Annotated in this window: 56 protein-coding genes; 42 read left to right on the top strand and 14 right to left on the bottom strand. The window is 36.9% G+C overall.

Going from position 1 to position 57,671, the window contains the following annotated elements; translation table 11 throughout:
* Positions 1–318 precede the first annotated feature (318 nt).
* On the top strand, positions 319–927 hold the full coding sequence (locus tag F4V57_RS10695) for an LOG family protein (protein ID WP_070069313.1): 609 nt from the start codon (positions 319–321) through the stop codon (positions 925–927).
* 42 nt (positions 928–969) lie between these two features.
* Here the strand turns inward: F4V57_RS10695 and F4V57_RS10690 are convergent, their stop codons facing one another.
* Positions 970–1,527, bottom strand: a complete 558-nt coding sequence (locus F4V57_RS10690; protein ID WP_081409171.1) for a lytic transglycosylase domain-containing protein — start codon at positions 1,525–1,527, stop codon at positions 970–972.
* Between the two features lie 177 nt (positions 1,528–1,704).
* Between F4V57_RS10690 and mdtD the strand changes: the two genes are divergently transcribed.
* The 14 genes from mdtD (at position 1,705) to F4V57_RS10620 (ending at position 17,597) form a co-directional block, all read left to right on the top strand.
* Complete coding sequence (gene mdtD / locus F4V57_RS10685) at positions 1,705–3,117, top strand: multidrug transporter subunit MdtD (protein WP_070069312.1); 1,413 nt, start codon at positions 1,705–1,707, stop codon at positions 3,115–3,117.
* A complete protein-coding gene (locus tag F4V57_RS10680) occupies positions 3,118–3,882 on the top strand; it encodes a glycoside hydrolase family 25 protein (RefSeq protein WP_070069311.1) in 765 nt (254 codons plus the stop codon). It abuts the gene before it with no gap.
* 4 nt (positions 3,883–3,886) lie between these two features.
* The gene (dinB, locus tag F4V57_RS10675; RefSeq protein ID WP_070069310.1) at positions 3,887–4,957 is read left to right on the top strand and encodes a DNA polymerase IV; all 1,071 of its coding nucleotides are present in this window, start codon (positions 3,887–3,889) and stop codon (positions 4,955–4,957) included.
* A 150-nt stretch (positions 4,958–5,107) separates the two neighbouring features.
* Positions 5,108–5,665 carry a cytochrome b gene (locus F4V57_RS10670; protein WP_070069309.1) on the top strand — a complete coding sequence of 186 codons (558 nt, stop codon included), beginning with the start codon at positions 5,108–5,110 and terminating at the stop codon, positions 5,663–5,665.
* A 246-nt stretch (positions 5,666–5,911) separates the two neighbouring features.
* Positions 5,912–7,186, top strand: coding sequence for a Vi polysaccharide biosynthesis UDP-N-acetylglucosamine C-6 dehydrogenase TviB (gene tviB, locus F4V57_RS10665; RefSeq protein ID WP_070069308.1), 1,275 nt, complete (start codon positions 5,912–5,914; stop codon positions 7,184–7,186).
* A gap of 26 nt (positions 7,187–7,212) precedes the next feature.
* Complete coding sequence (locus F4V57_RS10660) at positions 7,213–8,232, top strand: NAD-dependent epimerase/dehydratase family protein (RefSeq protein ID WP_070069307.1); 1,020 nt, start codon at positions 7,213–7,215, stop codon at positions 8,230–8,232.
* A 64-nt stretch (positions 8,233–8,296) separates the two neighbouring features.
* On the top strand, positions 8,297–9,805 hold the full coding sequence (locus F4V57_RS10655; protein ID WP_070069306.1) for a lipopolysaccharide biosynthesis protein: 1,509 nt from the start codon (positions 8,297–8,299) through the stop codon (positions 9,803–9,805).
* Between the two features lie 18 nt (positions 9,806–9,823).
* Positions 9,824–10,975: a glycosyltransferase gene (locus F4V57_RS10650; RefSeq protein WP_070069427.1), complete on the top strand. Its 1,152-nt coding sequence runs from the start codon at positions 9,824–9,826 to the stop codon at positions 10,973–10,975.
* Entirely contained in the window at positions 10,972–12,054 is a 1,083-nt protein-coding gene (locus F4V57_RS10645) for a glycosyltransferase (protein WP_070069305.1), read from the top strand. Before F4V57_RS10650 ends, F4V57_RS10645 begins: the two co-directional genes overlap by 4 nt.
* Entirely contained in the window at positions 12,054–13,199 is a 1,146-nt protein-coding gene (locus F4V57_RS10640) for a glycosyltransferase family 4 protein (RefSeq protein WP_070069304.1), read from the top strand. Before F4V57_RS10645 ends, F4V57_RS10640 begins: the two co-directional genes overlap by 1 nt.
* Complete coding sequence (locus tag F4V57_RS10635) at positions 13,196–13,804, top strand: sugar transferase (RefSeq protein WP_070069303.1); 609 nt, start codon at positions 13,196–13,198, stop codon at positions 13,802–13,804. Before F4V57_RS10640 ends, F4V57_RS10635 begins: the two co-directional genes overlap by 4 nt.
* The gene (locus F4V57_RS10630; RefSeq protein WP_070069302.1) at positions 13,804–14,472 is read left to right on the top strand and encodes an acetyltransferase; all 669 of its coding nucleotides are present in this window, start codon (positions 13,804–13,806) and stop codon (positions 14,470–14,472) included. Before F4V57_RS10635 ends, F4V57_RS10630 begins: the two co-directional genes overlap by 1 nt.
* Positions 14,473–14,487: 15 nt before the next feature.
* The gene (locus tag F4V57_RS10625) at positions 14,488–15,669 is read left to right on the top strand and encodes a DegT/DnrJ/EryC1/StrS family aminotransferase (protein ID WP_070069301.1); all 1,182 of its coding nucleotides are present in this window, start codon (positions 14,488–14,490) and stop codon (positions 15,667–15,669) included.
* A gap of 44 nt (positions 15,670–15,713) precedes the next feature.
* A complete protein-coding gene (locus F4V57_RS10620) occupies positions 15,714–17,597 on the top strand; it encodes a polysaccharide biosynthesis protein (protein WP_070069300.1) in 1,884 nt (627 codons plus the stop codon).
* A 378-nt stretch (positions 17,598–17,975) separates the two neighbouring features.
* Here the strand turns inward: F4V57_RS10620 and F4V57_RS10615 are convergent, their stop codons facing one another.
* The 3 genes from F4V57_RS10615 to F4V57_RS10605 are packed head-to-tail and all read right to left on the bottom strand — an operon-like array spanning position 17,976 to position 21,734.
* Complete coding sequence (locus F4V57_RS10615) at positions 17,976–20,168, bottom strand: polysaccharide biosynthesis tyrosine autokinase (protein ID WP_070069299.1); 2,193 nt, start codon at positions 20,166–20,168, stop codon at positions 17,976–17,978.
* Positions 20,169–20,174: 6 nt separating this feature from the next.
* The gene (locus F4V57_RS10610) at positions 20,175–20,609 is read right to left on the bottom strand and encodes a low molecular weight protein-tyrosine-phosphatase (RefSeq protein WP_070069298.1); all 435 of its coding nucleotides are present in this window, start codon (positions 20,607–20,609) and stop codon (positions 20,175–20,177) included.
* Between the two features lie 3 nt (positions 20,610–20,612).
* Positions 20,613–21,734: a polysaccharide biosynthesis/export family protein gene (locus F4V57_RS10605; protein ID WP_406564515.1), complete on the bottom strand. Its 1,122-nt coding sequence runs from the start codon at positions 21,732–21,734 to the stop codon at positions 20,613–20,615.
* 445 nt (positions 21,735–22,179) lie between these two features.
* Between F4V57_RS10605 and F4V57_RS10600 the strand changes: the two genes are divergently transcribed.
* The 14 genes from F4V57_RS10600 to F4V57_RS10535 all read left to right on the top strand — a co-directional run bounded on the left by F4V57_RS10600 (position 22,180) and on the right by F4V57_RS10535 (position 37,515).
* Positions 22,180–23,343, top strand: a complete 1,164-nt coding sequence (locus F4V57_RS10600; protein ID WP_070069296.1) for a nucleotide sugar dehydrogenase — start codon at positions 22,180–22,182, stop codon at positions 23,341–23,343.
* Between the two features lie 84 nt (positions 23,344–23,427).
* Positions 23,428–24,546, top strand: a complete 1,119-nt coding sequence (gene gmd / locus F4V57_RS10595) for a GDP-mannose 4,6-dehydratase (RefSeq protein ID WP_070069295.1) — start codon at positions 23,428–23,430, stop codon at positions 24,544–24,546.
* Positions 24,546–25,523: a GDP-L-fucose synthase gene (gene fcl / locus F4V57_RS10590; RefSeq protein WP_319822796.1), complete on the top strand. Its 978-nt coding sequence runs from the start codon at positions 24,546–24,548 to the stop codon at positions 25,521–25,523. Before gmd ends, fcl begins: the two co-directional genes overlap by 1 nt.
* Positions 25,524–25,526: 3 nt before the next feature.
* Positions 25,527–26,033 carry a GDP-mannose mannosyl hydrolase gene (locus tag F4V57_RS10585; RefSeq protein WP_070069294.1) on the top strand — a complete coding sequence of 169 codons (507 nt, stop codon included), beginning with the start codon at positions 25,527–25,529 and terminating at the stop codon, positions 26,031–26,033.
* The gene (locus F4V57_RS10580) at positions 26,030–27,577 is read left to right on the top strand and encodes a hypothetical protein (protein ID WP_070069293.1); all 1,548 of its coding nucleotides are present in this window, start codon (positions 26,030–26,032) and stop codon (positions 27,575–27,577) included. Before F4V57_RS10585 ends, F4V57_RS10580 begins: the two co-directional genes overlap by 4 nt.
* 85 nt (positions 27,578–27,662) lie before the next feature.
* Positions 27,663–28,667, top strand: coding sequence for a polysaccharide pyruvyl transferase family protein (locus tag F4V57_RS10575; RefSeq protein ID WP_070069292.1), 1,005 nt, complete (start codon positions 27,663–27,665; stop codon positions 28,665–28,667).
* A 207-nt stretch (positions 28,668–28,874) separates the two neighbouring features.
* The gene (locus F4V57_RS10570) at positions 28,875–30,209 is read left to right on the top strand and encodes an MATE family efflux transporter (protein ID WP_070069291.1); all 1,335 of its coding nucleotides are present in this window, start codon (positions 28,875–28,877) and stop codon (positions 30,207–30,209) included.
* A gap of 71 nt (positions 30,210–30,280) precedes the next feature.
* Positions 30,281–31,417, top strand: a complete 1,137-nt coding sequence (locus tag F4V57_RS10565; protein ID WP_070069290.1) for a glycosyltransferase family 4 protein — start codon at positions 30,281–30,283, stop codon at positions 31,415–31,417.
* 1 nt (position 31,418) lies between these two features.
* Complete coding sequence (locus F4V57_RS10560) at positions 31,419–32,477, top strand: CgeB family protein (RefSeq protein ID WP_205634523.1); 1,059 nt, start codon at positions 31,419–31,421, stop codon at positions 32,475–32,477.
* Positions 32,467–33,600 carry a glycosyltransferase family 4 protein gene (locus F4V57_RS10555; RefSeq protein ID WP_070069289.1) on the top strand — a complete coding sequence of 378 codons (1,134 nt, stop codon included), beginning with the start codon at positions 32,467–32,469 and terminating at the stop codon, positions 33,598–33,600. The genes F4V57_RS10560 and F4V57_RS10555 overlap by 11 nt, the downstream gene beginning before the upstream one ends.
* Positions 33,593–34,774 carry a glycosyltransferase gene (locus F4V57_RS10550; protein WP_070069288.1) on the top strand — a complete coding sequence of 394 codons (1,182 nt, stop codon included), beginning with the start codon at positions 33,593–33,595 and terminating at the stop codon, positions 34,772–34,774. Before F4V57_RS10555 ends, F4V57_RS10550 begins: the two co-directional genes overlap by 8 nt.
* Before the next feature lie 4 nt (positions 34,775–34,778).
* Positions 34,779–35,357, top strand: a complete 579-nt coding sequence (locus F4V57_RS10545) for an LbetaH domain-containing protein (RefSeq protein ID WP_081409169.1) — start codon at positions 34,779–34,781, stop codon at positions 35,355–35,357.
* Entirely contained in the window at positions 35,347–36,270 is a 924-nt protein-coding gene (locus F4V57_RS10540) for a glycosyltransferase family 2 protein (RefSeq protein WP_070069287.1), read from the top strand. Before F4V57_RS10545 ends, F4V57_RS10540 begins: the two co-directional genes overlap by 11 nt.
* A gap of 3 nt (positions 36,271–36,273) precedes the next feature.
* Positions 36,274–37,515 (top strand): glycosyltransferase WbuB, encoded by a 1,242-nt coding sequence (locus F4V57_RS10535; protein ID WP_070069286.1) that lies wholly within the window; start codon positions 36,274–36,276, stop codon positions 37,513–37,515.
* 144 nt (positions 37,516–37,659) lie between these two features.
* Here the strand turns inward: F4V57_RS10535 and F4V57_RS10530 are convergent, their stop codons facing one another.
* The 5 genes from F4V57_RS10530 to galE all read right to left on the bottom strand — a co-directional run bounded on the left by F4V57_RS10530 (position 37,660) and on the right by galE (position 42,814).
* Entirely contained in the window at positions 37,660–37,953 is a 294-nt protein-coding gene (locus F4V57_RS10530; protein WP_070069285.1) for a type II toxin-antitoxin system RelE family toxin, read from the bottom strand.
* A complete protein-coding gene (locus F4V57_RS10525; protein ID WP_070069284.1) occupies positions 37,943–38,188 on the bottom strand; it encodes a type II toxin-antitoxin system RelB/DinJ family antitoxin in 246 nt (81 codons plus the stop codon). Before F4V57_RS10525 ends, F4V57_RS10530 begins: the two co-directional genes overlap by 11 nt.
* Before the next feature lie 526 nt (positions 38,189–38,714).
* Positions 38,715–40,130, bottom strand: coding sequence for a mannose-1-phosphate guanylyltransferase/mannose-6-phosphate isomerase (locus F4V57_RS10520; RefSeq protein ID WP_070069283.1), 1,416 nt, complete (start codon positions 40,128–40,130; stop codon positions 38,715–38,717).
* 61 nt (positions 40,131–40,191) lie between these two features.
* A complete protein-coding gene (locus F4V57_RS10515; protein ID WP_070069282.1) occupies positions 40,192–41,568 on the bottom strand; it encodes an undecaprenyl-phosphate glucose phosphotransferase in 1,377 nt (458 codons plus the stop codon).
* A gap of 223 nt (positions 41,569–41,791) precedes the next feature.
* Positions 41,792–42,814 (bottom strand): UDP-glucose 4-epimerase GalE, encoded by a 1,023-nt coding sequence (gene galE, locus F4V57_RS10510; protein ID WP_070069423.1) that lies wholly within the window; start codon positions 42,812–42,814, stop codon positions 41,792–41,794.
* 469 nt (positions 42,815–43,283) lie between these two features.
* Here galE and F4V57_RS10505 point away from each other — a divergent pair, with 469 nt between their 5' ends.
* From F4V57_RS10505 to dsbD, 4 genes are all read left to right on the top strand, one after another.
* Complete coding sequence (locus tag F4V57_RS10505) at positions 43,284–43,634, top strand: HPF/RaiA family ribosome-associated protein (protein ID WP_070069281.1); 351 nt, start codon at positions 43,284–43,286, stop codon at positions 43,632–43,634.
* A 113-nt stretch (positions 43,635–43,747) separates the two neighbouring features.
* Positions 43,748–44,287, top strand: a complete 540-nt coding sequence (locus F4V57_RS10500) for an ankyrin repeat domain-containing protein (RefSeq protein WP_070069280.1) — start codon at positions 43,748–43,750, stop codon at positions 44,285–44,287.
* Positions 44,288–44,305: 18 nt separating this feature from the next.
* Complete coding sequence (locus tag F4V57_RS10495; RefSeq protein WP_070069279.1) at positions 44,306–45,106, top strand: transporter; 801 nt, start codon at positions 44,306–44,308, stop codon at positions 45,104–45,106.
* Between the two features lie 17 nt (positions 45,107–45,123).
* A complete protein-coding gene (gene dsbD, locus F4V57_RS10490; protein WP_070069278.1) occupies positions 45,124–46,983 on the top strand; it encodes a protein-disulfide reductase DsbD in 1,860 nt (619 codons plus the stop codon).
* A gap of 20 nt (positions 46,984–47,003) precedes the next feature.
* Here the strand turns inward: dsbD and F4V57_RS10485 are convergent, their stop codons facing one another.
* The 3 genes from F4V57_RS10485 to F4V57_RS10475 form a co-directional block, all read right to left on the bottom strand.
* On the bottom strand, positions 47,004–47,363 hold the full coding sequence (locus F4V57_RS10485) for a RidA family protein (RefSeq protein WP_070069277.1): 360 nt from the start codon (positions 47,361–47,363) through the stop codon (positions 47,004–47,006).
* Positions 47,364–47,484: 121 nt separating this feature from the next.
* Positions 47,485–47,940: a DUF441 domain-containing protein gene (locus tag F4V57_RS10480; protein WP_070069276.1), complete on the bottom strand. Its 456-nt coding sequence runs from the start codon at positions 47,938–47,940 to the stop codon at positions 47,485–47,487.
* A gap of 223 nt (positions 47,941–48,163) precedes the next feature.
* A complete protein-coding gene (locus F4V57_RS10475) occupies positions 48,164–48,985 on the bottom strand; it encodes an exodeoxyribonuclease III (protein ID WP_070069275.1) in 822 nt (273 codons plus the stop codon).
* 47 nt (positions 48,986–49,032) lie between these two features.
* Here F4V57_RS10475 and pyrE point away from each other — a divergent pair, with 47 nt between their 5' ends.
* From pyrE to hisA, 3 genes are all read left to right on the top strand, one after another.
* Positions 49,033–49,683, top strand: coding sequence for an orotate phosphoribosyltransferase (pyrE, locus tag F4V57_RS10470; protein ID WP_070069274.1), 651 nt, complete (start codon positions 49,033–49,035; stop codon positions 49,681–49,683).
* Between the two features lie 115 nt (positions 49,684–49,798).
* On the top strand, positions 49,799–51,247 hold the full coding sequence (locus F4V57_RS10465; protein WP_070069422.1) for a capsule assembly Wzi family protein: 1,449 nt from the start codon (positions 49,799–49,801) through the stop codon (positions 51,245–51,247).
* Positions 51,248–51,381: 134 nt separating this feature from the next.
* On the top strand, positions 51,382–52,110 hold the full coding sequence (gene hisA / locus F4V57_RS10460) for a 1-(5-phosphoribosyl)-5-[(5-phosphoribosylamino)methylideneamino]imidazole-4-carboxamide isomerase (RefSeq protein WP_070069273.1): 729 nt from the start codon (positions 51,382–51,384) through the stop codon (positions 52,108–52,110).
* Between the two features lie 73 nt (positions 52,111–52,183).
* Here hisA and thrC read toward each other — a convergent pair whose 3' ends face one another.
* The gene (gene thrC / locus F4V57_RS10455) at positions 52,184–53,332 is read right to left on the bottom strand and encodes a threonine synthase (protein WP_070069272.1); all 1,149 of its coding nucleotides are present in this window, start codon (positions 53,330–53,332) and stop codon (positions 52,184–52,186) included.
* A 58-nt stretch (positions 53,333–53,390) separates the two neighbouring features.
* Entirely contained in the window at positions 53,391–54,695 is a 1,305-nt protein-coding gene (locus F4V57_RS10450) for a homoserine dehydrogenase (protein ID WP_070069271.1), read from the bottom strand.
* An 87-nt stretch (positions 54,696–54,782) separates the two neighbouring features.
* Between F4V57_RS10450 and F4V57_RS10445 the strand changes: the two genes are divergently transcribed.
* The 6 genes from F4V57_RS10445 to F4V57_RS10420 form a co-directional block, all read left to right on the top strand.
* Positions 54,783–55,052 (top strand): hypothetical protein, encoded by a 270-nt coding sequence (locus F4V57_RS10445; protein WP_070069270.1) that lies wholly within the window; start codon positions 54,783–54,785, stop codon positions 55,050–55,052.
* The gene (locus F4V57_RS10440) at positions 55,049–56,266 is read left to right on the top strand and encodes a replication initiation factor domain-containing protein (protein ID WP_081409168.1); all 1,218 of its coding nucleotides are present in this window, start codon (positions 55,049–55,051) and stop codon (positions 56,264–56,266) included. Before F4V57_RS10445 ends, F4V57_RS10440 begins: the two co-directional genes overlap by 4 nt.
* A 4-nt stretch (positions 56,267–56,270) precedes the next feature.
* Positions 56,271–56,564: a hypothetical protein gene (locus F4V57_RS10435; protein WP_070069269.1), complete on the top strand. Its 294-nt coding sequence runs from the start codon at positions 56,271–56,273 to the stop codon at positions 56,562–56,564.
* 189 nt (positions 56,565–56,753) lie between these two features.
* Positions 56,754–56,954 carry a hypothetical protein gene (locus F4V57_RS10430; protein WP_070069268.1) on the top strand — a complete coding sequence of 67 codons (201 nt, stop codon included), beginning with the start codon at positions 56,754–56,756 and terminating at the stop codon, positions 56,952–56,954.
* Positions 56,955–56,970: 16 nt separating this feature from the next.
* Positions 56,971–57,249, top strand: a complete 279-nt coding sequence (locus F4V57_RS10425) for a hypothetical protein (RefSeq protein WP_081409282.1) — start codon at positions 56,971–56,973, stop codon at positions 57,247–57,249.
* A gap of 103 nt (positions 57,250–57,352) precedes the next feature.
* A partial coding sequence (locus tag F4V57_RS10420) for a hypothetical protein (RefSeq protein WP_150330552.1) occupies positions 57,353–57,671 on the top strand: 319 nt, incomplete at its 3' end.

The raw sequence follows: 57,671 nt of genomic DNA, 5'->3' as shown, positions 1-57,671 counted from the left end.
ATAGACAAATATGCCGGATAGAATATTAAAAGATTGAAAATTTTTAAGTTGTTCTAAAACATGAAAATAAGTGTCATCCCAGTGACAACATCGACTACTCATATAGGTTTAAAATGTAATGAAAGATGTTCTGAGTATATGCAAGATTTTTGCTAAATTCATTAAAAATTTATCTTTTTTTCGTGTAAATGCTGTACAACGCATAGACAAAATTGCAACGAAAAATTTTAAACGCATGGTTACATATTGTCATATTTGTTGCATATACTGAGCAGGAATTAAAAATCAAAGATATATAGAGAAGAGATATTGATATCTATGGAAAAAACTTTGGGTCATTTTCAGGCATCGACAGGTGCAACACAACAACTGATCGCTTTATATTGTGGTTCAAGAGTCGGAAATCGTCCAGTTTATCAGCAAGCAGCGATTGATTTGGCCAAGGCTATTGCAAAACAGGGTTTTGGTGCAGTTTATGGTGGTGCCAGCATCGGTTTGATGGGAAAGGTGGCAGATACGGTATTGGAATATGGTGGAGAAGTCGTCGGTGTCATTCCTGAATTTATGCTGGATTATGAAATTGCCAATAATAAATTAACCGAATTACATATTGTCGAAAACATGCATACCCGTAAAGCCATGATGGCAGAACGTGCCAGTGCATTTATTGCTTTACCGGGAGGCTTGGGAACCTTTGAAGAAATTCTGGAAATTGCCACATGGGGGCAGCTCAATCAGCATCAGAAGCCAATGATTTTATATAATGTGAACGGATTTTATCATCATTTGGTTGCACAACTTGAACATGCTGTTGCTGAAGGCTTTTTACCCATGCATCATCGGGCAAAAATTTTGGTGTGTGATCAACCCCAACAAATTTTGGACGTCCTCAATAATTTGACCTCTCCGAAAGAATTTACTGTATAGTCGAAAAAATCCAGCAGTTATGCTGGATTTTTCTTATCGCATTTAAAAATGCTCTTTGAGCTGCTGTTGATATTTGAATACTGATTTTGCGTAGCGATTGCCAGCATCACGATAATAGGGAATGTTCTCGTAACCTGTTGGGCCAACGTTATAATACCCTAGTGTTTTAAACCAATCATAACCTGCTGACTTGAAGTAAGATGATAAAATCATGGCACCACACTGGATATTGATGACTTCATCCATAAGATCGCCCGGACAGGTTTTTTGCCAGAAGCGTGGTACAACCTGAGTTAACCCCATAGCACCAATCGGGGAGATTGCATTACTGCGGTAGCTGGATTCCTGTTGAATCAGTGCTGCAATTAATTCGGGTTCTATACGATAGACATCAGCATTTTGAAGAATAATGGGAGATAAGCGGGAAGCTTTATCTTTGGGCACTGCATAGGCTTTATGGATACCTGTTGCAAGTTTTTGTGCACGTAGTTGAAATGCGTCATGTGGATTTCCAACACTGGCGCAGCCAACAAAGCTGAATAATACAAGCCCTAAAGCAAAATAATTAAAAAAATGACGCAAATTGATCGCTCCAGTCATGTCACAAGTTGCTGCTGCAAGAGTGGCTAGATTTTATGTGTCACAATTTGTCACGATCAATGCAAGCTTTGTATGTTTTGCTATAGCGTGATTTACAAAACTCAACAACACAACTCTAATAGTGCGTTGAAATTAATCAAGTTAGACTATGCTACCCACCAAAGCCAATGTGATGATATGAATGCAGCACCAAATGTTCATGAGGAAAGAGTTTCGCCTGAATATCGGGTAATTCTGTGGTTGGCTGCACTTGGTTTTTTTATGCAGGCGCTTGATGCCACCATTGTAAATACAGCATTACCTGCGATTGCTTACAGTTTGCATGTTGACCCAATGCAAACACATGATGTTGTCATTGCCTATGTGCTTACAGTTGCTGCACTTATTCCGGTAAGTGGCTGGCTTGCAGATCGTTTTGGCATAAAAACAGTTTATCTACTGGCAATTGTGATTTTTACACTGGCATCTTTAGGCTGTGCTTTGGCCCAAACTTATAATCAACTAATTGTCGGGCGAGTATTCCAGGGTATTGGTGGTGCATTTTTATTGCCTGTCGCGCGATTGGCATTATTAAGAATTCTGCCAAGAAATCAATTTTTGGCAGCTATGGGGTTTATTGGTATTCCAGGATTAATTGGTCCGATGATTGGTCCAACACTGGGCGGATTCATGGTGGAATATGCCAGTTGGCACTGGATTTTTTTGATCAATGTTCCGATTGGAATTCTGGGTTTGATTTTTACCTGTACGCATATGCCAAATGCCAGATTAGAGCATCTACCACCATTTGATTATCTGGGTTTTATTTTATTGGTCATCTGTATGGTGGCATTGACACTGGGATTAGAAGGCTTTTCTCAGGGAACATGGTCGATATGGCAAGTATTTGGTGTATTAAGTTTAGGTATTGTGACAGGTGTAATCTATGTATGGCATGCCATACGAGATTCCCGAGCAATTTTCCGTCCTGAGCTATTTCGCAATGTGCGCTTTAAGGTTGGCATTATTGGTAATGCCGTAACCCGTTTGGGTAGTGCAAGTATGCCGTTTATTTTGCCATTGACTCTACAATTGGCATTAGGATTTAGTCCATTTCAGGCAGGATTGATGATGATTCCGCTGGTGTTTGGATCGATTGTGATTAAACGTTTTGCTACTCAGGCGATTTCCAGATATGGATATTATCGAATTCTAAGTATTAACACTGTTCTGGTAGGCGTGGGCATTATGAGTTTTGCTGCATTGCATCTGCATCCAAATGTTTATACGCAAAGCATACATTTCTTTTTATTTGGCTGCGTGAATTCCATGCAATTTACAGCAATGAATACCGTAACTTTAAAAGATTTAAATACAGCACAGGCAGCCAATGGTAACAGTTTACTGTCCATGGTGATGAATAGTTGTATGAGTATGGGTGTGGCATTAGTTGGTGTACTATTACATTATTTTGAAAAAATTGGGATCCATCATGCGCCATTATGGTCGTTTCAATGGACTTATCTGGTGCTTGGGTTAATGACAGTTCTGGCCAGTCTGGTCTTTCGGCGATTAAAATATTTAAAACCTACTTATCCCGGACAATTGTAAATGAAGTCTGGCCAATATAAACGTAAGCGTAAGCAACAATATCGCAGAATAGGGGGTATTTTAATGGCAATTGCCTTACTATCTTTGGGATTAGCGGGTGCTTTTTATTGGTTTGAACAAGATAATATGCCAAAAAAATTTGCTGAATATCCTGTGCAGGGCTTTGATGTGTCCAGACATCAGGGGACGATTGACTGGACTAAAATCAATCGCCAGCAATATCAATTTGTATTTATTAAAGCCACAGAAGGTGGCGATTATCAGGATGCAAAATTTCAGGAAAACTGGTTAAAAGCACGTGAACATGGGTTGTATGTGGGTGCGTATCATTATTTTCGTAATTGTAAATCCGGTGAAGAACAGGCAGATAACTTTATTCAGACTGTTCCAAAAAAATCAGATAGCTTGCCACCTGTAATGGATCTGGAATTTCAATGGACATGCCCTGAAGTCAGTGCAGAGCAATTACAGCAACGAATTCAGATTATGGCAAAAAAACTGGAACAGCACTATGGTAAAAAACCCTTGTTGTATACCACGCCGAAATATTATCAGAGTTATTTACAGGGACATTTCCAGCAATATGCGATCTGGTTACAGGATTTTAAACACTTCCCACAACCGCATGATCCTCGTCCTTGGATTTTTTGGCAATATTCACATCAAGGTAAGATTACAGGCATTCAAGGAAGTGTAGATTTGAATGTTTTTAGGGGGAATCATGCGGAGTTTCAACGCATGATTGAATATTTAAAGCAAAAATAAACAGATGACGTCGCAATTGTTAAGAAAAATTATCCATATTGATATGGATGCCTTTTATGCTTCGGTTGAGCTTCGTGATCGTCCGCAATTGCGTGGCTTACCCATGGTTGTTGCTAGTGATCGTCCACGTTCTGTAGTAACTACAGCAACTTATGAAGCAAGACAATTTGGTTTGCATTCAGCGATGTCATTGGCAAAGGCCAAGCAATTGTGTCCACAAGTGATTTGTGTCCCACCTGATTTTGCGAAATACCGTGCTGTATCACAGCAATTACAGACAATTTTTGCACATTATACCGATAAGGTTGAGCCAATTTCTCTGGATGAAGCCTATCTTGATGTCACTGAGAATTTTCAGGGTTTATCATCAGCAACTGCTGTTGCACAAGCCATACGGCAGGATATTTTTGAAATGACGCAATTGACTGCATCGGCAGGTGTAGCACCAAATAAATTTTTAGCCAAAATTGCTTCAGACTGGAATAAACCTAATGGATTGTTTGTCGTCAAACCTGCTCAGGTCAGTGCTTTTATCCAGCACCTCCCATTGGAAAAAATTCCGGGTGTGGGTAAGGTTACCTTGCAAAAAATGCATACATTACAATGGTACTGTATTGCAGATTTACAATCAGTCACTGAGCATGAATTAATTCACCATTTCGGTAAGTTTGGTCAGCGACTATTTTTGTATGCAAAGGGAGTTGATGACCGGCCTGTGAGATATACCAGAGAACGTCAGCAAATTTCAAAAGAAATTACCTTTGATCAGGATTATTATCTGGAAGAAATTGCTGTGGAATTCTGGCAAAAATTAATAGATCAGATTTGGCAACAACTACAGCAAAAAAAATTAACAGCGCGTGGTGTGCAAGTAAAGTTTAAAACTACAGATTTTAAAGTGCTGCAACACAGTCGATCTTTTAAACAACCTTTTGTACATCAACAACAGCTACAGCAGGCTGTTGAAATGTTATTTCTTGCATTTGCCGATCAGCATTTTAGATTTCGCCTGGCTGGTGTTGGTGTATTTGCATTAGAAGAACTACAAGATCAATCTCAGTTAACTTTATTGTAGTTCCCTGTGCAGTCTAAATTTTGAGGATCATCCTTGATGGTGAGGAATGATATTTGTCACATACATGCATCGCAGCGTTGCAAAGAAAAAACGGGAATTATCCGATAGTACTTTATAATATGCGTATTCCAGCCAATTTTCTCGCTCGATATGAAAACTTCAAATAGTATTTATTACACTCGTACAGCACAAGTATTACATTGGTTAATGGCCATCATTTTTATTGTTGCTTGGGGCATAGGATTTTACAGCGGTAATTTTCTCAGCTATGACGTAGATGGTAGTTTTAAAGGTGATGTTATCACTTTACATAAAAATATTGCTACTACCATTATCTTTCTAGTGATGATTCGTATTTTTTGGCGATATACCCATCCGGCACCTAACTTACCGAAAAATATGTCAAATATCATGAAAGGTTTGGCACATTTGGGCCATCTTTTGTTGTACGTGATTTTAGTGGCTCTGCCTATAACAGGTTGTCTGTATAGTTGGAGTGCCGGACATCCTGCACCTGTACTTTACTTATTTAATATTCCTCAATTGATTGATAAAAATCCTGAAATTATGGCTGTTGTAAAACCTTTACATATTTATCTGTCATGGTTTGCGGGTTTATTGATCGTAGGACATATTGCGGCAGCATTGAAACATCATTTTATTGATAAAGATACGGTATTAATCAGCATGACCCGACAACCCAAATAATGCATGAGTAGATCTTGACGCAATGTACAAAAAGCACATGAGGACGATTCCTGTGCTTTTTTGTTGTGATAGAAAGACAGGTATTGTGCAGTGATGTGGTTTTGATTTGTATGACTCTGTTATTTTTATAATTTCCAATATATCCATTCATTTCGCAACGTTCTATAATAATAGCCATTATTTTTTTAGTGAAAGACCTTTGCGTCTTGCGCCTACACTTACATTTATTATTACAGGTCAGGTTCCATGAACGTTGCTAATCTTCGTATTGCCATTATAGGCTTGGGCTATGTTGGATTGCCGCTTGCCGTAGAATTTGGTAAAAAAGTGCCTGTGGTAGGATTTGATATTTATCAAAAACGTATTGATGAATTAACTCAGGGGCAAGATCATACCCTTGAAGTTTCAAGTGCAGAATTACAACAAGCGACTTATTTGACATACAGTGCCAATCTGAGTGATCTTAAAGATTGCAATTTTTTTATTGTCACGGTGCCTACACCGATTGATCAATTCAAACAACCTGACTTAACACCACTGATTAAAGCCTCACAAAGTATTGCCCGAGTACTGAAAAAAGGCGATATTGTGGTTTATGAATCCACCGTGTATCCGGGGGCAACAGAAGAAGTCTGTGTGCCGATTCTAGAGAAGGAATCAGGCTTGGTATTTAATCAGGATTTTTATGCTGGCTACAGTCCGGAGCGAATTAATCCGGGTGATAAGCTGCACCGCGTCACCAATATCTTAAAAATTACTTCTGGTTCTACGCCTGAAATTGCAGTAACAGTGGATCAGGTTTATCAACTGATTATTGCAGCTGGGACACACAAAGCGCCAAGTATTAAAGTCGCAGAAGCTGCCAAAGTGATTGAAAATACCCAGCGTGATGTCAATATTGCCCTGATCAATGAGTTGGCCTTGATTTTTAATAAAATGGGGATTGATACTGAAGATGTATTAAAGGCTGCAGGAACCAAATGGAATTTTTTGCCATTTCGTCCTGGTCTGGTTGGTGGTCATTGCATTGGGGTCGATCCGTATTACTTAACCCATAAAGCTCAGGCGATTGGCTACCATCCGGAAATTATTCTGGCAGGCCGCCGTTTGAATGACAATATGAGTATTTATGTTGTTAATCAACTGGTCAAACAAATGAATAAAAAACGTATTCAAATTGAAGATGCCAAAGTACTAGTGTTGGGTTTAACCTTTAAGGAAAATTGTCCAGATATTCGTAATACCAAAGTGGTGGATATTGTGCGGGAATTGCAGGATTTTCACATGCAGGTTGATGTATATGATCCGTGGATTGATGTTGAAGAAGCACAGCATGAATATGGCATTACGCCGATTTCTGCTCCTGAATCAGGACAATATGATGCAATCATTCTGGCTGTTGCACATCAACAATTTAAAGAAATGGGCGCAAAAGCACTTCATGCGCTGGGCAAATCCAGTCATATATTATATGACCTGAAATATTTACTGGATAAGACTGAATCTGATATCCGCCTTTAATTCAAAGAACAATAGGACACTCTTGAATGCATACATTTGCACAGTGCTGTACACAATTACAAAAGCAACCAAAGACATGGTTGATTACTGGTGTGGCCGGTTTTATTGGTTCTAATTTATTGGAAACCTTACTGAAACTCGATCAGAACGTGGTTGGACTGGATAATTTTGCCACAGGACATCAGGCCAATCTGGATGAAGTACAAAAATTGGTCAGTGCGCAGCAATGGCAGAAATTTACCTTTTATGAAGGTGATATTCGTCAGTTGGAAGATTGCCAGAAAGCTTGTGAAAATGTGGATTATGTCTTGCATGAAGCAGCTTTGGGTTCTGTACCACGTTCCATTAGTGATCCGATCCTAACCAATAGTGCAAATATTAGTGGGTTTTTAAATATGCTGGTGGCAGCACGTGATGCACAAGTCACAAGTTTTACCTATGCTGCCAGTAGTTCGACTTACGGTGATCATCCTGCCTTACCCAAAATCGAAGAAAATATCGGTAAGCCGTTGTCACCTTATGCCGTGACGAAATATGTTAATGAGTTGTATGCAGATGTATTTGCCAGAACCTATGGCTTTAATTGTATTGGCTTACGTTATTTTAATGTGTTTGGTCGCCGTCAGGATCCTAATGGGGCGTATGCTGCGGTGATTCCAAAATGGACGGCTGCCATGATTGCCAATGAAGATGTGTTTATTAATGGTGATGGTGAAACCAGTCGTGATTTTTGTTATATCGACAATACTGTGCAAGCCAATATTCTGGCTGCTACAACACAAGATCCGGCAGTAAAAAATCAGGTATATAACGTGGCATTGGGTGATCGCACCACCTTAAATGAATTGTTTGCAGCCATTCAATCCGCTTTGGCAGAACAAGGTGTACATTATCAAAAAGCGCCAATTTATCGTGATTTTCGTGCCGGTGATGTACGTCATTCACAAGCAGCTATCACCAAAATTCAGCAGGCTTTAGGATATCAACCTGAAGTACGGGTCAATGAGGGAATTTCTCATGCCATGCAATGGTATATCTCGCATTAAAGTCAAAATAGCGTTAAAAATGCATCAGCATGGCGAAGGTGATCGCCAATAAAAGGATCGTCATTTGGCACTTCAGCGCAATATCGCAGTGAATTATATCAGCCAGCTTTATAATGGATTGATCGGCATCATTGTGATGCCGTTTTACCTGAAATTTCTGGGTGCAGAAAGTTATGGTTTAATCGCATTTTTTATGTTGTTACAAACTTGGTTTTATTTGTTGGATGTGGGTTTAAGCCAAACGCTTTCTCGAGAAACTGTACGTTTTAAGAATAATGTTTTGTCGGCAACGCATTTTTTTAAACTCTATCATTATATCAGTATCATTTTTTTTGCACTTGCCCTGTCGTTGGTACTGGTGTTATCCCTCAGTAATCAATGGATTGCAACCCATTGGCTGAAATTTTCCCATTTAAGTTTGCGTGATGTATTGTTGTGTTTGCAGATTATGTTTATTTGTGCAGGTTTACGCTGCATGGGCGGGATTTATCGCGGGGTGATTCAGGGGTTTGAAAAAATCGTCTGGATAAGTATTTTTAATATTGTTATCAATACCTTAAGGTTTGTTGTCGTTATTCCTGTGCTGTATGTTTTTGACTTTCAAATTCAGGTCTATTTTTATTTTCAGCTTGGGGTGGCATTGTTTGAGTTTGCTGTGTTGTGGTTTTATCATCGTGTTTTAATCAAGCAGCATGACCCAATGCATCTGGATATGATGCCGGAATCTGCCAATTATTTTAAGCAAATGTTGTATTTTGCATTGTTATCTGGTGGTAATTTCATTTTGTGGTTGGGGATTTCACAAAGTGATAAATTGTTGTTGTCATCGTTATTGCCATTAGCAGATTACGCTTATTATTCAATTGCAATTTTACTTGCCAGTGTGATTTACATGATTTCTACACCAATGAGTAATGTACTGTTACCTCGTATGACGGCCTTGTTTTCCCAGAATAATTTGCTCCAGCTTGAGCAAATTTATACGCAATTTGCCCAATTTATTAGTGTGGTTGTTTGTAGCATCGCTTTGACCATTTTCTGGAATGCGCATGAGGTGGTCTTGTTGTGGTCAAATGATGTGCATACTGCCGATCAGGTGGCACCTGTCTTAAAACTGTATATTTTGGGTAATGTGTTTTTGGCAATCAATGCTTTTAGTTATTATATTCAGTATGCACATGGAGATGTAAAGCGGCATTTTTATGGCAATGTATGCTTATTAATCTTGATGTTGCCAATAATTTATTGGGCAACAACGCATTATGGTGCTTTAGGTGCAGGTGTGGTGTGGTTGAGTTTGCATGCACTATGGTTTTTTTCATGGACCATTTATGTTAATCGGCATTTTATAACGCATTATTGGCAATGGTCATTCACCATTATTCAGATTTTAGTGGTGAGTTATATCTTTTCCGCACTTTTACATTGGCTATATCAAGGCATGAATATTTATGCTGATTCAATCTGGATCGATCTTCTGGCACTGGCGCTCTTTGGCGGTTTACTCTTCGCTGTAACAGCAGTGAGTGCGCCGGCAATTCGGCAATTTTTACAACAAAAATTACGAGGTTAAGTGATGATACAAACCACAATGACAACAAGTACAATCACACAGACCAATACCCAAAAAATTAGAATTACGTTTTTGATGCGCTCTGCGCAAGGCGGTGGTGCAGAACGAGTGACGATTGCATTAGCCAATCAGTTAGCAGCGAAAGGCTATCATATTGATTTTATCTTTATTCAGGCTGTTGGGCCATTTTTACAAGATATTGATCATAGAATTCATGTCATTGATTTGGGCGTTCGTCGTACCTTATTGGCCCCTGTCAAGCTGTATCAACAATTAAAACGTCATCGTCCTGATGTTTTAATTTCGGCTTTGAATTACATCAATATTATGGCAATTATGGCATGTCGCTGTTTAAAGGGTAAACGTCCGAAAACCATGATTACTGAACATGGAACATTAAGTGCAGTATTAGAAAGTTTAAGGGGAACAGGCAAGCTGGTACCGATGTTGATGCAACGTTGTTATCCTTTTGCGGATCGAATTATTGCAGTATCTCATGGTGTGGCAGATGATTTGGCTCAGCAGTTGCAATTGTCACCTCAGCAGATACAGACCATTTATAATCCTATGGATTTTGATAAAATTTTCAGTAAAAAAAATATTCCGTTGAACCATCCTTGGGTAAATTGTGGAATTCCACTGATTTTAGGCGCAGGGCGTTTGGTTGAGGTCAAAAACTTTCCCTTATTGATTGCTGCTTTTGAACGTGTACGTGCGCAGCAAGCTTGTCGTTTAGTGATTATCGGTGAGGGAGAAAAACGTACTGAGCTTGAAACACAAATCCAAAGCAGTGCCTATGCCCAAGATATTGCCTTACTTGGTTTTAGTGATAATCCGTATCAATGGATGGCCGCGGCTAATCTATTTGTGTTGAGTTCCAGAACGGAAGGTTTACCAACTGTGTTAATCGAAGCCTTATTGTGTGGTACACAAGTTATCAGTACAGATTGTCCTTATGGCCCAAGAGAAATTTTGCAGGATGGACAATTCGGAAGTTTGGTACCGGTTGATGATGTGGCAGCATTAGCAGCAGAAATGCTGAAAAAATTACAACATACATCCGCTCCACAAATAGATTTGACCACATTAGCACAGCGTTTTGGTCAGGACAGTATTACTTTGCAATATGAACAAGAAATTCAACAACTTTGCTCAGGAGCCACAGCATGAAAATTCTGCATGTGATTCCGAATTTTCATGCCATTGGCGGTGCTGAAATGATGTTGTCGCGCCTGATTTTATCCCGTTCGGATTGCGAACATGCAATTGTGGCATTGATCAATGATGTGGATGATACCTTTGCACAGGCAGCGGCACAATGTCGACAGGTGACGGCATTACACTGGAATGGTATCAATACCCTGTCTGTGATTAAACAGCTCAAAAATTTAATTCAAAAATATCAGCCAGATGTTGTACAGGGCTGGATGTATCATGCCAATGTGTTATCTACATTGGCTTGTAAAGGTTTAAAAGATAAACCGAAATTGGTATGGGGCATTCATCATTCTTTAACCTCACCCAAAGACGAATCGCTAAGTACTAAAATTTCATTGCGTATGAGTCGGGCACTGACCAAACATTGTGATGCCATTGTGTATTGTGCACATTCTGCATTGGAGCAGCATAAAGTGTATGGTTTTCGTCATCCAAAACAAATGGTGATCGCCAATGGTATTCAGATCGAACAATTTCAAATCAATGAAACATTGCATAGTCCGATTACGATTGGTTTTGCCGGACGTTATCATGCAGCCAAAGGTTATCAATATTTATTTGAAACCATTGCCTTGTTGCAAGATCAGCCATTGAAATTTCGTATTGCAGGTAAGGGGGCTAACTTTAATAATCCAGATATTCAACAATGGATTAAGGCCTTGCAGATTAATCCGCATCAACTTGAGTTACTTGATCAAGTTAGGGATATGGCAAGTTTTTATCAAAGTGTTGATGTGTTTTTAATGACCTCTATTACAGAAGGTTTACCTACCGTATTGATTGAAGCCATGGCAAGCGGTGTACCTTGTATTAGTACTGATGTGGGAGATGCCACGAATATCGTACAGGATATCGGCTGGATTGTTGCATCACGCCAACCCGAACAACTCAAAAATGCAATCATCACTTACCTGAATTTACCTGATCAGGAGAAAAAACAGTTAAAATTGGCAGCACGACAACAGATTGAGCAACGTTTTGCACTCTCGCAAGTGAGTCAGCATTATTTGACATTATGGGAAAGTCTTTGATGAAGTTTTTGATGATTTGTAGCTATTTTCCTTCGGTGATTAATTTTCGGGGAAAACTACTGGAAGCGATTGCCAATCAGGGCTATGAAGTGCATGTGATTGCACCTGATTTGGCTGATTATTCGCAGGATCAGCAAACCCTGAACAATCTTGGCTATCATTTGCATCAGGTGCCAATGCAGCGTGCGGGAACCAACCCCTTGCAGGATTTAAAAACACTCAACGCATTATATCATTGCATTAAAACTATTCAGCCCGATGTGGTGCTGGCTTATACCATTAAGCCTGTGATTTACGGTATGCTGGCTGCAACCCTGGCTAAAGTACGCCAACGCTTTGCACTGATTACCGGTTTAGGCTACGCATTTAGTGGTGTTGAAGAAGGCAGAAAAATTTCTACATTTCAAAAAATTGTCTATGGTTTATATCGAAGGGCTTTAAAGCATAGCCACAAAGTATTTTTCCAGAATCCGGATGATCAAGCATTATTTCAAAAATTAAAATTATTAAATGCATATACGCCAACGGTGGTGGTAAACGGTTCTGGTGTGAGCGTTAAACAATTTGACGTACTGCCATTGCCTCTTAATGCCCAGCAACAACCCAAAGCTGCATTTTTATTAATTGCCCGTTTATTGATTGATAAAGGCATACGGGAATATGCACAAGCGGCTAAAATCATTAAAAGCCGATATCCTGAAGTTGAGTTTCATCTGGTTGGCTGGATTGATGATAATCCAACAGCCATTTCCCAAGAAGAACTGAATCAATGGATTGCAGAGGATCGGCTTAAATTCTGGGGCAAATTAAACGATGTCCGTCCCGCAATTGCAGAAAGTTCAGTGTATGTCTTGCCATCCTATCGTGAAGGGACACCACGTACTGTACTGGAAGCAATGGCAATGGGAAGAGCGATCATTACCACAGATGCTCCCGGCTGTCGGGAAACTGTAAAAGACGGTGAAAATGGCTATTTGGTACCAGTAAAATCTGTCGATGCATTGGTAGATGCCATGACAAAATTGATTGAAGCTCCACAATTGATCTCACAAATGGGTCAGGCCGCACGGCATCTGGCTTTAAGCAAATATGATGTTGAGCAGGTCAACACACACATGCTACAGGAAATGGGAGTCATCAAATGATGAAACGTTGTCTGGATATTGTCATTTCTGGTACCGCACTGGTGTTGTTATCTCCTGTTTATGCAGTTGTGGCTTATAAAGTGAAAAAAAATCTTGGCTCACCAGTATTATTTCGCCAGCAACGTCCGGGATTACATGGTCAACCTTTTGAAATGATTAAATTTCGTACCATGAAAGATGCTGTAGATGCACAGGGCCATCCTCTACCGGACAGCGAGCGTCTAACTGCATTTGGTAAAATGTTACGCGCCACCAGTCTGGATGAATTACCTGAATTATGGAATGTGCTAAAAGGTGAAATGAGTATTGTTGGCCCACGCCCCTTATTGATGGAATATTTACCTTTATATAACGCTGAACAAGCCAAACGCCATGATGTACGTCCGGGGATTACTGGATATGCGCAAGTGAATGGGCGTAATGCGATTAGTTGGGATAAAAAATTTCAGCTCGATACTTGGTATATCGAGCATCAATCCTTATGGTTAGATTTCAAAATCATGCTAAAAACTGTGAAAAAAGTCATTTCCAAAGATGATATTCACGCTGAAGGTGAAGTGACTATGAGCAAGTTCACTGGTAATCACCAACAGGATCAGAACTAATGTCAGCCCCAGCCATTTATGCGGTGTTTGGTGCATCGGGTTGTGGACGTAGCTTAATGCCAATTGCACGGGAGCAATTGACACGACTGAGTATTCAATCACAGATTTATTTTATAGATGATGCCTTGAACGAGTTGACCATGATTAATGGCCATCCTGCATTAAACTATAGCGCATTTCAGGCACTTGAAGTGCAGCAAAAATACGTATTGATTGCGATTGCCAATAGTCAGGTACGAGAGAAACTGGCAGCAAAAATCCAGCAGGATGGTATGCAGCTCTGGACCGTACAGGCAAATCTCAATGTGGTGATGGATCAGGTTGAAATTGCTGCGGGTGCAGCATTGAGCCCATTTGTGACGATTGGTAGTAATGTCCGAATTGGATGCTGCTTTCATGCGAATTTATATAGTTATGTGGAGCATGATTGTGTTATCGGTGACTTTGTGACTTTTGCTCCTGGTGTAAAGTGTAATGGTAATGTTCATATTGCCGATCATGTTTACATTGGTGCCGGTGCTATGATTAAACAGGGTACAACTGAGCAGCCGTTATGTATTGGGCAGGGCGCTGTGATTGGTATGGGCGCTGTGGTCACCAAAAATGTCCCGGCTGGTGTGACTGTGGTCGGTAATCCGGCACGTATTTTAAATACAAACAATAGATAATTCAGGATTAAACTTATGTTAAATACTGCCTTTGCAACATGGCCAAGCTTTACTCAACAAGAAGCTGATGCGGTGTCCCGAGTATTATTGTCAAATAAAGTCAATTACTGGACAGGACAGGAATGTCGCAAGTTTGAACAGGAATTTGCTGCTTATGTTGGTACACAACACGCTGTGGCTGTTGCAAATGGGACTGTGGCATTAGATTTGGCACTCAAGGCTTTAAAAATCGGTACAGGTGATGATGTCATTGTGACATCACGAACTTTTCTGGCTTCAGCAAGTTCTATCGTGATGGCAGGTGCTAATCCTGTTTTTGCTGACGTAGAGCTCGACTCACAAGTAATCTCCCGAGCCAGTATTGAAGCGGTCTTAACCACAAATACCAAAGCCATCATCTGTGTACATCTGGCTGGCTGGATGTGTGATATGGATCCAATTATGCAACTGGCTGAAGAAAAAGGCCTATATGTAATCGAAGATTGTGCGCAGGCACATGGTGCACAATATAGAGGTCGTAGTGCAGGTTCAATTGGTCATATTGGTGCATGGTCATTTTGTCAGGATAAAATTATGACCACTGGTGGCGAAGGCGGTATGGTCACCACCAATAATGAAGCATTATGGAAAAAAATGTGGTCGTATAAAGATCACGGCAAAAATTTTGATAGTGTTTATCATAAACAACATGCACCGGGATTTCGCTGGTTACATGACAGTTTTGGGACCAACTGGCGCATGATGGAAATGCAGGCTGTTATTGGACGAATTCAATTACAGAACATGCCACAATGGACTGCACAACGATATGCCTATGCTCAGCAGATTTTTCAGGCATTTGCAGACTCGCCATATTTCATAATACATCAGCCAAATGCTGACTATGTTCATGCCTATTATAAATGTTATGTGCAAGTGAACTCGGAAGCATTGCCTGAAGGATGGGATCGTGATCGAATTATGCAGGAAATTAATGCATTAGGTGTGCCATGCTTTAGTGGCTCATGTTCGGAAGTTTATCTTGAACATGCATTTGATTGGACTACATGGCGGCCAAAACAACGTTTGCCACATGCCAAGCAACTGGGTGAAACCAGTTTGATGTTTCTGGTTCATCCAACATTAACCACTGAAAATATGCAGGATACAGTCAATGCAATCCAGCAAGTGATTCAACGCATTACGACAACAGCATAGAGTTTCGGAATCGTTCTTCTTTAAATATAGCCATCAGGACATACATGTTTAAATCTACCTTGAACTATTTTTCATCCATGCGGCGTAGTTATAAAAAATTACTGCTGTTAGTGCTGGATTTATGTGTATTACCTGTCTTAATGTGGGCTGCTTATGTCATTCGTTTATTTGATCTGAAAGTCGGTGTGATGACCGGCCTTGATTTCTGGCCATTATTGGTGATGTTGATTGCGGTGGGTAGTCTATGGCTTATGGGAATTTACCATGCTGTAATTCGCAGTTTTAATGAAAATTTTATTCTGAGACTGGCAGCGGCGACATTGATTACCATGCTGTGCCTGTATGTTGTGGCCAAAACTAGAATTGCTTTTGTACCCATGAGTATTCCAATCATCTTCGCTGCATTGATGTTTGGTTGGGTGTGGACTAGCCGTGCCATCATTCGTATTGTGGTGAATAATGCATTGTATAGTCATATTCCCAAAGCCCGTGTGGTGATTTATGGTGCCGGAGATGCCGGCAGACAAATGGCTGTAGCATTAAATCTTTCCAAAGATCATATTCCTGTATGCTTTCTGGATGACAATCCTAATCTACATGGTTTAACTGTTGAAGGTTTAAAAGTTTATTCGCCATATCAACTGGAACTCTTACAAAAACGGCATCAATTTAATGAAGTTTTATTGGCTATGCCAACCATTGCTAAAAAACGAAAAAATGAAATCATTAAACATCTGGAACCGTTGGGGGTTAAAGTTCGGGAAGTACCAAGTTTTAGTCAGTTGGTCGATGGCCATTTAAAAATTTCAGACATTAAGGAAGTTGATATTATTGACTTGCTGGGACGTGAGCCCGTTCCACCAGTACCTGAACTTTTAGCCAGAAACATTGATCAGAAAGTGGTTATGGTCACTGGTGCAGGTGGCTCCATTGGTTCAGAGTTATGTCGTCAGATTATTCGTCAACAACCTCAAATGTTGATTTTATTTGAGATGTCAGAATTTTCCTTATATAGCATTGATAAGGAACTACGTGGCTTAACCCAGATTAAAATTGTACCGGTTCTGGGTTCGGTGTTTAATCAAAAAAAGCAATATCGCATCATGCAACAATATGCGGTACAAACGGTTTATCATGCCGCAGCTTATAAGCATGTGCCATTGGTTGAGGCCAATCCTCTGGAAGGATTAAGAAATAACAGTGCTGGAACCGCAAAAAGTTTAAATGCAGCAGTAGCTGCGCATGTTGAAACTTTTGTATTGATTTCAACCGATAAGGCTGTGCGACCAACCAATATCATGGGCGCATCAAAACGTCTGGCAGAACTCTATTGTCAAGCAATTGCTGCTCAGCAACCGACCACTAAAATTAGCATTGTGCGTTTTGGCAATGTATTGGGGTCTTCTGGTTCAGTCGTCCCTTTATTTAAGCAACAAATTGCCAAAGGCGGGCCAATTACTGTTACTCATCCAGAAGTGACACGTTATTTTATGACAATTCCTGAGGCTGCCTTACTGGTGATTCAGGCTGGTGCTATGGGTGAGGGTGGTGATGTATTCTTGCTGGATATGGGCGACTCGGTAAAAATTAAAGATTTGGCCGCACAAATGATTGCGCTAAGCGGCTTGAAATTAAAACAACATGCCGATGATGATGGAGATATCGAAATTCAATTTACAGGATTACGCCCAGGTGAAAAATTATATGAAGAGTTATTGATTGAACAAGATAAGGTTCAGGAAACCTCACACGAGCGTATTGTAAAATCTTTTGAAAAACAATTCAGTCTGATAGAAATCCAGCAAGTGATTGAACGAATTGAACAGGCATATCAAGGCAGCGATCGACAGGATTTAGATTGGATTATTACCCGACTGGAATATTTTGTTGATGGTTATCAGCGTGGTAAAGAGATTCAAGTGAATTAATAAAGATATTTTCAGAATGTTTATTGAAAATCCGAGTCTTACTTAAGGAAGTGGAATCATCTAACGTAGTATCAACTTTTTATTTTGATTGTAAAAATCTATGCTTTTGATCTTATGGCGAAAGAACTGGATTAAGATTAGCTCAAAAATTAAAATTATTTCATGAACTTAAACAAAAAATTATCTGTAATTAGTGTTTTTTATCATATTTCTAGTTTGTTTATCTAAGAAAAGAGAAGTTATTGTCATACGCTTTGGAAAACCTTATGTTGCAATTTGATCTTCTCTTTTTAACTTCGCAAATATTTTTGTTGAAATGTATTTTAATAAAAAACCTCTTACTCCCTAAGAAATAAGAGGCTGGAAAATGCTTAAAGATTAAGACTTTTTCTTGTCAGTATTGTATTTATAAGCATAGCTATAGCCGTAACCATAACCAGAGGTCTGAACTTCAATATCGTTCAGGATGACACCATTAATCTGAGCACCAGTATTTTCAAAGCGTTTTTTCACCAGTTCAAGCTCTTTCAACGGTGTTTGACCATAACGTGCAATGACCAGATTTACACCACTGTACTTAGATAAAACCATACTGTCAGTTACAGCCAATACAGGAGGCGTGTCCAATACGATATAGTCATACTGACTCTGCAATTGCTGCATAAGCTGTGCAAAACGTTCACTATTTAATAGTTCAGATGGATTACTTGGATGCTCACCACGTGGAAGAAGATCAAGATTTTCTTGATCCGTAGAGGAAATCACCTGTTCCACTGGAAGCTGCTTAAGCAGAACATCAGATAGACCTTGTTGGTTATTATTTTTAAAATATTTATGCATATAACCGCGGCGTAAGTCTAAATCCATGATCAATATGCGTTTACCATTTTGCGCCAATAATGCTGCAAGATTGGCAGAAATAAATGACTTACCTGCATTCGGTGCAGAACTGGTAATCATCAAAACATTATTTTTGGCTTGAGCCAGCGTAAATAATAAGGTTGTACGAACACTACGTAGGCTTTCTACTGCCATATCATCGCTATGTGTAATGGCAAGGACAGGTAATGTTTTACGTTTTTTAATTTTGGACGGTTGATATTCAGAACGTGGAATTGCACCATATACTGGTAAATCCAGCTCAGTTTCAATTTGTGAGCTATCCCGTACTCCAGAACGTATTATATTACGTAACAGAGCAAATAGGATGCCAATAAAGCCACCAAGGAATATGGATAATAAAAGTACTTGGGATTTTTTTGGTTGTATTGGTTTAACTGGTTCAACCGCAGTATCAACAATACGTACATTACCAATTTCACCGGCCTTGGCCACGTTCATGGTCTGGTAGGTGTTCAGTAAGTTGGTGTATAGCTGGTTTTTCACTTCTACATCACGGTAGTACTGTAAGTATTGTCGTTGTACTTCGGGTAAGCGTTTTAACGTACCATTGAGCTCATTGATTTTTTTGCTGATTGATCCAAGTTGTGCATTAATTTCCTGCATCATTGGATGTTGTTCGGTGTATTGAGATGCCAATTCTGCCAGCTTTTGCTCTAGCTGAATTTTTTGTGTTTCCAGTTCGATACTTTGTTGTAAATACAGTTGAGATTCCTGATTAACATCAACCGTATTATATTGTTCACGGAATTTATTAAAAGCACGTTCCGAATCATCCAGCTCTTTTTTTAATTCAGGCAATTGTTTTTGCAAAAAATTTAAGGTCTGTTCTTTTTCAGCAGAGCTACGATCAACATTCTGTTGTTTGTAGGTTGCCAGAATCACGTTGAGGACCTTGGTAATATGTGCTTTATCCGTCCCTTGGTAATTTAATCCAAGTACACCGGTTTGTTTACCTCGTTCTGCGGCTGAGAAATTACTTAGGATATTGTTTACTGCAGTTGGTAAGGTATTTTTTGTAATCAAATAGCTTTGTTGAGGTGTTGTCTTTGCATCAATACTGATTTGCCATGCACCAATACTTGCAGGTTGATTTAAATTACCCTGATAAACAATTTGATTGGTATCTTGATCAACTAGGCTAAAGGTATTGCCGTTAAAATTCAATAATAAAGATTTATCCAGATAGTTTTGGGGAACATTAAATTTACGAATTTCAAAACTGTTTTGATTCTGGTGAATTGATACTCCAGTTGAATTGTAATTGGTTTTAAACTCAATAGGGCTAACTAATCTTGTCCATAATGATTCATCAGTCGGTGATATTCGAATATCTAAATTTAGTTCTTTAATAGTACTGCCTAAAACCAGGCGAGACTGTAAAATGGCAATTTCAGCCTGAGCCAGTTGCATTCCTCCCAAACCTGAATCTGACATAATACTGGAAAGTTGCTCTCCTAAAAGGGCTGCATTTGCTCCACCTTTAGATGTTTCAACTTGAACCATTGCATCGACAGAATAGGTATTAGGGGTAACTCTTAAATAAAGTAATGCACAAATCATACTGAGTAATGTACATAAGATAATCAGCTTCCATTGTGCCAATAATGAAAAGAAAAGTTCTTTTAAATCAATGGTATCTTCAGTATTTTGATTTATTGAATTGCTCATTAATGATTACACCTTAAAAAATTTTTCCCAATCTTGGATAAATGTCTGGATAAGTTGGCACGCCTGATCAAATGCTTCCTGAGGCTTTTGATAGGGGTCGCTAATGTCTTTATTTTGCCAGTGTCCTAGACGAAATACTTTACCTTTACTAAAAGGAAACAGTTGTTCAAGGTGCTTTTGCTGTTGGGTACTCATGGTAAGTACCACATCCACCTGTTTAACGTCTTCAGCTGTAATCTGTTTCGCTCGATGGTTGGAAAGATCTATGCCAAGACGTTGCATACAAAGTTGTGATTTTTCATCGGCTGGATGGTCTACCATGGCAACCAAACCTGCCGAGTTAACTTGCAAATTTGGAAAGTGCTGTTTGAGCAATACCTCTGCCATCGGGCTTCGGCAAATATTTCCCGCACAAATCACCAATACATTATTAAAATTCATGCATTAATTACCCAGACGATCAACGTTATACAGTGCATTAGAGAATGGAATAATTTGATTAACCACACGTTGCCAACGTGTTAAACCGGTTGCATCGACATAAACAATATCATTACTACTCATTGCAAATTGATTGGCTAGGCCAAAGTCGGCAATATTACTTAAATCCATGTGATAAAGCTGTGTAGTTTTATGTGCCGGATCGGTGCGTAAAATATAAATACGTTTTGCACTGGCAGATAGTGGGTTGATTCCTGCACTTTCTCCCAATACATCACTTAAGGTCATTCCTTGTACGCGTAATGGAATGGACTGTGTTTTAGTTGCTTCACCCATAACATAAACTTTTTGACTCTCTCGTGAATTGACATAAATTGTGTCATGAGGTTGTACATAGAGTCGTTGTAAAGACAGCCCTATTTTTTCTAATTGAACAGGGTTTAAATTATAAGTTATACCATTACGGATTAACTGAATCGATGCATTATCACCACCAATCAAACTATTATCCATTGACATACCACCAGCCATACCGATAGCAGCATAAATACTGATGGGCTGGTCGTTTAAATAAAATTGTCCACTTTTGTTGACATAGCCGACAACAGAAAAAGGTTGTCCCTGATAGGAAATAACTCGAACAACAGCGTCAGGATGTTTAAGATAACTTGCCAAACGGCGGCTTAATTCTTGATTAAATTGGGTAACGGATTTACCGGCAGCTTTAATTGTACCTACTAGAGGAAAGTAAATATTGCCTGATTGATCAATACGATAACCTGATGATATTGCTGCTTGGTCACTATTAACTGTGGAATTTAGCGGAGTAATTTCCGGATAGGCCCACAATTGAATAGAAAGCACATCACCTGCCGAGAGTTTATAGAGCTTTTCAGGAGCTTGAAAAAGTGTGGATAATAATTGGTAATTAGATTGAGGGAAAGCAGTTTGCTGAATGTGGTTTAAACTCTGCTGATTAATAGGAATAACTTCTACAGAGGTACCTAAGTCAGTTTGGACTGTACCTTGTTCCGGAAGATTATAAGTTTGAAAGCCAGACATGGTGGCACAACCAGAACTTAACAAGGCTAAGGATATTATTAAGAAAGAATGTTTTAACTTCACAGGTTGACCCATCTAATTTTTAGCTTTAAGCGTGACAATTATACAAGGATAAACTGCATAGTAATGAGTTTTATTGTAAATGTATAATGAAATTTAAAATGCTAAAGCAAATTTTTGCATAAGATAAGAAATCACAACAAATAGGTATTGTTGTTTGAAAAGCAAATGGTTAGGATTTGTAGCTTAAACAAATTTATATTTTCTCTATAATTGCTTAGGATGGTTAATTGGATGCAAAGCGATATCGCTAATACTATTTTTATTTGAGTGTGACCTATTCTGTAATAATGTGTTTAGATATAAAGTTTGTGATTTTATAAATCCAAAAATATCTAATAGTATAGTAGAAGTAAAGTATGACTTAAAGATATGAGTTATTATATGACTGAATATAGGATATGTAATTTATAAACTTCTATTTTTATGTGGAATTTTTGGAGGATATGTGAAGATTACTGTCGTGGGCACGGGTTATGTAGGATTATCCAATGCAATGTTGTTTAGTCAACAGCATCAAGTGATAGCATTAGATATTGATCAAAAACGTATTGATCAGTTGAACAAAAAAGACTCTCCTATTCAGGATGATTTGATTGAGCAGTATTTAAAACAAGTCACAGATTTTAAAGCAACACGAGATCAAAATGAAGCATATCAAAATGCAGAAGTGGTGATTATTGCAACCCCAACTAATTATGATGAAATAAGCAATTATTTTGATACTAGTTCGATTGAACAAGTTCTTCAAGATTTAGCCAATGTTCAAAGCCACGCTATTATTGTGATTAAATCAACCATTCCTGTTGGTTTTACCCAGAAAGTCCAATCACAATTTCCTCAACTTAAGATTATTTTTTCTCCGGAATTTTTGCGTGAAGGTAAAGCTTTATACGATAACTTATATCCGTCACGTATTGTGGTGGGTGACCAGTCTGAAATAGGGCGGAAAATAGGTAATTTGTTTAAGGAAAGCTGTTTAAAGCCCAATGTTGACATTCTATTAATGGATGCTGTAGAAGCTGAAGCGGTTAAATTGTTTTCAAATACTTATTTGGCAATGCGTGTAGCTTATTTTAATGAATTAGATACGTATTGTGCAGCGCGTGACCTAAATTCCAAGGATATTATTCAAGCTATCGGTTTGGATCCTCGCATCGGCACACATTATAATAACCCTTCATTTGGTTATGGTGGATATTGTTTGCCAAAGGATACTAAACAATTACTTGCGAATTATAGTGATGTTCCACAGAATTTGATTAGCGCCATTATCCAGTCAAATACTACACGTAAAGACTTTATTGCAGCACAAATTTTACAAAAACATCCGAAGGTGGTGGGTATTTATCGTTTGGTTATGAAGGTGGGTTCGGACAACTTTAGACAAAGTGCCATACAAGGCATTATGAAACGCTTAAAGGCGAAAGGTATAGAAATTATTGTTTATGAGCCCGTATTACAGCAAGAGGAATTTTTTGGTTCTCCAGTGGTGAGGGATTTAAAATTATTTAAACAAAATGCTGATATTATTGTAGCCAACCGTTTAGTTTCTGATTTGTCAGATGTGGTGGATAAAGTATTTACAAGAGATATTTTTGGAGATAACTAAAATTTATTCGATTCTAAAAATATTTATTAATAATTTTTTAGAAATGATTTAATCGGAAGTTGACTATTTTATTTTGGTGTAGTTATGAAAAAAGCATTAATCACAGGTATTACAGGTCAGGATGGTTCTTATCTGGCAGAGTTTCTATTAGCCAAAGGCTATGAAGTACATGGTATTAAACGTCGTTCATCATTGTTTAATACTCAGCGAATTGATCATATTTATCAGGATCCACATATTGAACATGCTAGATTAAAGTTACATTATGGAGATTTAACTGATACCTCTAACCTAACGCGTATTCTTGCTGAAATACAGCCAGATGAGGTATACAATTTAGGAGCACAATCTCATGTTGCGGTGTCGTTTGAGTCTCCAGAATATACCGCTGATGTTGACGCAATAGGTACTTTGCGTTTACTGGAAGCAATAAGATTTCTTGGATTGGAAAAGAAAACAAAATTTTATCAGGCTTCAACTTCTGAATTATATGGCTTGGTACAAGAAATTCCACAAAAAGAAACCACACCTTTTTATCCACGATCTCCTTATGCAGTTGCTAAATTATATGCGTACTGGATTGCAGTGAATTATCGTGAAGCTTATGGTATGTACGCTTGCAACGGTATTTTATTTAATCATGAGTCCCCTCGTCGAGGAGAAACCTTTGTTACTCGTAAAATTACCCGAGGCTTAGCTAATATTGCTCAAGGGTTGGATCAATCTCTTTATATGGGGAATCTTGATTCCTTGCGTGATTGGGGACATGCTAAAGACTATGTTCGTATGCAATGGATGATGTTACAACAGGAACAACCAGAAGATTTTGTTATTGCTACTGGCGTACAATATAGTGTTCGTCAGTTTATTACATGGTCAGCTGCTGAATTGGGAATTACGCTTGAATTCACTGGTCAGGGAATAGATGAAAAAGGAACTGTCATTAAGGTTGAAGGTGACAAAGCTCCTGCTGTGAAAGTTGGAGATGTTATTGTTGCGGTAGATCCACGATATTTTCGACCAGCAGAAGTAGAAACATTATTGGGTGATCCAAGCAAAGCTAAAGAAAAATTAGGCTGGGTGCCTGAAATTACAGTACAGGAAATGTGCGCTGAAATGGTGGCAGAGGATTTAAAAGAAGCTCAACGTTTTGCATTATTAAAAGCACATGGCCATGATGTGTCAGTTTCTCTGGAGCATTAATGATGACAATTGATCTGGAACAAAGAGTTTTTGTTGCTGGACATCGGGGTATGGTGGGTTCTGCCATTGTACGCCTGTTGCAGGCAAAAGGTTATCAAAATATTATTACAGCAACTCATGCTGAGCTAGATTTGTGTAATCAGGCTGCTGTGAATGAATTCTTTATCAATAACCAAATTGATCAAGTTTATTTGGCTGCGGCTAAAGTAGGTGGAATTCATGCAAATAATACTTTTCCGGCAGATTTTATTTATCAAAATTTAATGATTGAAGCTAACATTATTCATGCTGCACATCAAAATGATGTGCAAAAGTTAATGTTTTTGGGGTCATCTTGTATTTACCCTAAATTTGCACAGCAACCAATCAAAGAAACGGAATTGTTAACAGGTATATTGGAATCAACTAACGAACCCTATGCGATTGCTAAAATTGCTGGGATTAAGTTGTGTGAAAGTTACAACCGTCAATACGGACGAGATTATCGTAGTGTTATGCCAACCAACTTATACGGCCCACACGATAATTTTCATGCAGAAAATAGTCACGTTATTCCAGCATTGTTAAGGCGTTTTCATGAAGCAGTTAAGGAAAATACAGAAGAAGTTGTGATTTGGGGTAGTGGTAAACCTATGCGGGAATTTCTTCATGTTGATGATATGGCTGCGGCAAGTGTTTATGTAATGGAATTGAATGATACCGTTTTAAAAGCCAATACTCAGCCTATGCTAAGTCATATTAACGTAGGTACAGGTGTGGATTGCACAATTCGTGAACTTGCTGAAACGGTTGCAAGAGTAACAGGCTTTAATGGTAAACTTACTTTTGATGCGACTAAACCAGATGGTACACCACGTAAGCTTATGAATATAAGTCGTTTAGAAAGTTTAGGCTGGAAAGCTTCTATCACTTTGGAAGAAGGTTTGAAAGATGCATATCAATGGTATTTAGAAAATATTGAAACAGTAAGGGCCTAATATATGTGGCTGGATGATGATACTTTTAAAGCAGTAATTGCCAATACACCATTAATTTCAATTGATTTGGTCGTTCGGAATGAAAATGGTGAAGTGTTATTGGGTAAAAGGTTGAATGCACCAGCCAAAGATTATTGGTTTGTTCCAGGTGGTCGTATACGTAAAGATGAAACTTTGGATCAGGCATTTGTACGAATATTACAGGAAGAATTGGGTATAGAATCAGACATTACTCGTTCAGGTGCCAAATTTTTAGGTGTATTTGAACATTTTTATGAGGATAATGTATTTGATAATGAGATTTCAACACATTATATTGTATTGGGATATGAAATTTCTATTTATAATGAACAGTTAAATATGTTGCCATGTTTTCAACATGGTGAATATCAATATTTTAATATACTAACATTGTTAGCTAATCGAGAAGTTCATTGTTTTAGTAAAAATTATTTTGATAATCAAACTTATGATTTCTATAAAAATATCTGTAATGGTGCGGTGAAATGAATATTAAAAAAAATAGTTTAAATATTGTTTTGTTTGTAAGTATTTTTGCTATTGTGCAGTTCTTTATTGATTTTACATATCAGAATGTTTTAAGTACTTTAATTACATGGTTTTTATCAATTTTAGGTATTTTATATATAAAGCAAACTCTTTGTAAGGGCTATTTTTTATCATTATTAATTGTTGCAAGTGTAATATTGTCAACTCAATTGGGGCCTTTAATATTTCAAACTTTATATTTGACACCCGTTAGTTTTAATTTGCAAATGTCTTATATGGTTTTTTTATATACTGGAGTAATGCTTTGTAGTTTAATTTTAGGACATTTTATATATGTTAATTCAAAACCGTTTAAACGGTTGCAATTATCAATTAATGATATATTTAAAAATAAATTAATTTTATTTCAGGATGTATCAGGTGGCTTTGTTCTACTACTTACATCTTTATCTTTTTTCGCTATTTATTTTGGTGGTGTTAATGATGTGGAAATAGGTGATGTCGGTGGGAAGTTTTTGGCGATATTTAGTTTTTTTACTATGCTGCCATTGGTTTATTTTTATCAGGGAATTGAAAATAATAAAAGAAGTCAAAGTTATTATTTTTATGTAATAGGTTTGTATTTTATTGCATTGGTTATTCTTGGGATTATGAAGAACTCAAGAGGAACATTTGCGAATTTTGCATTATTTTTTATTTTTATTTTATTTTATTTGATTTATTGTAATAGAATTAAAATTACCAAACAAAGATTAGTGATAGGATTAGCATTAATTATACCAATGGTTGCATTATTTAATTTTTTAGGCCTTGTGTCGGGAGCAATTCTTCAAGCACGTTCATTACGGTCTGATATTAATGGCTTTGGCTTGGTAATTGAAACATTTAATATCTTACTGAATATGCATTCTGGAGAAATAAGTAAGTCTGATATTGGTGTAAATGCTAATGTGAATTTTAGTAGTTATAATGAGTTTTATTTAAATAATGATTTTTTGGCGAGACTTGTTACTATTAAATTTGATGATAATATGCTTTTTTATTCAAAAGATATATCTTTTGATAAATATTTTGAAATTAATCAATTTTTTTATGACAAGACTGTATCTTTACTACCACAACCACTAATTAACATTTTTACTAATGACTTTAATAAAAGTAATTATATATATTCTTATGGAGACTGGATATATAGTTTGGCAGGACAAGGAGGAATTGGTGGTTTTAAGCTGGGTTCAGTAGCTGTATCAGGATTAAATTTATCAGGATTGTTTTTTTATGTAATTTTAATTATCTTTTCACCTTTTTTATTTTCTCTTATAGATGCGCTAAGTTTTAGGGTCTTATATAAGAAAAATAATTATCGAGTTGTATTAAGTGTGATGTCCATCTTATTATTACAACCAATATTTATGTTGTTTAATGGTGATAGTTTAATGGGAATTATTGATTTTCTTTTAAGAGGCTTGTGGCAGGCTATTTTTGCTTATTGTCTTTTGTTATTTTTATATAAATTTTTATTTAAGTTGTTAAAAAATAGTTAATAAGTTTAATTGGCTTGGAATGACTGAAATTTGATATGTTTTTTTTAATGTTGATGGCAAATTTTATTTATAGGAAGACACTGGCATGAAAATTTTAGTAGAAAATTCCACATGGAATAATATTGGTGATGGGTGGTACCAATACTCATTATTTTATTTACTAAAGAAATTATATCCACAAGCTCGTTTAGTTATGGGTGAAGGGCCTATTCAACGTGCATTTAGATTATCTGATGAACAACAGAAAAACAATGCATTAAATTTGCTGGATTGGCAGGCAGCAGATGTGCATATTTTTTCTGGGCCAATGCTCAAAAGCTTAATTCCTCACTATGGTTTAGCAATTAAAAAATTAAAGGAAAGGGGGGCACAATATGCTTTTATTAGTGTGTCAGGTACGGCTTTAACATCAAGTGAAATTGTTGAAATTGGTACATTTTTAAGACAATATCCACCTTTATTATTTTCAACTAGAGATGTTGAAACATATAATAATTTTAAGGAGTATGTTCCAAATGCATATAATGGAATCTGTACTGCATTTTTGGTAGATAAAACCATTGAACTGGATACATTTAAGTTAGATAAACCATTTTTTGTTAGTAGTTTCTATACTGAGAATGAACCAAATTTTACAAATAATGGTGATTTTAATATAGAAAATTTAAATGTAGAGCATAGGTCGAATTTATATCATTTACCATATAAATATTCTCGTCATTTAAATTATAGACTGCCTCAGCAAGAAGAGGTGAGTGGTCGAAAAATTGTAAGACTAATACAAAACCTTAATACTAAATTTAATCATATTAATTTTGCATTGCCGAATTCTTTTATTAGCTTTAACCCAATATCTTATTTGGAAGTGATTAAGTCGGCAGAGTTTGTAGTATCAGATCGTGTTCATGCCTGTGCAGTTTCCTTGGCTTGTGGACATCCCGCACGATTTATGTTTAATACGCCTCGTGCTGGAATTTTTGATAGATTAAAATTTGATTATAAATCCAATCGAGGAATTATGTATCCTAATGATGATCTAATTAAAGATGAAATGGAAAAACTTTCTAAAGTAATTTTGCAAAGCATCTAAGTCAATGATTTAATTGTTGTATTTCTAATTTATATGAACTTTAGACTTGATGTTTTAAAGTTTATTAATAGACCTCTTGCGTTAGTCAAAATTTAAACAGCCGTAAGCTATATTTTATAAGGTTTTAGCTGATTCAAAATTAGGAAAAAGCATACTTTCGCAAGAGGTCTAATGTTTAATAGTAATATATAAATTTTTGAGGTTTTAATGTCTGTAAAAGTAAGGATATTGAAAAATGGTACAGCTTCTATTCTAGATAAGCTTGGCAAAGTTTGTGAACAGCTTTTGCTGGTACCATTTTTTATTATGCATTGGGGTGTTGCCTATTATGGAGACTGGATTACACTCACAATCTTACCTTCTTTTTTGGCTTTATCAAATTTGGGTTTTGGTACGGCAGTAGGTAATACCTTTGTCTTAAAATATGCATCAGGAGATCGACAAGGTGCAGCAAATACCATAAAAACTGGTCTAAAAGTGATGCACCTAGGTATTATCGTGTTGTTGTTGATGAGCTTGGGAATACTTGAAATCCTCAATAGTATGGGTGTTTTTTCAAATTTAACCATTAGTTCACTTGATGCAAAATGGTCGGTATTTTTTATGTTTGCGGCAGCTGTTTCAACTTTCTATTTAGCAATTTTTGAATGTTTTTACCGTGTAGTTGGGCAAGCACATATAGGAATATTTTTGCAGGCAGTGGCAACTTTTTTGAAAGTAGGCATTGGTATAGTTTTATTATTTATGGGTGCAAATGCACTTGGTTATGCGGTGTTAATTTTCACCACCACAGTAGTTGTAAATATAATATATATATTCTTATCTATAAATTTTTTAAAATTCCAAGAATATAAAACATCAAATTTTGATAAGAAAGAAGCAATCTTTTTATTCAAAAAAGGCTTTGGCTATTTTTTAAGTCCATTATGGCAGGCAATTTATTATCAGGGTACAACCTTTGTTATTCGAATCATATTAGGTCCTACAGGGGTAGTGCTATTTAATACGGTACGAACTTTAATTAATTCATCATCACAAGTATTTAATATTGTAGTAAGAGCTATATATCCAGAGTTTCATATTGCTGTAGGACAAAATAATAAAGGAAAAGCCAAAAAATTATACAGTTTGATTTTTTTGTTTAATTTCATTGTGTCAATTTGTTTTGTTATTTTTTTTAGCTTATTTGGTGATTGGTTTTATAGCTGGTGGACACATAATCAATTAGCTGTACCAACAATTGTATGGATGATTATGATTGCGAGAATCGTATTTTATGCGTTATGGTTTAGTTCAGCAAGTATTTTTCAAGCATATAATCAACCATATCCTATAACCATTACAGGTGTGATTATCTCGATTATTAGTGTTGTTATAACTTGGATTTGTTCAAGTCTTTGGGGGATTGTTGGAGCTGCAATAGGTATTTTGATTTTTGATGTTTTAATGTTTTTGGTATTGCAGATACAATCTAGAAGGTATTTAGTTATTTCAAAAGCTGATATTTTGGCAAGTATTAGAGGTATTAATAAAAAGATTTAAAATAAACAATATAAATATTTTATATTATTTATTCTACATTTGATTATTTATATTAATTTTAGGAGATTGAAATGAAAATTCTTATTTCTGTATTGGGACGATTTCATGCTTTTGATTTAGCAAAACAGCTTAACAAACATAATGTTTTGTATAAAATAAATACAACATTTCCTAAGTTTAAGGTACAGAAATGGGGTATAGAGAAAAATAAAATTCAAAGTAATTTATTTATTGAGTTGATAAGACGATATGCGCCAAAATTTATGAAAAAAAATATTACAAATTGGGCATATCATGCACAAGCGGTATCTAATATTAATTTATTAAAACATGTAGATGTATATATCGGTTGGAGTGGAAGTAGTTTGGAGGCGTTAATTGAAGCAAAAAAAAATGGAAAAATTACAATAGTTGAAAGAGGGAGTTCTCATTATAGCTACCAAATGAATATATTGCAGGAGGAATATGCTATTTATGGTACAAGCTTTGCTCCAAATAAAAAGGTATGGCAACGAGAGCTAAAAGAATATGAGTTGGCAGATTATATTTCTATTCCATCAACTTTTGTAAAGAATACTTTCTTGCAGTATGGTGTACCTGAAGAAAAACTCTTATTAAATCCTTATGGGGTTGACTTAACACATTTTAGAAAAGTAGAGAAAAAAGATAAGGTCTTTAGAATTATTACTTCAGGTAATCTCAGTATTCGTAAAGGTACACGCTATTTATTGGAAGCTTTTGATCAATTGATGTTAGATAATGCAGAAATTTGGCATATTGGTAGTATTCATGATGATATGAAAGAATGGTTAAGCCATTATAAAAATACAAATGTATATTTTTTAGGACATAAACCACAAAATGATCTATATCAATATTATTCACAAGGCTCAGTATTTGTTTTAATGTCATTGGAAGAAGGTATGGCAATGGTACAGCCACAAGCTATGGCATGTGGGTTGCCTTTGGTAATTTCCACAAATACAGGTGGATCAGATTTGATTTCTGAGCAAGGAAGAGAAGGTTATGTGATTCCAATACGAGATGTTGAAAAATTAAAATCTGTACTTTTAGAGTTATATTATAATCCTAAAAAGTTGGTAGAAATGTCACGAAATGCTCAAAAACGGGTGGAAAAAGGTTTCACTTGGAATGATTATGGAGATCGTTATATCCGTAATCTAAACGAAATTTTTAAATCAGAGTAATATGATGAAAGTTTTATCTATTGCAAACTTATCTAACTATGGTGAAGCTAACACAGCGTTACACCGTCATAGAGCTTTATGTAAAATTTATCCAAATCAAGTGGATGAATTCGACTTTAAGTTTAAATTTCGATTAATTAATAAGATTTTTCGAAAAATTTTCTTGAAAGGTTTTAATCTGTCATATACTGGAACAAGCTTATATAACAAAAAAATAATCGATAAGGTACAAGGTAATAATTATGAAATTGTTTGGATTGATAAAGGTATTTTTATTAAACCAAGTACTTTGAAATATATAAAAGATAATTTCCCAAGTATACTAATAATTGGTTATTCGCCAGATGAAATGACTCAGAGACATAATCAAAGTGCTGACTTTTTAGCATCATTAGAATACTATGATGCTTATATAACTACAAAATCTTATGCAATTCAAAATCTAAAAAAATTGGGGGCTAAGAGAGTTTACTTTGTAAACAACGCTTTTGAACCTACATTTCATTTTCCTAGGAATATTACAAAATTAGATATCAAGCTATTAGGGGGTGATATAGGTTTTATTGGCACATGGGAGCAAGAAAGAGCTGATTCAATTGTTTTTTTGGCAGAGAAAGGTTTAAATATTCGTGTCTGGGGTGGTGGTAAGTGGTTAAAATATAAAGGTAAATATAAAAATTTGATTATTGAAGATAAAGGTTTATTTTCTGAAAATTATTCTAAAGCTTTAGTAGGTTTCAAAATTAATTTATGTTTTTTAAGAAAAATAAACTTTGATCAACAAACTACCAGATCTATTGAAATTCCTGCTAGCGGTGGATTTATGTTGGCAGAGCGAACTGCAGAGCATTTAAATTTGTTTGAAGAAGATAAAGAAGCTGTTTTCTTTGACTCAAATGAAGAGTTGTATGAACAGTGTCTTTATTATTTGAATCATGAGAATGAAAGAGAAAGCATTCGACAAGCTGGATATCAGAAGTGTTTGGATGCAGGATATTCTAACGAAGCGACATTAGCTAGAGTATTAAAAGAAATTTTAAAGGATCATCATGCAGACTAAAACATTAGATTCAAATTTAAGATTTACATTTTGTGCACTTGAGAGCTATTCGATGGTAGGTGGACTACAACAATTCAATCGTCGAGTAGTTTCTGCCCTTGCAGAAATTTCTTTTAAATCAAATCTATTCAGACCAACCATTATTTTAAAAGGAGATACAGAGCAAGATATTGCACAAAGAATAGAAAATGTCAATTTTATAGCATGTGGTTCTTCACATAAAAAGGTTGCGATGAATATTCTCAAATTTGCCAAATATACAGATATTATGTTTTTTGGGCATATTAATTTGTTACCGATGGCGATTTTAGCTAAGTTAGTAAACCCTAGACTAAAAACAGTTCTATTTGTTCATGGTCATGATGTTTGGAATACAAAAGGAACACGTCAGAAAAAGAAATGGGAATCATGGGCATTGAATTTTATTGATAAAATTGCATCTGTATCTGAATTTACAGCAACATTAATGTCGGATGCATTTCATGTACCGAAGGATAAATTTTATCTTTTTCCTAATGCTGTCGATCCTTTAGTTTTTGATAAAAAAATCGTAGAAAATAGTAATACAAGTTCTTTTTTACTTACAGTGTCCCGAATGGCCGAGCATGATATTGGTAAGCATGTAGATAGTGTATTACGTGCAATGCCAGAAATTCGAAAGTATATTCCAAATGTACGATATCGTGTGATTGGAGATGGTATTCTTCGCTCCCAACTACAAAAATTGGCACAAGATTTAGCAGTTGCTGATATAGTAGACTTTATGGGGCGTGTAAGTGATGAAGAATTAGCCCAATCTTATGCTGGTGCAACAGTATTTGTTATGCCCTCCGAAAAAGAAGGTTTTGGTATTGTATTTCTCGAGGCTTGGCTTCGTTATGTTCCTGTAATTTGTGGTACTGAGGATGCCTCACATGAAGTGATTACAGATGGAGTAGATGGTTATGCCATTCATCATGATGATATTCCTGAATTAGCTAAAAAAATAACAGATTTATTGCTTAATCCTGAGAAAGCTAAAGCAATGGGAGAAGCAGGTTATAAAAAGGTACAGCAACAGTATTTGATGACGACATTTACCCAAAATTTAGCCAAACTGATTGAGGAAATAATTAGTGCCTAAAAAACAATCTAATTTATGTGTATTACATATTATTGCTTCTGTCTCAAAGGAAACAGGTGGACCTGTTGAAGGTTTAACACAATCAGTGCGTTATCGTTTAACACAAGGTCAGTATATAGAAGTTGTGACGTTAGATGATGTGGATGCAGCATTTTTAAATGACTTTCCATGTCAGGTACATGGGATAGGTCCTACGTCCAAAAAATATGGTTATACACCTAAACTTGCTGAGTGGATTGTTAATAATGCACATCGATTTGATGTGGCGGTGATTCATGGTCTTTGGAATCATGCTTCTATAGGTGGATGGCAAGGATGTACTAAGGCAAAACTTCCTTATGTGTTATTTACTCATGGTATGATGGATCCATGGTTTAAAAAAACATATCCATTAAAACATTGGTTAAAACAGGTGTTTTGGTTAATTCAAGGACGTGTTTTAAGAGATGCTTCACAAGTATTGTTTACTTCAGAAGAAGAAAAACGTTTAGCTGAAGGTGTATTTTGGGGATACCAGTATCGAGCTAAAGTGGTGGCATATGCTGCTGCGGATGCCTTGGCAACAACACCAGAAGACGATGCAGTTTTTCGTGAATTAGTGCCAAATTTAGATCATCACCCATATTTACTTTACTTAAGCCGTATTCATGAAAAAAAAGGCTGTGATTTATTGCTCGAGGGTTTTGCAAAGGCTGTTCAACGAACTGAATTACAGTTAGTTATGGCAGGTCCCTGTCATGATGATTTAATTGATAAACTTAAATTACAAGCGGATCAATTGGGAATAGCCGATAAAGTTCATTGGTCAGGGATGTTGAAAGGAAATATTAAGGCTGAGGCCTTTCGAGGTGCAGAAGCTTTTGTATTAACTTCGCATCAGGAAAATTTTGGTATTGCTGTTGCAGAAGCATTGGCTTATGGTAAACCTGTATTAATTTCTAATCAGATTAATATCTGGCGAGAAATTGAATCAGGCGGAGGAGGTATTGTCGCTGAGGATACTGTTGAAGGAGCTACGAAAGTAATTGCTCAATGGGAAAAGATGTCACAGGTCCAAAGAAACCAAATGTCCAAATCGGCTCGACAAGTGTATGAAAAAAACTTTACAATAGCCGCTGCCGCTTGTGATTTAACAGCAGCTTTAGAGCATGCTAAAAATAATTCTAAAGGGTGAAATCATGAAAAATCAGCCAATTGAGGCTTCTGTTGATCAAGACCCATTTAAAGGGGCACCTTCATTTTCTTTAAAACATCGGTTACTTCGAGCATTATGGGCTATTGTTTGGAAAGTATTTGCTTCCTGGACACCTCCACCATTGCACAAATGGCGAGTATTTTTACTTAATTTATTTGGTGCGAAAGTAGATAAAACAGCACATGTGTATGGTTCTGTTAAAATCTGGTATCCACCGAATTTACAGATGGAAGAACATTCATGTTTAGCTCCTTATGTAAATTGCTATAATATGGCACCGATAGTTTTAGGTAAAAATACAATAGTAAGTCAATATTCTTATTTATGTGCGGGGACACACGATTTTTCTGATCCTAAATTTCAGTTATTTACCAAACCAATATTTATACATGACCAGGCATGGGTTGCTGCAGATGCCTTTGTTGGTCCGGGAGTAACGATTGCTGAAGGGGCAGTGGTAGGAGCACGAGCGGTTGTTTTTAAGAATGTTGATGCATGGCATGTTGTTGCAGGTAATCCTGCTAAATTTGTAAAAATGCGAGTAATGAAAAATGAGCAATGACCTAGCGGTTGTAATTCTCACTTATAATGAAGAAATGCATATCGAACGTGCAATAAAGTCGGTGCAATCAATCGCTTCTGAAATTTTTGTAATTGATTCTGGTTCTAAAGATAAAACAGTTGAATTAGCAGAAAAAAATAAAGCATTAGTTTTAGTTCATCCCTTCGTAAATCAGGCCAAGCAATTTAATTGGGCATTAGATAATGCGCCAATTACAGCAAACTGGATAATGCGTTTGGATGCAGATGAAATTATCGAAAGCGATTTACAACAAGAAATCCAACAGAAATTGCCGCATTTATCAGAAAATATTGTTGGTATCAATCTCAAACGAAAACATATTTTTATGGACCGTTGGGTGCGTTTTGGTGGACGTTATCCATTGCGGTTAATGCGAATTTGGCGTACGGGACATGGTCGAGTTGAGGATCGTTGGATGGATGAGCATGTCGTTATTTCTAATGGAGAAACTATAACATTTAATGGTGGTTTTTTAGATTGTAATTTAAATGATTTAACATTTTTTACCGATAAGCATAATAAATATGCTACACGAGAGGCAATTGATGTATTAAATCAAAAATATGCTTTATTTACTCAGGAAGATTCTTTAAATACAGAAACAGCATCATTTCAAGCATCACTCAAACGTAATATTAAAGAAAAAATCTATAATAAATTGCCTTTTACAATCAGTGCATTATTATATTTTTTATGGCGATATATTTTTCAATTGGGTTTTTTGGATGGTCGATCTGGTTTAGTCTATCATTTCTTACAAGGTTACTGGTACAGATTTTTGGTTGGTGCAAAAATTATGGAATTAGAACGTGCAATTGTAGGTATGACCGATAAAAAGCAAATTCTAGTAAAAATATCTGAATTAACAGGTCATAAATTGAGTGTGGATTAATTAATGAAAATTCTGTTTTATGGTATTAATTTCTCACCAGAATTAACAGGTATAGGTAAATATACAGGTGAAATGGCAGCATGGTTTGCTGCTCAAGGGCATGATGTACATGTAATTACAGCACCACCTTACTATCCTGCATGGAAAATTAGTGAAAACTATAAAAATAGCTATGTAGTAGAGCAATGGCAGGGCGTTACTGTATATAGGGTACCACTTTGGGTTCCTGATAAACCTAGTGGGCTAAAACGAATAATTCATCTTGCATCTTTTGCAGTATTCAGTTTACCTACATTAATAAAACAATGGTGGTGGAAACCTGATATTATCTGGGTGGTTGAACCACCATTGGTATGTGCACCTGCTGCTGTACTTTCTGCAAAAATTATTGGTGCAAAATCTTGGTTGCATGTGCAGGATTATGAAGTTAATGCTGCTTTTGATATGGGTTTAATTAAGGGACAAAAGCTGCGTCGCTTTGTTGAAAATGTTGAACGATGGTTAATGTCCTGCTTTGATCGAGTTTCAAGTATTTCTGGGCAGATGTTAGCCCTTGCCAAAAATAAAGGAATTACTGATTCAAAAATTATTTTATTTCCAAACTGGGTTGATATTTCAGCTATTCGCCCTTTGACTGATGTTAGTCCATATCGTAAAGAATTGGGGATAGGCGATGATGCAATTGTTGCATTGTACTCAGGCAATATGGGAGGAAAACAAGGCCTGGAAATTTTGGCAGAAATAGCAAAAATATTATCTCTAAATCCATTATCTCCAAATATTGAATTTATATTTTGTGGTAATGGTGCAGGGCGAGCAGATCTTGAACAGTTATGTCAAAATTTACCACATGTACGTTTTTTGGATTTACAGCCTTTAGAACGATTAAGTGAGTTATTAGGTATAGCGGATATTCATTTATTACCACAACGTGCAGATGCTGCCGATTTGGTAATGCCATCTAAATTGACTGGAATGTTAGCGAGTGGACGAGCGGTTATTGCAACAGCTGATTTAGATACAGAATTAGGGCGGGTGGTTGCACATGATGCAGAATGCGGTTTAATTGTCCAACCTGAAAATGCACAAGCTATGGCAGATGCAGTATTAACACTTGCTAATAATGCTGGGTTACGTCAAAAGTTCGGGAAAAATGGTCGGTTGTATGCTGAAAGCAAGTTGGATCAGGATACAATTTTACGAAAATTTGAGCAACAGCTTCAGTTATTGATGGATAGCAAGTAGATTATTTTTACTTACTGTTTATTATTTTGTTATATATTTGTTTTTTCTAAAACTTTTAAGCCAAATCAACTAGAAATAGAGTAACTTTGATCTCTCTTTCTAAACTGATGACGATTGTTGTATTGTTCCTTAAGCTCCCATTTTTTAGTTTTTAATCCGTTTTTTTGCTTCATCATAAACTATGCTATCAGCTCGTTTTCCAACAGTAATTAGCAAAATAACTACCTGATCATCTTTGACCTGATAAACAAGTCGGACACCAGCCTTTAATAATTTGATTTTATAGCAGCCTGCAAGATCACCTTTAAGCATATTCTTTGGAATATGTGGTTGTTCTGTTACTTTAGCTAATTTTTTCTTAAACTGATCTCGTATAGTAAGAGGAAGCTTTTCCCATTCAGCAGCGAAGTCCTTATGACGTAAAAGCTTATAAGTCATCTAAGGTAATTTCCTCAAACATTTCTTTAGAGTCATTAATCCGCTTACGAACAACAGCTAATAGTTCAGCATCTTCCTTTGAAAGTAGGGTTTTTTGTATTGGAAGTTTCCCAGTCGTAGCAACATATTCAAGGATATTTGTAAAAAACTCAGTAGGTGCAATCCCTTGTTCTTTTAGGATTGAATAAGATTTTTCTTTAACGGCATCATCGACTCTGAAATTAACAGTAGCCATCACATTTTCCATTTATTGAGTGTATGAAAATAGTGTAATGCAATATGCATTACAATGCTAGTTTACATAACGACTATTATGTTAAATAGAATCTAAGAAGTATGCCAATAATTTAATATAATTAGATCTTCCACATCTCTATTGCATATGATGCTAAAATTTTTAGCTTACTAGAATTGATTACAGTGCCTAAATGCATCATTGAATCAATTCTAAATTGAGGACTTTTACTTTAAATTATCTGCCCAGAATTTGTGAACTAAGAACCTGTATATAAAATATCCAATAATTTCAATCTAAGTATCTATCTATATTGTATAGAAAAACTGGTGAATCAGGAGATCTTGGGAAACACGTTCTGTCTATCATGAATTTTTAATTACTATTATATGGTTTATTGGGAATAGTTACTTGTAGTGCCTTGTTTTATAATAGCTAAATTATTTAAATTTTATATAATGAGAATTGATTATCTCTTATTAAAAAGAGAAGCAATCCATTGCTTCTCTTTTTAATTTCAAGTAAATCAACACCGCCCATAGATATCTTCAAAACGAACAATATCATCTTCACCCAGATAAGAGCCGGATTGTACTTCAATCAATTCCAATGGTACTTTTCCTGGATTTTCCAGTGCATGGATTTCACCTAAAGGAATATAGGTGGATTGATTCTCTGTCAGTAAAAAGGACTCTTTACCCTTATGGATTTTTGCTGTACCGCTCACCACAATCCAGTGTTCAGAACGATGATGGTGCATTTGGATAGAAAGTTTTTGTCCTGGTTTTACGGTGATACGTTTTACTTGATAACGATCTGCATGATCGATGCTGTCATATTTACCCCATGGACGATAGACTTCACGATGGCAGTAATGTTCGGTACGATCCTGTTGTTTTAATGTTTCTACAATTTTCTTAATATCCTGTACTTTATTTTTATCAGCAACCAGTACGGCATCTTTGGTTTCGATGACCACCAAGTTATCGACACCCAATAAACTGACCAATCTGCTTTCACCATGAATATAATTGTTCTGGCTATTTACAGTAATGACATCACCATGGAGCACATTACCTTGAGAATCTTTTGATTGAATATCCCAAAGAGCAGACCATGAGCCGACATCATTCCAATTTGCATCCAATGGCACAACCACAGCATCATGTGTTTGTTCCATGACCGCATAGTCAATGGATTCTGATCGACATTGGCTAAAAGCATCTTTGTCGATACGAATAAAGTCTAAATCAGATTTTGTATCCTGTATTGCAGTCTGGCATGAAGTATAGATATCTTGAGCATACTTTTTCAGTTCATTTAAATATACATCGGCTTTAAACATAAACATTCCACTATTCCAGAGGAATTTTTCACTGTCTAAATATTCTTGTGCTGTGGTTACATTTGGTTTTTCGACAAAGCGTTGTACTTTAAATCCAGTAAGCTCAATAGCACCTTTTTCGATATAACCATAACCCGTTTCTGCATGGGTTGGGACAATACCAAAGGTCACTAATTTATTCTGTTCGGCAAGTTGAATCGCTTGTTGAATGCTGTGTTCAAAATTTTCCTGTTGTGTGATGACGTGATCGGCAGCAAGCACCAATAGAATAGTATCTGGACTATTTAATTGTGTTTGGTAAAACGCAGCCAATGTAATCGCGGGCGCAGTATTTTTACCTTCAGGCTCCAAAATAATTTTAGCTTGAATACCAATTTCTCGCATTTGTTCAGCAGCTAAAAAACGATGTTCTTCATTACAAATCAGAATAGGATCTGCACAATCCAGATTTTTTAAACGTAATAAAGTCGATTGTAATAACGTATACCCATCAGGAGATAGTTTTAAAAATTGTTTAGGGTATTGCGTACGGGATAATGGCCATAAGCGTGTACCACTACCGCCAGCCATAATAACTGGTAAGATTTTTTTTGTCATATCAAAGTTTCCTTATATATCTGTTGAATGTGAATATAACACTAATCCAATCGTATCAATTTTAATACGCAGACTTGTTAATAAAGCCTTTAAACACTGTTAGAAAAATAATCTTAACGTCCAGCCAGATACTCCAGTTTTTAATGTACATCAAATCACATTCTATCCGTTTTTCCATTTTATCCAGTGTATCTGTTTCCCCACGCCAGCCATTGATTTGTGCTAGTCCAGTAATTCCGGGTTTGACTTTGTGACGTAACATATAACCCGGAATAAGTTTACGATATTGTTCATTATGCGATACTGCATGTGGACGAGGGCCAACGATCGACATGGTACCAAGTAATACATTAAAAAACTGTGGTAATTCATCCAAAGATGTTCGTCTAATAAATGCGCCAACTTTGGTGACACGAGGGTCATTTTTAGTGGCTTGTTTCACTTCATGACCATTTTCCATTACTCGCATGGATCTAAATTTAAATACTGTAATGGGTTTACCATTTAAACCATAACGTGTTTGTTTAAAGAGTACAGGACCTTCAGAAGTGAGTTTAATTGCAATAGAAATAACAATCAGGATTGGAGAAATGAGTGTGATGATCATTAATGAGAATACAATATCTTCTATACGCTTTAAAACAGCATTGATTCCCTGAATATCAGTGTCAATAAGTGGAATAGTAGGGATTCTATTTAAGTCTTCAACTTTGGTGTACAGATATTCTAACTGGAACAAATCAGGCACAATAATCGTTGTGCAAGTAGAATCTGTTAATAAGGTCAGCAGTTCTTCAGCTTGAGAGAGATTGTGTTTATCAATAATGACATAAATTTTATCAATCTTATTGTCCTGGAGCATGGTTTTGACATCATCAAAAGTACCGGAAAATACAGATTCAGAAGATACTTCATTTTGAAAGCTATACAAACCAAGACTGTTGTAACCACGCCATTTAGAATATTCAATTTCTTTTAAAACTTTGGCTGCTCTTTTGGTATCGCCAATTACAAGGGTATTTTGTAAGTTTGTTCCAACAATAATCAGTTTGCGATAACTGATGCGTAATAAAATGCGGAAGCTAAAAGCAGATAAGCAAGTTACAATAAATGTTAAAATAGCTAATCTATAATCAAAATCTTTAAGGTCATTAACAATGAAGACGAAAAAAGTAATTAAACTGCTAAAAAAAATGTTGGTAAATAAAATTTCTATCTGATTTCTAAGGCGCATGCCTTTACTGGAACGATAGAAATCAGTAATTTCACAAATAAATAAAAAAAATAGAAATTGGATTAAACAAATAAAAGTAATATCTTTGCTACTGACATGAATATCCAAGAAATAGCAAGAAAGATATAAACCAATAAAAAGAGATAAAAAATCAAATATTCGATAAAAAATTGAAATATTGGTGGCATTTAGCTTGGTTGACATGTTTATCCTAATGCAATCAATAATACATTAATTGTTAAATATAGCTTAAATTATACAGGATTAGTTCAGGTGTATAATTTTTCTGATATTACGTTATCTTGAGTAATCAAAAATAAATAGATAGTTTAAATTTTGTAACCATATTTATTTAGATTAACCAGAAACTAGAAAAAAACTATCCCTGATTTTGGTTAGACAAATTACTGCCTAACCTTATATGTGATTATGCGTATCCATCTGGATTTTGACTTTGCCAGTGCCAGACATCCCGAAGCATATCATCTAGATTATGTTCAGCGACAAATCCCAAATCCTGTTTGGCTTTATTTGCATCAGCAAAACATACCGCGACATCGCCAGCACGGCGTTCAACAAACTGATAGTTTAGCTTTAATTGGTTAACCTGCTCAAAGCGTTTTACCACTTCAAGGACACTGTAACCAGTTCCTGTGCCGATATTCCAGATACCTACCGAAGGTTTGTGTGTAAATAAATATTGCAAGGCTTTTACATGAGCGTGAGCCAAATCCACAACATGGATAAAATCACGGACGCCTGTGCCATCTTGGGTAGGGTAATCATGGCCATAAATACTTAATACTTCACGTTTGCCCATGGCTGTTTGAGTCACATAAGGTAGTAAATTATTGGGAATCCCATTCGGATCTTCGCCAATTAGACCACTTTGATGCGCACCAATTGGATTAAAATAACGTAATAGTGCAAATGACCATAAATCATTGGCTTTTGCTGTGGCTTGTAGAATTTGTTCTACGGCTAATTTGGAATAACCATAATTATTTGTGGGTTGTGCAGTTGGTAAATCTTCATGTAAAGGTGAAGGATAATTTTCACCATAAACAGTTGCAGAGGAGCTGAATACCAGATGACCAATTCGATGTTGCTGCATGGCTTGTAGTAGCGTGATTGAGCCACTGATATTGTTATCAAAATAAGTTAATGGAACCTGCATACTTTCGCCCACGGCTTTTAATCCAGCAAAATGGATCACCGCATCAATATGATGTTGGGTAAATACTTGGTCAAGTAACACTTTATCGCGGATATCACCCTGTATAAAATGAAGTTCTTTGCCAGTAATTTTTTTGATGCGATCTAGTACTTTGATTGAACTGTTACTTAAATTATCCAGCACAATCACATTAAAATTATGATCTAGAAGTTCCACGCAGCAATGTGATCCGATAAATCCTGCACCGCCTGTTACCAGAATTGATTGTTTCATAACAGTTTCTTGGCTTAAACATGATGAGTTTCCAGACATATTAATCTATTTCCATAACATTGATAAGACAAATTCTATTGTTAATACACTGTCAAGAATTTTAGAAAATTGATTCATAGCATATTGATTTGCATGATTGAAGCAGATGAATGATATTTGAGGATTATTGAACGAGATGGGTATGTATAAAAAATAATTGATTGATATTGTGCTTAATAGTATTGGTGATTTTGGTATGTTAAAGCAGGCGATCAAAACTGAATTTAGCACTAATTTAAATACATAAATAGATTATGGGATTTGGCGAGAGGTGTATTGACAAGATAAATGGTTAATGTATAAAAGAGAGATAAAACATTAAAGAGGTTACAACTTAATTACATTTTACAGATATACAAATACAGGGATTTACCGCAAGCTGAAATTGTGTCAAGGCACAAACTGAAAAAGATCAAGAGGTGACAAGTTTATGAATATTGAAATCCGCACCGATAAAAACATCAATAGTAGTGATCGATTAATCGACTATGTACGCACAGAACTGAAAAATGAATTTCAGCGCTTTAGCGAAAAAATCACACATTTTGAAGTGCATTTAAGTGATGAAAATGGGGACCGTGGTGGAGAAGAAGATAAACGTTGCATGATAGAAGCACGTCCAGCAGGTTTAAAACCAGTGGTTGTAAATCATCGAGCTGGTAATATTGATGCAGCAATTACAGGTGCTATTGATAAATTAAAACGAACCCTTGAGCAAACCTTTGCTAAACGTGAACCAGCACGAGGTGGCAAACCAGAATGGACAGAAGCCACAGAATAATTGTAAAAGCCCTTTTAAAATAAAAGGGCTTTTTTGTCTGGGTTGCAATAATACGCTGGGCTTTTATACATGCTTCGATTAGACTGCAATCTGATTAAACTCAGGAATTTATTATGCTAACTGCCGAACAAAAACAACTTATTCATGCGATTGAGCAACTGGATTTGCCAGCAGTACAAGCTATTTTGGCAAAAGGGTTAGATCCAAATTTTATTGATGCAGAGAAAGGACCACCGGTATCGATTATCTGTGATCGGCTATTTGTTTGGTGGGAGGAAATTTGTGATGCTTATGAAGCGGGCCAACCTTTAACTGAAGAAGAAAAAACGGCTGGTTTACAAGTTTATCTGGATATTTTAGAGACGCTGATTCAAGCAGATGCCAATTTACATCTTTGGGATAGTGAAGAATTTTATGGTCCATTGTGGGATGCAGCAAGTGCAGCTTGTGTGCCAGCTGTACAACGTTTATTGCAGGCAGGTGTAGATCCCAATACTAAAGATGATCAGGATTTGACAATTTTAAGTTCAATCAGTGATTTATGGTTTGATTGTGATTTTGATGAAATTGACTGGAACAATGCTTTACCAGAAGAACAGGCAACATTAACCTTGTTAAGGGAAAATGATGCTAAAATGTCAAAAGAATTGTAATGAAAATGTGACTTAATCATGAAAATCAAGACCTTTAGCCAGTTGTCTGCATGTGTTGCTCTCGGCCTGTTTTGTAATTTAGCCAATGCTGAAGCATTTGGATTTGATCGTCCAGGTGATGGTTTTTCGCCTGAAATTGTGCCTAAAGGTCATGTTGCATGGGAGCAGGCATTACCTACACTGAGTTATGATGATGGTTATCATGCGGGTGAAAAATATAGTCAGTTGACTGTACAAGGTGACATGCTATTTCGTGTTGGTTTAGGTTCTGATTTTGAGTTGCGCTTAGGCTGGGATGGCCCAACTTGGCAAAAAAGCAAGATAGGTGCAGATCAGCAGGAAATTCATGGTAATGGTGATATGACTGTCGGTTTAAAAAGAGCCATTAATACCCATGATGATCAATTAAAATGGGCATTGCTGGCACAAGCTAAACTGGCAACAGCAGATGATGTTTTGGTTAATCATGATTTAGGTTTGGCAGATAGCAATAAAAATATCTATACCGTGGGCTCGTCCATGCAGTATCAGTATAATGATTTGATTAAAACAGGTATTACCATGCTATATGATTATCAGGATGGTGATCTGGCTTGGTCTGCAATTCCGAATATACAATATAAAATCACTGAAAAATTAAGTGGTTTTGCTGAATATAGATACCGTAAACAGGAAAGTCTGAAGAAAGAATCTGTGGTAAATAATGGTTTGATTTGGGCTTTACGGGATAATTTGCAACTCGATGCTTCAATTGGCTACAGTTTTAATGACAGTAATCCACGTTTTAAAGCTGGACTGGGCGCAGCTTATTTGTTTTAAGTCTTGATAAGATTTTGATGATGTATTCAACGTATCAGTATGTATTGAAATGGTGGTTAAGCTGTTTAGCCACCATTTTTATTTTGCTATTGCCAACAGCGAATGCTGCCGAACAGTTTTTACCTGCGGATCAGGCTTTTGCATTTAATGTGCAGTCGATGAGTTCACAGCAGGCACAATTAAGTTGGAAAATTGCACCGGATTATTATCTATATCAACATAAATTTGCTGTGACAGCCGGGCAACAAAAAATAAAATTAGATTTACCTGCTGCACAAAATAAACACGATGCTTATTTTGGCGAAACTCAAGTTTATTTTCAGCAGGTTCAAATTAATATTGATGTGAAGCCACGACAAACTTATACCGTGTTATTTCAAGGTTGTGCAGAGAAAGGTTTATGTTATCCCATTCAGCATGTGACATTTACAACTGATACGGATGGTTTGGTAATTGAATCACAGGCTAAGCCAGCACAATCCTCAAGTGGCTTATTTGTAAGCCATGAAGATACAGCATCAGTTTTATCTACTGGTGATCACTCACCTGAAGATCAACCATCCAAAGATCATTTATTACAAGATACAGTTTCAACTTTGCCAACATCTATCCATGCTACACAATCTGCATCGGATCAACTTTGGTCGGCTCGATTGCATCAGCAATCTTTAATGTGGAGTATGTTGCTGTTTTTAGGTCTTGGTTGTTTATTGGCCTTTACACCATGCTCGTTACCCATGTTACCTATTTTATCCAGTGTGTTGATTCGTAAACATACTGGTGTTAGAGCATGGTCAATGAGTTTGATATTTGTGTTGTCGATGGCGACTGTATATGCTGCATTGGGATTATTGGCAGCAAGTGCAGGTAGTAACTTTCAGCGCTGGTTACAGCAACCCATGGTATTGATAGGATTTAGTCTGGTTTTTGTCCTTTTTTCACTTAATTTATTTGGTTTATTTGAATTAAAATTACCTCAGCGCTGGGTCAATCATCTGAATGTCTTACAGACACGACAACAAGGTGGGACTTTATTGGGTGCTGCGTTGATGGGGATTTTATCAGCCTTATTGGTTGGCCCTTGTATGACTGCACCATTGGCGGGAACATTATTATATATTTCCCAGAGCCAGAATCTTCTGACAGGTACAATTCTATTGTTTTGTCTAGGTTTTGGTATGGGAATACCTTTGCTTCTGCTCAGTGTACTGGGTAGTCGGATGCTACCTAAACCGGGAATATGGATGCATCAGGTTCGGCATATTTTTGGTTTTCTTATGCTGGGTTTGAGTTTATATTTTATCCGTCCATTACTTCCATTATTCTGGTTTAATATTATTTCTTTGCTTCTGGCATTAAGTTGTGCAATTTATCTATTGTCTAAAATAAACAGGTTGAATGGCTGGTTGCGTTATTTTGCCATGCTGCTTATTTTAGGGTTGGCGGCTACGGTAGTCTGGCAGGTTCGACAAGATTGGCAGCAACAGCAACAACAGACTCAGTTGGCATGGAACGTAGTGCAGACGGCTCAACAATTTGAAATAGCCTTGCAACAGGCAAAAAAACAACATTTACCTGTGGTGGTTGACGTTTATGCAGATTGGTGTGTTGCTTGCCAGCCAATAGAACATAAACTTTGGAACAGTGCAGAAGTACAAGTAGCATCAACGTCTATTTATAAAATTAAACTCGATTTGAGTCAATATGATGCCAGCCAACAAGAAATTCTTAATCGATGGCAAATGCTGGGGCCACCAACAGTATTATTTTTAAATGCTCAAGTTGAAGAGCAGCGAAGTTTACGTTTAACTGGTGAGTTTAAGCTAACACAATTATTACAACGCCTAGAACAACTACAGCTAAAGTCTGAGAAGTAACTTTAGCTGTAGTTTATAGGTCAGGAATTGTTTTGCGCAGCGATAATGCTAATTTCGACCAGTACTTCAGGCTTGTACATCTTGGCTTCTACACAGGCACGAGGCGGCGCTTTAATGTCTTTAACCCATTCATCCCAAACTGCATTAAAGGCAGCATAGTCACGATCAATATGTTTAAGATAAATTGTGGTGCTGAGAATTTGTGATTTATCACTTCCTGCATCTTTTAAAAATTGATCAATAGCAGCAAAAGTTTCTTTGCTTTGTTGAATGATATCACCAGATAAATCTGTAGCCAATTGACCAGCAAGATAGACGGTTCCCTGATGAATTGTAATTTCACTGAAACGGGAGGATGTATGTAAATGTTGAATATTCATGGACGAATTTACAAATAAAAATAGAGGTAACATTATAGTAAGTAAAATATACAGTTGCTGCAATACTGAACAAAATTGTGGATAACTTAATTGATGTCTACAGTACAGGTTTGAAGTGTATTTATTTCCATAAAATTAAAGATAAAATTCCGGCTGCAATGAGTGGTCCAACCGGAACACCACGTAAAAAAGCCACACCTAAAATGGTTCCAACCAATAAGCCTGTCACAATCATAGGTTGGGCAGTCATTAAATTTGCACCACGGCCACCTAACCATGCAACCAATAGACCAACGGCAACAGCCAGCAGGGTTCGCCAATGACTAAAAACATCTATTAAATCTTCTGTTTTGATTTTTCCGCTAATTAACGGAGAAAGAACGGCAATTGTTAAAATAATAATACCAAGTTTTAAACCGTGTTGTTCTAATAATGGTGCATATTTCACCAGAGGTGTTTGCTGGATCAACAGTAAAATACAGGCAGAAATAGTCACAGATTGATTATTGCCTAATAATCCTAGTGCGATAAATAATAGAAGCAATAATGAAATTGAGTGTGTGGCGAGAAACGTCATACGCAAACCAGCTAATGAGCGAAATGATCTGATCAATCAAGGTGCCCTGTAAAACAATAAAGTTGTGCTTTTTAGCTTTACAGGACAATCAATCACCTAAATTATGGATCGTATATTTAGATGCAGAACTGTACTCGGATAGAGTATAGCTGTTCATCAGTGTACGCTTTTTGCTGGAAAAATCTATCTTTTTAGACAGAAAGTTAACCAGTAATGTTGATCATTAAGCAATTTTATAATCAATGATTACTGGCGCATGATCACTAAACCACTGTTCTTTATAAACCCATGCATTGAGTGTGCGTTCTTTCCAGTCAGGTGAACAGGCCTGATAATCAATACGCCAGCCTACATTCTTGGCACGAGCTTGTCCTCTGTTTGACCACCATGAATATAATTCAGCTTCCTGGCGTACTGTTCGAAAGGTGTCCACATAGCCCAATTCATCATAGATATGATCTAGCCATGCGCGTTCATGGGGTAAGCAACCGGATGCTTTTTGATTACCGGACCAGTTTTTAATATCAATACGTTTGTGCACAATATTATAATCGCCACAAACAATAATGGAGCGTTGTTGTTGACGCCATTGTTGTAATAATTGTTTATATTGTGCCAAAAAATGATCCTTGCGTAACTGTGCTTCTTCACCAGAAGATCCGGAAGGTAAATAGAGCGAGGCAATATCGACTGGTTTTTCTAAACCAACATCCAATGTGGCGACAGTAAAACGTCCCTGAGTGTCGGCCAGTTCGAAACCTAATCCATCTTGAATATGTAAAAATGGTAGGCGGCTATAAATTGCTGTTCCGGCATAACCAGCACGTTGCGCTTCAAATAAATGTGCATGCCAGCCTTCAGGTTTAAATGTATCTGTCCATTGGTGTTCGCTGATACGGGTTTCCTGCATACATATCACATCTGCATCAGACTGTTCCAGCCAGTCAAAAAAACCTTTTTTATGGGCAGAACGTAAGCCATTGACGTTAATTGAAACGACACGAAGAATTTTTACATCACTTGGGTAGCGATCCTTTGGTATCATATACAGGTTTGACCTCAGTTGTATTTTAAAAATTTGGAGCATAACACATGAGCACCACCAAAACGTTTAATCCGCAAGCCTTTATTGATTTAGCCCTATCTCGTGGTGTGCTCAAGTTCGGAGAGTTTACTTTAAAATCAGGTCGGGTGAGTCCATATTTTTTTAATGCAGGTTTGCTCAATGATGGTGAAGCGTTAAATTTATTGGCAATGGGTTATGCAGATCAACTGATGCATTGCGAGCACGTTGATGTAATTTTTGGGCCAGCATATAAAGGGATTCCATTTGTTGCTGCAACGGCGGTTGCCTTGGCACAACATCATCAAAAAAGTGTGCCTTGGGGATTCAATCGCAAGGAAGCCAAGGATCATGGTGAAGGCGGTGTTCTTGTCGGGGCAGATGTACAAGGTAAAAAAGTCTGGATCATCGATGATGTGATTACGGCAGGAACAGCAATCAGGGAGGTGGTGAGCATATTACAACAAGCTGGTGCAGAAGTAGCAGGGGTGTTGGTTGCTCTTGATCGTCAGGAGCGTGGTCAAAGTGAACTTTCTGCTATACAGGAAGTTCAAAAACAACTTAATATTCCAGTGCATGCATTAATCACCATGAAAGATCTGATGGATTATCTGGAAAGTAAAGGCGAAATACAGGCTTTGGCGAATATGCAAGCTTATCGTACACAATATGGAATTTAGTAAGCTACAAAAATACCTGAAAATAAGACTTGAAATTCACTATTTTTTAATCATTATGGTGATATTGGATTATTTTTTGTTATCCTGATCACCATAAGTATTTGAGATTTAAATGATGACTTTTCGTAAAAAAGTGTTGTGTATCACGTTACTAAGTTGCTCAAGTTCACTGGCTTTGGCACAGGGATTAATTGAGAATGATGCAAATTTACGTGACGATTTAAACTGGTTGAATCAACAGGGTGTTATTCAAATCAGTACTTCAACTTGGCCGTTAAGTGGTGAAGAAGTTACTAGAGCTTTGGCAAATGCAAAAGTGAGCACTTCGGAGCAACAGCATGTTATTACAGCGATTGAGAAAAATTTAAAACTTAAAAATAGTACGCTAAAACTTGATTTACAGGCTCAATCTGATTCCAAGGCCGTACCACAAGCTTTTGCAGAAGATCGTGATGCAGAATATAAGGCAGCCGTCGAATTCAATTCAGGTGCTGAAAACTGGGATGTTAAATTACGAGTGAATGCAGAAAGTAATCAGATCATTGACAATGGTGATAAAGTTAATGTTGAAGGTTCTTACATTGCCGGAAAGTTATGGAATCAATGGTTGGCATTTGGTCAAATTCCAACATGGTGGGGTCCGGGGCATGATGGCAGTCTGATTCGTGGTGACGCCAGTCGACCTGTAACAGGTTTTACTTTACAACGTGCTGAGCAAAAAGCCTTTGAAAATAAATGGTTATCGTGGATTGGGCCTTGGCAATATCAACTGTTTGCAGGTCAATTACAGGATTATCAGGCTGTTCCCGATGCTAAATTACTGGGTATGCGTTTAACTGTACAGCCTTTGCCTTATCTTGAACTGGGGGCTTCCAGAACCTTACAATGGGGTGGTAAAGGGCGTTCTCAAAGTCTAAGTACTCTTTGGGATGCAATTAAGGGTAATGATAATGTTGATGATACATCTATAGATAAATCTAATCAGCATGCGAGTTTTGATGCAAAATTAAGTTTATATCATTGGTTTAATTTACCTGTAAGTATTTATGGGGAATTGGATGGAGAGGATGAGGCGGGAAAACTTCCTTCAAGGAATATGTATTTAGTTGGTATTGATTATTCATCCAGCTTTAAAAAAATGCCTTATCAAATTTATGCAGAATGGGCTGATACTCGAACTAGTGGAAAAGTTTGGGGATATTCATATTGGCATGGTGTATATACTGATGGTTATTATCAAAATGGCTATCCTTTGGGACATAGTATTGGGGGAGATGGTCAAATGTATAGTTTAGGCGGTAATATGCGTATTGACCCAATGAATAAAATTTCGGGCCGTGTTGTATGGTTGGAAACATATGCTTCTGCCAAAAGATTTATTAACACAGTATATCCTGAACAAGACAAAATCAAGGCACTGGATTTGACATGGACCAATACCTTTAGACCTGATTTATCACTTAAAATTAATGGCTGGTTAACAGATTCTGATTTACATGGCCGTGATACTGGTGCATCAGTTGGATTGGAATTTGCACTAGATAAAGTTTTATTGGGTAAATAACACTGATATTTTGGTAGAAAACCTTCATGAACAGAGGATTTATGGAGGTTTTTTTATCGCTGAAATTTAGCGATGTGATAATAGTTTGTTAAGATACCTGCAATAATCTATAGAAAATTTTGAGGAGCGAAGGGATGCTAATTATTCCGGCAATTGATCTTAAAGATGGTAAATGTGTACGGTTAAAACAGGGTCGCATGGAAGATGATACCGTATTCTCTGATGATCCGGTGGCTACAGCACAACATTGGGTCAATGAAGGTGCTCGTCGTTTACATCTAGTAGATTTAAATGGTGCCTTTGCTGGAACACCGATTCATAAGCCAGTGGTCGAAGCAATTACCAAGGCTCAACCTGAATTACCGATTCAGATTGGCGGTGGTATTCGTTCACTTGAAACCATTGAGCATTATCTTGATGCAGGCGTATCTTTTGTCATCATTGGCACAAAAGCTGTACAAGAACCGAAATTTGTTGAGCAAGCTTGTAAGCAATTTGCAGGACATATTATTGTTGGTATTGATGCGAAAGATGGTTTGGTCGCAACAGATGGTTGGGCTAATGTGACGGATGTTAAGGCTGTTGATCTGGCAAAACGCTTTGCTGATGCAGGTGTTTCCAGTATCGTTTATACAGATATTGCCCGTGATGGCATGATGCAGGGTGTTAATATTGAGCAAACTGTCCATTTGGCTGAACATTGTGGATTGCCAGTTATTGCATCAGGTGGAGTAACTAACCTTGAAGATGTGCGTTTGTTAAAAGGTCACAAAGGTATTTTAGGTGCCATTACAGGGCGTGCAATTTATGAGGGTTCTTTAAATTTGCGTGAAGCACAAATTTTATTGGATCAACAACTTTAATTCTAAATTTTTTTAGTATTAAGTAATAAAAAACCCCAAATTTAATCATTTGGGGTTTTTTTGATGCAAGTGTTTATTTTTCCATATTAGAAAGAATAGAGCATTTAACATCATTCATGGTGGCATCAATTGTTAACATCACGGCATCAGAGCATTGTTTAATGGCAGTATCTGGATCTTTTAAACCATTGCCTGTCACAGTACAAACAATCACAGAACCTTCCGGAATTTTACCATTTTTTACATCACGGATCACACCACCAACCGAAGCGGCTGAGGCAGGTTCCACAAATACACCTTCGTACATGGTTAATAGGCGTTGTGCTTCCAGAATTTCTTGATCCTGAAGTTCATCAAACCAACCACCGGATTCTTTCATAACCGCATGGGCATGGTTCCAGCTTTGTGGATTGCCGATACGAATTGCAGTTGCAACAGTTTCGGGATGATCTACTGGTGCACCACGTAAAAATGGTGCAGCGCCAGCAGCTTGATAACCTAGCATGGTTGGGCGTTTCGCAATGGCAGCTTCACCAGAAAATGAATGTGTTTCTGGTTGATAAACTGCACGGTTGCTTGCGTATAATGCCGGATCAACGGCTTGTTCGCTGTAACCCATCCAGTGTGCTGTAATATTTCCTGCATTACCAACGGGTAATGCATGATAATCAGGGGCTTGTCCTAGTGCTTCGACAATTTCAAATGCCGCAGTTTTTTGACCTTGTAAACGGTATGGATTAATGGAGTTTACAATGGTTACAGGTGCCTGATCAGCAACTTCTTTAACCAGACGCATGCCATCGTCAAAGTTACCACGAATCTGCATAGTGATTGCACCGTACATCATGGCTTGTGCCATTTTACCCATGGCAATTTTGCCTTCGGGAATTAGTACAAATGCTTTAATGCCAGCACGAGCAGCGTATGCAGCCGCAGCCGCTGAAGTATTTCCTGTAGATGCACAAATAATCGCTTGTGAACCTTCTTCAACAGCTTTGGTCACAGCCATGGTCATACCACGATCCTTAAAAGAACCGGTAGGATTAAGCCCTTCATATTTCACATAAATTTCGACATCTTTGCCAATAATACGAGGAATATTCTCAAGTTTAATCAGAGGTGTATTCCCTTCACCTAAAGAAATAGCACGAGTTGTAGCTGTTACAGGTAAACGATCACGATAGCGATCAACTAGACCAGTATAACGATTGGCGTTCGACATGATGATGTTCCGCTTATGTACAAAGGCAAAGTAGAGACAACTCTACTTTGGTCAAAAATTATTGATCCAGAGATTCTAAACGAATTCGGATAGTTTCGCCATGAATCGCTGGTAGCGCCTGAATTTTGGCTAGTGCTTCATCCATAATGGATTCTTGAATTGGATCAGTAAGAATCACAATTGGAATGGAATCTTTCAGGCGAGTTTGTTGCATGATGGCATCAATACTGATCCCTGCACGACTTAATATGGTTGTGATATCCGCCAATACTCCGGTTTGATCTTCGGCATTTACACGTAAATAATAGCCTGTGGTCATTTCTTCACGGTTTAGGATTGGTAAATCTGTGAGTGCTTCAAATGCCAGTTGCGGTACAGTACCTGCACCATCTTCGGTATAGCTGATATCACGAACCAAATCGACAACATCGGCAACAATTGCAGATGCTGTCGGGCCTGCGCCTGCGCCTGCGCCATAGTAAAGTGTTGGACCAACGGCATTGGCTTGTACCAAAATGGCATTTTTGACACCATTGACATTGGCCAGTAATTCTTCCTGAGGAATTAAAGTTGGGTGCACGCGTAGCTCAATCCCATTTGCTGTACGGCGGGCAATACCTAGGTGTTTGATACGATAGCCAAGCTCTTCGGCATATTTAACATCCTGTGCCGTAATTTTGCTAATACCTTCAGTATAAACTTTACTAAATTGTAGTGGAATACCGAAGGCATTCGATGCAAGCAGTGTTAATTTATGGGCTGCATCAATACCTTCAACATCAAAAGTTGGATCGGCTTCGGCATAGCCTAATTCCTGAGCTTCTTTCAATACATCATCAAATGCACGGCCTTTGTCACGCATTTCTGTCAGGATAAAGTTACCAGTACCATTGATGATGCCTGCTAACCAGTCAATTTTATTGGCGGCCAAACCTTCACGAATGACTTTGATGATTGGAATACCGCCGGCTACTGCGGCTTCATAAACAATTTGTACACTATGGTCTTCAGCAGCTTTAAACAATTCGTTGCCATGTTCAGCCAAGAGTGCTTTATTGGCAGTAATAATGTGTTTGCCATGTTTGATGGCTTCCAGCAATACTTCATAGGCAGGATGAATTCCGCCCATAACTTCAATCACAACATCAACATCGTCCTGAGCAACAATATTTAATAAATCAGCACTTTGTTTGATTTTTTGATCTAAATTCAAATCTGGACGTGGACGGCGTGTACCAACATGGGTAATTTGAATTTCCCGACCGGTTCGGCGTTTAATTTCTGCTGCATTTTCTTGTAATAGCTTGAGAATACCACCACCTACGGTTCCTAAACCGAGTATAGCCAGACGAACTGGTTTCACGTCACACTCCAATAGATTATCTATATTAATATCGATTAGATAATAGCTTGTATCTTGGCACTATTCAAATAGTGTTGAGATGATCTTATGTCTTCATCAGAAAAAGAAATCAAATTCAAAACAAAAATAGATTTTACACAAGCTGCATTCAATGAAGTTGCCAGAATTGTATCACAACAGGGTCAACAGATTTTGGATTGTCTTTCACCTGCATTAAATACACAACAATGTTTAGAACATTTGGCGTATGTCGCTGCTGAATATTCTTATGACTATTCAATTATTGATGCGCATGTAGATGTTTATAAAAAAACAAACGCTGAATTTCTTGATTGCATGGATGAGTATAAAAAATGAGCGATCTATTAAAAAATACGGGGGAAAGCTTAAATACCCCCTTTTATAAGATGGGGGTAACGGCAGTGGATACGCAAAGTGCAGCTTATGACTTTCCACGTAAATTAGACAATGTACAATTAATCAAAACAGAAAAAGGTACATTACCTGTTATTCATGCTGTTAGTTGTGATGATCTACAAATAGCCGCAGTGGATTGGGTGACTTTCGCATTTGGTGTTGAAACACTGGGTAATCAATATTTGCATATCTCTCCAGAATATGAACATGACGGCTTAACTTACGCAATAGAAACAACTTTGGATCAATGGCTGTTTGAAATATTTGGCTTTGGTCTAGGCAAAAAACGTGACCGTGGCATGCACTTCTATAAATTCGCTTATGAATTACAAGATGGCATGGGCATGGTTTTATATGGCCATAATTCTAAATCTATTGCTGTGCAAATTAATGGTACTGGCTGTGCATTAGCAAGAAAAGGTTGGGAAAGTCGTTTATACCAATATCTAAACAACGAATTTCAACGTGCAAAAATTTCTCGAATAGATTTGGCACATGATGATTTTGAAGGTCAATACATTACAGTAGATTTAGCTAATGCTTGGGATGATAACGATGGCTTTTGGTGCGGTGGTCGTTCTCCAAACATTGAGCATAAAGGCAACTGGAAACGTATAAACGGCAAAGGTAGAACTTTGTGTGTTGGGAATCGTGATAGTGGTAAATATTGTCGTATCTATGAACGAGGTAAAAAAGAAGGCGATCAATTAAGTTTATGGACACGTGCAGAGGTTGAGTTTAAAGCATGTGATCGTCACATCCCGTTTGATGTACTTTTAAGCCCTTCTCAATATTTTGTGGGTGCATATCCGTGCTTTGAATGGCTTGCTAAGATATTGAAACAAGAATTTGTAAATCCTGAAAAAATCAAAACTATTAAAAAGCAGTCACAAATCAATCTTGATAAAGCAATTGAGATTACAAAACATCAATTCGGCAAATATATCAAGTTTTTTAGAAAAATCTTTAATGATGATCAAGTCATTGAAATGATTTCAGCATCAAACGATGACGTACCACAACGTCTTAACTTCTCAATGACAGCTGCAATGCAGTATGTCCGTAACAATGAAATTATCAAGCCAGCACTTTGCCAAGAATTTCCATTATTTACTGGTGTGCATGGCGTAAATCAAACCATGTTAGGAGCATAAAAAAATGCAAATGAAAGCAACATTAACGATTTTGGGTGCAAAAAAATCAAAAGGCGATTTTAACGGTCGTCCGTATGATTCCACAATTTTGTATCAACAAGTCAGCCTTCGCCAGGGTGAGGATTTTTTAGGTGCTGCTACTGAAGAAATCAAATGGGGTACATCGATCAATTTTGATCGTTTAAAAGCAATGGATATTCAATTTCCATTCAATGCAGAAGCGACATTGGAACAAGTAACCAATGGTAAAGCATCAACATTGGTTATTGTTGATCTAAAACCAATTTATCAGAAATAGATTTAAGTAGAGTGTGCACAATGAAAGATAAATATACATCGCATGTTTACAAATACTTTAAGCATAAAAAAGATTTGCAATATATGAGAATGCTAGCAATACAGTTTGGCGCTCCATTTCATTTTGTAGAATTTGATAAATTGAAAAAATTTAAATTATTGCTGAATTAGAGAAATAGGAATTTAAGTAATGGCATACGTTTGTGAAACATTGCAACTAATTGACAACGTGCAAACGTGTGTATCTTGGGTCGCATTTGTAGAACCTAATCTTTTTAGATCTATAGAAATTAATGGTGAACAAGCCAGAGAAATTTATAAGCAATTTTTAAAGATAGATCTGCTATTTGTCGGCTTTGTCGTTGTGGCGAAAGCTGCAAAACTTTTGTAAATAAAGGAGTAAAAACATGAATAGCATTGTTGTTTATGAATCTAAAAAATCTCGTCTTGATCGTATCAAGTCGTATTGTCAAAACAAATATGCGAGTTGGGGCGCTGCTGCAACTGTAACAGCTTTAACAGTAAGTTCGGCACATGCTGCCGATGGTGATCTTGATGTTACAGCATTTACCTCTGGCTTAACGACCGTTTCTTCAAACGTGAAAATTATCTTTGCTGCTGCATTGGTAATTCTAGGTTTGTTTGTCGCTTGGCGTTATACCAAACGTGGTGCTAACTCTGCGTAATGCAAAGCCCTTCGGGGCTTTCTTCAATTTTGAGTAATAAAAAAATGATTGAAAATGCTTCGGTATTAAATTGGATTCCAATTCTGATAATGGTTGCTGTGACATGGGTTCTTATAAAGTATTTGTAATTTTATTTGCTATTTTGATTACATCATTTGCGTATGCCGATGATGTGCCTAATACAAATAAAGTTCAGCAAACGCAGCAAGCCCGTTCTGATTATGCTTCTTCTATTAATGCAAATCGAGATGAAGTTGCTAGAAAAATTTTTTCACAGGCTAAAAACAACTCTTCTGTTAACTCATCTATATCAGATTCAGCAACATCAAAAACAACAGGCGGTAAAGTATTTGGAAAAGCATCTACTACAGCGGCAACAGATGCAGCAAAAGCAGGGTCTACACTAGCAAAACGATTAGAAA

Source organism: Acinetobacter qingfengensis (genome assembly GCF_008693185.1).
Lineage (GTDB): Bacteria > Pseudomonadota > Gammaproteobacteria > Pseudomonadales > Moraxellaceae > Acinetobacter > Acinetobacter qingfengensis.
The sequence above is the reverse complement of the archived record's forward strand: the minus strand, read 5'-3'. Positions and strand labels throughout refer to the sequence as shown.

Bases quoted from the DNA above. Each gene is read 5' to 3' on its own strand.
- F4V57_RS10695 (WP_070069313.1), top strand. From the start codon at position 319: ATGGAAAAAACTTTGGGTCATTTTCAGGCATCGACAGGTGCAACACAA.
- F4V57_RS10690 (WP_081409171.1), bottom strand. From the start codon at position 1,527: ATGACTGGAGCGATCAATTTGCGTCATTTTTTTAATTATTTTGCTTTA.
- mdtD (WP_070069312.1), top strand. From the start codon at position 1,705: ATGAATGCAGCACCAAATGTTCATGAGGAAAGAGTTTCGCCTGAATAT.
- F4V57_RS10680 (WP_070069311.1), top strand. From the start codon at position 3,118: ATGAAGTCTGGCCAATATAAACGTAAGCGTAAGCAACAATATCGCAGA.
- dinB (WP_070069310.1), top strand. From the start codon at position 3,887: ATGACGTCGCAATTGTTAAGAAAAATTATCCATATTGATATGGATGCC.
- F4V57_RS10670 (WP_070069309.1), top strand. From the start codon at position 5,108: ATGAAAACTTCAAATAGTATTTATTACACTCGTACAGCACAAGTATTA.
- tviB (WP_070069308.1), top strand. From the start codon at position 5,912: ATGAACGTTGCTAATCTTCGTATTGCCATTATAGGCTTGGGCTATGTT.
- F4V57_RS10660 (WP_070069307.1), top strand. From the start codon at position 7,213: ATGCATACATTTGCACAGTGCTGTACACAATTACAAAAGCAACCAAAG.
- F4V57_RS10650 (WP_070069427.1), top strand. From the start codon at position 9,824: ATGACAACAAGTACAATCACACAGACCAATACCCAAAAAATTAGAATT.
- F4V57_RS10645 (WP_070069305.1), top strand. From the start codon at position 10,972: ATGAAAATTCTGCATGTGATTCCGAATTTTCATGCCATTGGCGGTGCT.
- F4V57_RS10640 (WP_070069304.1), top strand. From the start codon at position 12,054: ATGAAGTTTTTGATGATTTGTAGCTATTTTCCTTCGGTGATTAATTTT.
- F4V57_RS10635 (WP_070069303.1), top strand. From the start codon at position 13,196: ATGATGAAACGTTGTCTGGATATTGTCATTTCTGGTACCGCACTGGTG.
- F4V57_RS10630 (WP_070069302.1), top strand. From the start codon at position 13,804: ATGTCAGCCCCAGCCATTTATGCGGTGTTTGGTGCATCGGGTTGTGGA.
- F4V57_RS10625 (WP_070069301.1), top strand. From the start codon at position 14,488: ATGTTAAATACTGCCTTTGCAACATGGCCAAGCTTTACTCAACAAGAA.
- F4V57_RS10620 (WP_070069300.1), top strand. From the start codon at position 15,714: ATGTTTAAATCTACCTTGAACTATTTTTCATCCATGCGGCGTAGTTAT.
- F4V57_RS10615 (WP_070069299.1), bottom strand. From the start codon at position 20,168: ATGAGCAATTCAATAAATCAAAATACTGAAGATACCATTGATTTAAAA.
- F4V57_RS10610 (WP_070069298.1), bottom strand. From the start codon at position 20,609: ATGAATTTTAATAATGTATTGGTGATTTGTGCGGGAAATATTTGCCGA.
- gmd (WP_070069295.1), top strand. From the start codon at position 23,428: ATGAAAAAAGCATTAATCACAGGTATTACAGGTCAGGATGGTTCTTAT.
- fcl (WP_319822796.1), top strand. From the start codon at position 24,546: ATGATGACAATTGATCTGGAACAAAGAGTTTTTGTTGCTGGACATCGG.
- F4V57_RS10585 (WP_070069294.1), top strand. From the start codon at position 25,527: ATGTGGCTGGATGATGATACTTTTAAAGCAGTAATTGCCAATACACCA.
- F4V57_RS10580 (WP_070069293.1), top strand. From the start codon at position 26,030: ATGAATATTAAAAAAAATAGTTTAAATATTGTTTTGTTTGTAAGTATT.
- F4V57_RS10575 (WP_070069292.1), top strand. From the start codon at position 27,663: ATGAAAATTTTAGTAGAAAATTCCACATGGAATAATATTGGTGATGGG.
- F4V57_RS10570 (WP_070069291.1), top strand. From the start codon at position 28,875: ATGTCTGTAAAAGTAAGGATATTGAAAAATGGTACAGCTTCTATTCTA.
- F4V57_RS10565 (WP_070069290.1), top strand. From the start codon at position 30,281: ATGAAAATTCTTATTTCTGTATTGGGACGATTTCATGCTTTTGATTTA.
- F4V57_RS10560 (WP_205634523.1), top strand. From the start codon at position 31,419: ATGATGAAAGTTTTATCTATTGCAAACTTATCTAACTATGGTGAAGCT.
- F4V57_RS10555 (WP_070069289.1), top strand. From the start codon at position 32,467: ATGCAGACTAAAACATTAGATTCAAATTTAAGATTTACATTTTGTGCA.
- F4V57_RS10545 (WP_081409169.1), top strand. From the start codon at position 34,779: ATGAAAAATCAGCCAATTGAGGCTTCTGTTGATCAAGACCCATTTAAA.
- F4V57_RS10540 (WP_070069287.1), top strand. From the start codon at position 35,347: ATGAGCAATGACCTAGCGGTTGTAATTCTCACTTATAATGAAGAAATG.
- F4V57_RS10535 (WP_070069286.1), top strand. From the start codon at position 36,274: ATGAAAATTCTGTTTTATGGTATTAATTTCTCACCAGAATTAACAGGT.
- F4V57_RS10530 (WP_070069285.1), bottom strand. From the start codon at position 37,953: ATGACTTATAAGCTTTTACGTCATAAGGACTTCGCTGCTGAATGGGAA.
- F4V57_RS10525 (WP_070069284.1), bottom strand. From the start codon at position 38,188: ATGGCTACTGTTAATTTCAGAGTCGATGATGCCGTTAAAGAAAAATCT.
- F4V57_RS10520 (WP_070069283.1), bottom strand. From the start codon at position 40,130: ATGACAAAAAAAATCTTACCAGTTATTATGGCTGGCGGTAGTGGTACA.
- F4V57_RS10515 (WP_070069282.1), bottom strand. From the start codon at position 41,568: ATGTCAACCAAGCTAAATGCCACCAATATTTCAATTTTTTATCGAATA.
- galE (WP_070069423.1), bottom strand. From the start codon at position 42,814: ATGAAACAATCAATTCTGGTAACAGGCGGTGCAGGATTTATCGGATCA.
- F4V57_RS10505 (WP_070069281.1), top strand. From the start codon at position 43,284: ATGAATATTGAAATCCGCACCGATAAAAACATCAATAGTAGTGATCGA.
- F4V57_RS10500 (WP_070069280.1), top strand. From the start codon at position 43,748: ATGCTAACTGCCGAACAAAAACAACTTATTCATGCGATTGAGCAACTG.
- F4V57_RS10495 (WP_070069279.1), top strand. From the start codon at position 44,306: ATGAAAATCAAGACCTTTAGCCAGTTGTCTGCATGTGTTGCTCTCGGC.
- dsbD (WP_070069278.1), top strand. From the start codon at position 45,124: ATGATGTATTCAACGTATCAGTATGTATTGAAATGGTGGTTAAGCTGT.
- F4V57_RS10485 (WP_070069277.1), bottom strand. From the start codon at position 47,363: ATGAATATTCAACATTTACATACATCCTCCCGTTTCAGTGAAATTACA.
- F4V57_RS10480 (WP_070069276.1), bottom strand. From the start codon at position 47,940: ATGACGTTTCTCGCCACACACTCAATTTCATTATTGCTTCTATTATTT.
- F4V57_RS10475 (WP_070069275.1), bottom strand. From the start codon at position 48,985: ATGATACCAAAGGATCGCTACCCAAGTGATGTAAAAATTCTTCGTGTC.
- pyrE (WP_070069274.1), top strand. From the start codon at position 49,033: ATGAGCACCACCAAAACGTTTAATCCGCAAGCCTTTATTGATTTAGCC.
- F4V57_RS10465 (WP_070069422.1), top strand. From the start codon at position 49,799: ATGACTTTTCGTAAAAAAGTGTTGTGTATCACGTTACTAAGTTGCTCA.
- hisA (WP_070069273.1), top strand. From the start codon at position 51,382: ATGCTAATTATTCCGGCAATTGATCTTAAAGATGGTAAATGTGTACGG.
- thrC (WP_070069272.1), bottom strand. From the start codon at position 53,332: ATGTCGAACGCCAATCGTTATACTGGTCTAGTTGATCGCTATCGTGAT.
- F4V57_RS10445 (WP_070069270.1), top strand. From the start codon at position 54,783: ATGTCTTCATCAGAAAAAGAAATCAAATTCAAAACAAAAATAGATTTT.
- F4V57_RS10440 (WP_081409168.1), top strand. From the start codon at position 55,049: ATGAGCGATCTATTAAAAAATACGGGGGAAAGCTTAAATACCCCCTTT.
- F4V57_RS10435 (WP_070069269.1), top strand. From the start codon at position 56,271: ATGCAAATGAAAGCAACATTAACGATTTTGGGTGCAAAAAAATCAAAA.
- F4V57_RS10430 (WP_070069268.1), top strand. From the start codon at position 56,754: ATGGCATACGTTTGTGAAACATTGCAACTAATTGACAACGTGCAAACG.
- F4V57_RS10425 (WP_081409282.1), top strand. From the start codon at position 56,971: ATGAATAGCATTGTTGTTTATGAATCTAAAAAATCTCGTCTTGATCGT.